Below are 56791 nucleotides of genomic sequence, written 5' to 3'. Positions count from 1 at the left end.
GACGCTGTTTACGCGGCACTATGTCATGAATTTTGTTGTCCTGGAGCATAGCGGACCAACGGCCAAGGCGGAATTCAGTCTGACCGTCTATCGATCTGACAAGGGCGCACCGCCAACGCTCCCCGTGGGTCCGGCGCTACCCGCCATGTTGGCTGATGTGGAATGCGAGCTGGCATGCACTGGCAGTGGTGATTGGCTCATTAAGCGCTTGGATCCCAGGATTACTTTCTCTGCGTGATGTAGCAGCGTCGAAAATGCGAAGAGAAAGCCCGACTCTTCAAGGGCTGCGCCAACGTGCATGGGCCGTTGTCTGATGAGGTAAAGAATGAGATTCTCGCCTTCATCAATAAGCCCAATCATAAGGACTTTCGCGGCCGCATGACCGCGGGCCACGTCAAGCTCTGGCAGGCGCGGATGAATTATCCTGGCCGTACCACAATAGCTTTAGCTCGTCGGTGCTAGAACGCACAGAGCAATTCTGACGCAGGATCATAGTCACCTTGGCAGCTCTAAGTCACTTGCTTTCGGCTTACTTTGGGGCGCTTCATCTTCTTCTCGACGCATAAGCTCGCGCGGGCCGCGTGGAAACCAGACAGCAACATAGTCAGCAGCGCTTTGTCGTCAGCCACCTGAGGGCGGAGGATTTCAAGGCCGGGGTCTGCGCAGCTACTCGGCCTATCGGGATCTCGGCGTACAACATTTCAGCAGGAGGTGGCTATGAAGTGGACGAGTATCCCTGAGACAAACGATCTCATACCGCTACCGGCCGGCTACCGGTTCGAGCAATTGGGGCGCAACGAAATTCCCGAACTGGTTGAAAAGGTTCGGCGATGGCATCCGGACATAGTGGTCGGTGCAGGCAGCTCCTATGTGCGCGAGCAGTTCTACTTGGACAAGACCTTCCTCGCCAATGAGGTGGAGCGTGACATCTATGTCTTGTTGATCAAGTTTTCTGGTGAGTTGGTCGGCATTTGGTCTTTCGAGCGAGAGATCGATGCCTTGTCCATCTATGGGCGACTTCTTATCGTGGCGCCAGAGCACCGCGGCTCAAAAGTGGCGGCCAGTTGCATGTTGGGTACCGAGCGTGTTTGTCGAGCTTGCGGTGCCGAGTTCGTGTACACGATGGCAACCCTCAAGGTTTCGCACATGCAGATTGCACTTGAGCGTGCTGGCTACCAATTGGTTGGTTTCGCCCCTGGTTACGACCGTGAGGTAGGCAGAGACGGCGTCGTGAAGCGGGTTTATGAGGCCGTGTACGGGAAGGTTCTGGTTCCGCCGGACGAAATGCTGCGCCCGGATCCCCGCAACCTTACTCCCCGAGCCAGAGCGCTGTTTGAGGTGATGTTTCCAGAGTCGATACAGGAAACACCACCCACGGTCCCTCAGGGTGCCGCCTAAGCCTGTGGGCCTGCGGGATGCACAAGTAAATCCCACCTCACGGACGATGGCGTCCACGGCCACCTTTCGGCCGTTCCTGCATGCTGATGCGCAGCAGACCTACAATGCCGTGGCGGCCGATATCGCGGGCCAGATCGCTGTGGCCCGCACGGGGTAATCGGAGTCCGGTCCGATGAGATACAAGGCGTATTCTCGGTATCTATTCCCCGTGCTGGCGCCTTTCAATGGAGGTGTCGCATGGCACCCGCATGCGATCGAGGATCTGCACGCTGTCGGCGTGGATCACGCACCGGTCGCCGCCTACTCTCCCTTTGCAGGCTTACCCCTTCGCCACCGCGTCGGCGTCATTCCGAACTGCACTTCAAACCAACGTACGAACGAGCCATAGGCGGAGTACCCGAGCGACTCGGCAATGCGTCCCAACGAGTAGCTTTTGTTGTCCATATAGTGGACGACGAGGTCGCGCCGTACGCCATTGACCATGTCCGAGAAGATCTTTCCGGCGCCTTCGAGCTGGCGCTGCAGCGTACGCACGTTCATGCCCTGGCCCTGGGCGACCTGCTCAATCGTCGCGCGCCCTAACGGAAGCATCAGATAGATCGCCTTGCGCACCTCGAGCACAATTGACGGCTCGTTAGCTCCCGGCAGACCCTCAAGCAAGCGTTGCGCATGGCGTGCCATGACAGGATCAGCGATAGGGTTGGGAAAGTCCATATCGGCAGCACGGCAAACTATGCCATTGAAGGAGCTGGCGAATTCCAGTTTTCCCACGAATACGCGGCGGTGCAGCCGCAGGTCAGGCGGAGCATCGTGGGTGAAATGGACGCTCAGCGGATGCCAGGCGGCACCCATCAGCGTGCTGCACATGCGTGACAGTGAGCCCAGTACCAGCTCAGTGGACTGTATGGATGTCCCGGTCTCATCCGCGACGAATTCCTCTCGCACGATCACTTTCTTGCCGACATCGTCCATGCGTATGACCAGGAACTCGTTCACCAGGTGCCGATACTGAATCAGGATGCCAACGGCGTCGCGCAGGGTTCTCTGATGCGTGAGCAACACGCTGATGACGCCGAGGTCGGACAGTTGCCATAGGTCGGCCATCCGCAGCCCAAACGTTGGGCATTGGGTAATGCGCGCTGACTCTTTCAACAAGGTAACGGCAGCGCTCCCCGGAATCAGGCATTCCGGGTCCGCAAGCATCGCCTTGGTTAGCCCCAGTTTCCGCAGCAGCGGCTGCGGGTCAAAGCCTAATTGCTGCGCAACCTTGAGGTAGTTGGTCGTCACCCCGGCACGAATCAATGTGCCCATCGCTTCTCGTCCATGTCGCGTGTAGTCCGGTTGCGTTCGTTGCGTAGAAACCCGAGGCCCCCTTCATTCTGTCACGAAATGAGATACCTCTGTCGTCAAATGCGAGAAAAATAGCGACCCTGGATTCTTACACTATTTTTCACCCGACATGCCCGTGTCGATTCGCCAACCCAGTCACTGATCCAGCATAAACGGAACACAGATGCCATGGCCGCACCCTTCCACATCGAACCCTGAGGCGGTCCCTTCATGCGCATTGAACAACTAACCTGCTCGATTGGCGCCGAGCTGACTGGCGTCAGCGTGGTCGATGCCATCCACGACGATGCCTTGTTTGCCAGTATCCGCGAGGCACTGGTGCGACATAAGGTGCTGTTCCTGCGGGACCAGGACATCACGGCAGCGCAGCACGTGGCCTTTGCTCGGCGCTTCGGCAATCTCGAGGATCATCCGGTGACGGGAAGCGATCCGGAACATCCGGGATTGGTCCAGATCTACAAGACGCCAGCGAACCCACCGGATCGCTATGAGAACGCCTGGCACACCGATGCGACCTGGCGCGAAGCTCCGCCTCTCGCCAGCATCCTGCGCTGCTGGGAATGCCCGCCAGTCGGTGGCGACACCATGTGGGCCAACATGGTGCTCGCGTACGAGAACCTGCCGCGTCACGTTAAAGAGCAGATCGCGGACCTTCGTGCGCGCCACAGCATCGAGGCCAGCTTCGGCGCCGCCATGCCCATCGAGAAGCGACTGGCTTTGAAGGAGCAGTTCCCGGACGCCGAACACCCGGTTGTGCGCACCCATCCGGAGACTGGCGAGAAGATCCTCTTCGTTAACGGCTTTACCACCCATTTCACTAATTTCCACACCCCGGATCGAGTGCGGTTTGGTCAGGATTACAACCCCGGCGGAGCAGAGTTGCTACGTTACCTGATCACTCAGGCTTACGTTCCCGAGCATCAGGTGCGCTGGCGCTGGACCAGGAACAGCGTGGCGATCTGGGATAACCGCTCAACACAGCACTACGCTGTCATGGATTATCCACCGTGTCATCGCAGGATGGACCGGGCCACGATCATCGGCGATAGGCCATATTGAGCCGCGAGAGTGGCGGAACCTTCGTCGATTCTTTTCCCTTACTTGCCATGAACTTTCTAGACGGACACCTGTTCCCCGAAAACCAGCAACCGCTGATCATCACCGCTGCGCCATATGCTCCCTCGTGGGTCCCGTCGGACTTTCCCGAGGACATCGCCGTCACCATGGAAGAGCAAATCCAGAAAGCGGTGGATTGCTACAACGCAGGCGCAACCGTACTGCACCTGCATGTACGCGAACTCGATGGCAAAGGCTCCAAGCGCCTGTCCAAGTTCAACGAGCTCATCGCCGGCGTCCGCGCGCGCGTACCGGAGATGATTATCCAGGTCGGTGGATCAATTAGCTTTGCTCCTGAAACGGATGGCGCGGCTGCAAAGTGGCTCTCGGATGACACGCGCCACATGCTGGCGGAACTTGACCCCAAGCCTGACCAAGTTACGGTGACGGTAAATACGTCGCAGATGAACTTCCTCGAGCAGTTTGACCATCGCGACATCGTTGGCACCTCCCTGGAAGACCCTACGGTCTTTAACGCCTACAAAGAGATGACCGTGCCGGCGCAGCCGGGCTGGGTCGAGGAACACATCCGCCGCCTGACCGCGGCGGGGATTCAGAGCGAATTCCAGTGCTACAACCTGAACAGCTTCGAGTCGGTGGAACGACTGATTCGCCGTGGCATCTATAAGGGCCCGTTGGTAATGAACTGGGTGGCGATTGGAGGGGGGATGGACTCGCCGAGTATTTACAGCCTAGCCAACTTCGTGCGCGCCGTGCCCGATGGCGCAGTGTTGACGGTGGAAAGCAATACGATCAACGTACTGCCGGTTAACACCATGGGTATTGCGATGGGGCTGCATGTTCGCTGCGGCACCGAAGACACGCTCTGGAACCAGACACGTACAGAGAAGATGGGTACGGTGGCACAGATCGAGCAACTGGTGCGGATCTCACAAGAGATGAGTCGCCCGATCGCTACGGCCAAGGAAGCGCGCGAAATCTGCAAGATCGGCGTGTTCTACGACACGGTGGAGGAAACGTTGCAGGCCAACGGCTTTGCGCCCAATCGGAATGGGGGGCAACAAGGTTTCCTGCAGAAGGTCGCCTAATCAGGCTTCTGCTCTGGGAGGCCCTGCCTCCCAAACGCACAGCTTCTGAGCGCGAATCCGTTTTGGCCAAGCGCATTGCCCGGCCGGCCGAGCGTTACCGGCGACACACTTCAGGTATTGGAAACCATGAACAACCCAGAGAGTCTGCACCACGTCATTGCCACCGAGCAAACCGTGATGCGCATGTACCATGCCCTCGATCGCAGCGACTATTCCGGTGCCTCCAATTGCTTCATGCCTGATGGCAGTTGGGCACGTGGCGGTACTGCGCTCCACGGGCAACAAGAGATCCTCGCTTCCCTGAGCCAGCGGTCCGCGACGCTTTTTACGCGTCACTATGTCAGCAATTTTGTTGTCCTGGAGCATAGCGGGCCAATGGCTAAGGTGGCATTCAGTCTGACCGTCTATCGCTCTGACAAGGGTGCACCGCCAACGCTCCCCGTAGCCGAACCAGTACCGGCCATGTTGGCTGACGTGGAATGCGAGCTGGCATGCAGTGACGGTGGCAATTGGCTCATCAAGCGCCTCGAGGCATGGATCACTTTCTCGGCATGACGTAGCAGTGTCGAAGATGCGGAGGAAGAGGCCGACCATTTGCAGTTGCTCCCAGGGCATCAGATCGAGGGTCGCCCCATAACCTCCCAGGCGACGCCTGCGGAGCCTTTTCTTCCGCGGAACGGCAGAGTGCGCTGGAGATGTCGACTGGGCTGATCAACTAGGGGATTGATTTTTCCCGGCTACTGGCTCTTCGGCGCGAGGCGCATCTCAACTGGCATGGCCGCACGAAAGCTCGCCTCGATGCCGCGGCGAGCTCGAAGGTCCGCAATCTGTTTTCTTGACGTGAGCCGGCAGGTCCTGCCAGCGGCGGCAAACCACAAGATCAGGTCATTGCGCAGTATATCCGCCGTCGACCACGAGACTTGCACCGGCCATGAACGAGCCATCCTCACTGGCCAGAAATGCTACGGCAGCTGCAACTTCCTCTGGCCGGCCAAGCCGGCCAATCGGATGGAGGCTCGTGATTTCAGCGAGAATGTCGGCGCTGGCTCCAGCAAGGAGCGGGGTCTCGATATAGCCCGGGCACACTGCATTTACCCGGATTCCTTCCTTTGCGCAGGCGATGCCCAGCGAGCGCGTGAGGTTCACCACCCCTCCCTTGGCAGCGTTATATGCCGTGGCGCCCGCCTTGCCGACATGACCCAGTATCGACGCGACGTTGACCACGGCACCACCGCTGCCCTGCCGCTTCATCTGAGCGATTGCATGCTTGTTGCTGAAGAACACGCCTGTCAGGTTGACATCCAGCATTTGGTGCCATGCCTCGGACGACAGCGACTCGACCGGTACGGGTCGCTGCGCAATGCCGGCGTTTGCCACCATGACGTCGAGCCGTCCGAACTCCGATACCACCGCGGCAATCAAGTCGCGTACTTCCTCTTCGCGGGTGACATCGACTCTTGCGAATCGGACAACATGACCCTTCTGTAGTAGTTCGTCGGCAAGATCATCACCCCGGGTCGATACATCTGTCAGCACTACGGTTGCGCCTTCGGCAACGAATCGCCGTACGGTTGCCGCACCAATTCCGCTGGCACCGCCGGTAACGATTGCCACCTTGCCGTCTAGTCTCATCGCATCTCCTCTTTTTTTGCTTTCGCAGTGAACGCTTCCGTCACGTCGATAACCTTACAGCGCAAATTCGCGGCATGCCACTCCTGAATAGCGACTTGTGATGTGAACACGGATCAGTAGTTCGCGGCCGCCGACGTGCCCGGGGTGCCCCCCTGGCCCCTCGCTGCGACCGAAATTTGCAAGTCCGCCTCGTAACTCCTTGCCGCCAGCAGGTAGCAGAATGCCGCCGCAATACCAAAGCTCGGCATAACTTCGAGCGCCCTCTGCAGCCCATACATGTCCGACAGTATCCCGGCAACGAATGGCCCCACTGCGAGTCCGAAGAGGTTCTGGAAGAGAGACAGCATCGCCCCGGCGGTTGATCGGAGTGCCGGATGCATGATATCGAGCACCACACTGACTCCGACGCCACCAGTACACGTCATGAGGAAGCCGCCGAGAGCGATTAGCCAGATGCCTTCTGCCTTCCCTGAGAACGCACTGGCAAGCACGACAAAGCTCGCCAAGCACACCAAAGCCGTGACCAACATCTTGTCGCGCGCCCGCCGGATCCCGACACGATCTACCACATAACCCCAGAAGAACGTCCCGAAGCCGCCAAGCAAAACAACCAGCGCTGCCTGTTTTGCCGCCTGTTCGCCAGAGAATCCCTGGGATCGGATCAGGTAGCTCGGCAGCCAAGCCCACACAGTGGAAACGATGACGACCTGAAGTGATGTGCCGATACACGTCCACCAAACTGTGCGCGAACTCGTTAGTCCTTGCACAATGCGTCGCACGTTATCTGATAGCGACGAACTGGTTGGGCCTTCCATGCTTGAAATGGCGACTGTTCTGTAATCGCGGACCAGGAGGAACAGGCAGGAAACGATGACACCAGGAATCCCGACCACGCCGAATGCCGCGCGCCAGCCCCAGTGTGCCGCGATGATGCCGCCTAGCAGCACGCCGAGCACGGCACCAAACGAGCTTGTCGCAAAGAGTGCGCCAAGGAGCGTTGATCGTAGGCGCTTCGGAAACAATGTAGCGATCAGCGCTGCTCCGACCGACCCGTATCCGGCCTCGCCAGCACCCACCACGGCACGGGCAACAAACATCTGAGCATAGTTCGTGGCGAACATGCAGGAAATCGTCGCGAGGCTCCATACCGCGCCCATCACGAACACACTCTTGACGCGACTAAACCGGTCGGCCACCAAGGCCACCGGCAATCCACCGATGGCAACCACAACTGAAATAATGGAGACGAGGCCGCCGAGTTGCTTGTCAGACAGCCCCCAAGCCTCCTTCAGATGGGGAAACAGTGAGACGATGATCTGACGATCGACGTAGTCGAACAACATCAAGGCGGCGGTCATGACAAAGGCGAACCATGCCTGTGCCCGTCCGCTGATATAGCCATCGTGACCACCGACGCGCTCGTCGGCAATATGTGCTTGCATGCTTGTCTCCTTTGGGCGGCGGGCGCGCACGAATATTCTTTCTTGTCCCGCTCATGTGCACCGACAATCGTTCACCACGGGCAAACACCGGCTTTAGCGCGCCCTTTGGTCCTGCGGGCTGTCACCTCGCCGGCATCGACGAATCTACTTGCGACAGTTCGCGGACTCGGTCGAACTTCGCGAGCGGATCGGTGCACGGGTATCAGCGGCTACCCAGCGCGGCAACCAGCGCATCACGTGTCTCCGGTTGATTGCGGAGCGGGTCGGGCGGGTTTTGCCCATTCAGGATGGCCTCGAACCGGGGGCGGGCTGCCTCTGCCGACCCGGGATGCGGAAAGATATAGAAGCGCTGCTCCCGGATGCCGTCGAAGGTCGCGCGCGCCACGTCTTCAGCACTGACCGTACTGGCAGCGATTCCCTGATTCAGCCTTGACTGAGCCTCCAGTTGCCCACGGTTCAGTGCTTCCCGATTTGTGCCATCGGTCGAATGATTGCGGTCCGAGTTGGCGATCCCGGTCGCGAAGAATGAGGGGCACAGAACCGAGCAGTGCACCCTCTCGGTAACGAGGCTGAGATCTGCGCGGAGTGCCTCGCTCAAGGCCACCACGGCGTGCTTGGTCACGCAGTACGGACCCAGCATCGGACCGGTGATCAGACCCGCAATCGAGGCAGTATTGACGACATAACCGCGATAGTCTGCTCGGGCCGCGGCCGCAGCAAGCATCAACGGGATAAAGACGCGCAGGCCATGAATGACACCATGAAGATTTACCCCGAGCGCCCAGTTCCAGTCCTGCTCCGACCGTTCCCAGACCAGGCCGCCGGGAGCTACCCCGGCATTGTTAAACAGCACGTTGACTTCGCCGAACGAGGCCATGGCGAGATCTGCCAGCGCCTGCACATCGCTGGAATCCGACACATCGGTGCGCTTGCCGACAACCGTGGCACCGGCGGCACGCAATACAGCCACCGCGTCGTCAAGCGCATCCGAATTGACGTCGGCCAGCACGAGCTTCATGCCAAGCGCTGCCCCAGTCTGGGCTAATGCCTTGCCCAACCCTGACCCACCGCCAGTGATGACGGCGACCTTGTTACGAAACTGCTCCATCCTGTCTCCTCCGGAAATCGATTGCATCGACGTCAACGGGATTCTGTTGCACTACCATCTTGGCGGACGGAAGTACTGCGCAAAAATGGCCTATCGTAAGGACCTCGCCGCCTCCGATTCCGCGCCTACCATGCGGTCTTACCGCCATTGACGTGGAGGATCTGACCGGTGATATACGCGGACTTGTCAGAAGCCATGAAGAGAATGGCTTCTGCGACTTCGTCCGGCGTTCCGACTCGCCCGGCCGGGATGGTGGCCGCGACCGCATCGAAGCGCTCACTTCCGCCGGCGATGCGCCCAAGCATCTCCGTCTCGATCGGACCCGGAGCGACGGCATTGACACGCACATTGGCTTTGCTGGCTTCGAGTGCGGCGGACTTGGTCAGTCCCTCGACAGCGTGCTTGCTCGCCGTGTACAGCGGATAAACGGGATTGCCGCGGCTTCCCATCGTGGACGACAGATTGACGATTGCCCCATGCTTCTGCGGGAGCATGACGCGCAACTGGTGCTTCATGCTGAGAAACGTGCCCAAGACATTGGCATCGAACGTGGCGGTATAGGCCTCGACCGTCTGATCCACCAGCGAGCCTCGTGCGCCTTCCGTGCCCGCGCTGTTGACCGCGACGTCGAGCCGGCCGAAGTGCGCCACGGTATGCTCGACAAGCCGGCTAACGTCGCTTTCCTGCGTGACGTCAGCAGCCACGAATTCTGCTTCCGCGCCCAACTCCTTGAGCTCGGCGATCAAGGCGGCACCGGCTGCCGCGTTCCGGCCAGCGCAAACAAGGCGCGCGCCTTCGCGGGCAAAGGCAAGAGCGGTTGCCCGGCCAATTCCAGCCGTCGCTCCCGTAATCAGGACAACACGTTGAGACATGACAGGTTCCTTATTGAGGATCGCTCTGAGGCGTAGGTTGGGGACTCGACGCCGGCGCGTCAGATGAGAAAACAGTCTAGGAAGATCGGACCTTCGTTTTTCTCCCATTTGACGACATAGGGATCTCATTTCATGACACGAAGTGCAGCGCGAGCGTTTCCTGTTGCGCATCGGAAGTGACGGCGCTCTCGCTCTATATGGGATGCGGGGCCCAGTTGTGTTCGGCCAACACCGGCCCGCCTGGCACCGAACGCTGAATTGACCTCATGGAGACGCCGTACTTGGCACTGCGAGCTTTTGAAACTTTTCACAGGCAGGCCTCAAATCCACTGGTCGTTCACCGCAGTGCGCTCGCTCATCGCGCCATTGCCGGTGTTCATCACACCACGCGGCGCACTCAGCCCCGTCGCCTGAAGGTAGCGCCACAGCGACTCCGCTCTTGGCACTGATGACTTCGTGCCTTGACAGCCGGACCGGCTAGCGTTGTACACGTCACCTGCTTGCATTCCGGCGATAGCGCTCTATCGTTTATTGTCATCTACCCCCAAGCGTTCCGCCATCAACGTCCGAGGAATGCAGGAGCCAATCATGGGCCGTAACTACAGTCCTGGTAAATAGCGGCGCAAGAGAAACATGGATCATGTTTCGCGAAAGCGACCCGAAAGGAGGTCTTCTTGAGTACTTCTACAGCGAAGCCATCGTTTGAAGGAAAAGTGGCGCTCATTTCCGGGGCCAGCCGGGGAATTGGGGCTGTGACAGCCCGAGCATTTGCGGACGCGGGCGCTGCCGTTGTTATTGCGGCTCGCGATGGAAAGGCTCTGGATTCCGTTGCCAAAAGCATTGAATCCGCGGGCGGCAGAGTTCTGCCATTGACCGTGGATGTCGGCGACGCCACTGCCGTTGAGCGACTCGTACAGCAAACACTGGATAACTTTGGGCGCCTTGACGTGGCGTTCAACAACGCGACGGACGGTCCCCTGCCCGCTCCACTTGCCGAGATCGATCCGGCAGACTTCGACCGCGGCATCCGTACAAACATTGGTGGAACGTTTCTGGGAATGAAGTACCAGATACCCGCAATGCTTCGCTCAGGCGGTGGAGCCATCGTGAACATGGCCTCTCTCGCAGGACTGAACGGCGTTGCCAATCTGGGGGCCTACGTCGCCGGAAAGGCGGGAATCATCGCGCTGACAAAAGTGGCGGCGCTCGATTACGCGGACCAGGGCATTCGGGTGAACGTGGTGGCCCCTGGACCTATTCTCACCCATCATCTGGAAAAGGCCGGGACAGACGCGCAGCGCCAGGCCGCGGCCTCAACACCCATGCGGCGCATCGGCAGGGCCGAGGAGGTTGCGGCTACCGTTCTTTGGCTCTGCTCAGACCAGGCATCCTTTATCACGGGCGCCGTCATACCCATCGATGGCGGGCAATATGCCGGTGTAAAACCTCCGAGCATGTTCCGGCCGGGCAAGTCAGCAGACTGAACGCATCCCGTCCAAGCCGCCCCGAAAACAGGTCAAACGGAGAAGGTCAAACGGAGACGCGCTGGCGTTCCGAAGCGCTGCCCACGTAGACATCGAATACCATCACGAGATGACGAATCGCTTGTTCGAGGTCGTCCGCAGGCATTTCGATGGAGTGCACAGCCTGCCTGGCCTCCCTCGACGTCAGCGCTTCCAGCATCCCGGCGGTCATCGCATCGTAGCGATTGGCCCTTTGCCAGTCACGTGCGTCGGGTTCCCCTTTCCGTAGCACTTCGATCACTGCGGCGGCGCCGCAGACTGTCCGCACCGCGACGATCACGTCCCGGAGGCGTTCGAGCCGCGCCGACCGCCACTGCCCCTCCAGCAGCATGCGCTCTCTCGCAACTTCAAGGCGTGTGCTGGCCAGCCCGGCCTCGCGTTGCAGCCGATCCAGCGTGGCCGTGGCGCCTTCATCCCCTTCATCCATCCGAAGGACGGCGGCGGCGAACGTCATGTTGGCGGAAATCGCGGCCGAGATTGCGGCCGTCAGCGTGTTACTTTCCTTTTGCGGCCACAGAAGAAAGCTCGCGGCCACGCCCACGCAGGCGCCAACGAATTCATTGGTCAGGCGAGCGACAATCAGCCCCTGCGCAGGATGAATGAAGTCCGACATCAGCATGAACATCGGCGTCAGGAAGACGACGAACAGACCGTAGTTCACCAGCCTCAAGGCGACGGTGACGGCGGCAAGCGGCAAAATGGCCAATGCCATGGCCACCGGACCGGATAGGTTCGTCAGAAGCACAGCGGCGATCATGCCGCCGACGAGCGTGCCGCATGCGCGTTCCAGAACGCGCAACCATGTATTGGCGGAAATCGGCTGGGTCACGACGATTGCAGCAATCGCGCCCCAGTATGCAAACGTGACGCTTAGCGTGGTGCCGATCATGAAAGCGAGCACCGATGCGACCGCCACCCGCAGCGCATGGCGCCAGACCAGCCTGTCGAGCTTGATCGTGCCTGCGGAGGCAGGTGGGGAAATCTCAGGGTCCATTACGAACGCTTGTTGACGGTCCGCGAGACGGACGATGGCACTGGCTGCAAAGGCCACGGCGCTTGCCGTCTGATCCTGTCGATCCGCGGCCTGCCGCAACAACGAGTCTGCCTGCGCGATCAGCTCGCCGGGCATTGACAGCTCATGCTGCGCCCGCTCGGCCACGCCTTGCAGCAACTGTCGCAGGCCTTGAAGCAATGGCCGGGATCCATCGTTGATCGCGATTGCGGCATTGCGTCGGGCATGGCCGATGGCGATCAGCGCGGAAAACACCCTGCCCGCTGCATCGATGCCCGGACCAAGATCGGGGCTGTTGCGCGCATCGTGCGCCGCCAATGCCCTGCCGCGCTCGATCGACATGCGCACCCCACGGCGATAGACCGTGTCGAACTCGGTCCAGCCTTTTTCATCCATTCCAGGCCGGGAATCCAGCGACTCCAGAAAGGCAGCCATGTCCCCCAGCCTGCCGAAAATTGTCGCGAGCGCGAAGCGCGCGCATTGCGGGAACGGGATGGGCCAGAGAAAGATGCAGAACAGCATGGCCCATGCCGACCCGAGCAAGAAATGGCCAGCGTGCTCAAGTACGCCAGCGAGCGGCTGGGGCGACGCAATGCCGATCACAACCGCAAGCGAGGCGATCAACCCCGACTGCGCCGGCATGGGCCCGAGGGAGGGCTTGTAGGACCGCGTCAGTCCACAAAGGAAGACCAAAACAAACAGGGTGCCGAGGCTGACGGCATAGCCCCAATGTGCACCATATGCCGCCATCGGCATCACGACAGCGCCCATGGCGGTGAAGTTGGCCATCGTCTTCAGGCGCGCCAACTTCGATCCTTGCGGATCGCAAAGACAGTTCCAGAACGCCGCAACGGCTCCGAAAGCGATCTCCGGACGATCGAAAAGCGCCGCCGCGCAGAGCATCGGCGCCATCGCAAGCGAAGCGTGTACCCCTTCCGCAATTGCAATGCGTTCCGGCGTGATGGCGAAGACATGGCCTTCCGCCCGCAGGCTCCGACGGCTGACCAGAGATACGAGCTTGCCTAATAGGGTCATCGCGCCGTCGCCGCTCTCAGTCGTTTGTTTCGGAAGGACAAGGGCCAAGAAGTGGCCGCCACCGAATTCTAGGCAATGGCGGGCGAGATCGGACGTTTTGCACCGATCGACTGCCGAACGATGAGCAGCCGGAAAGCGAGGGGCAGCCGCCTGCCCTGCAACGAGGGCCTTACGGCCATGAAGCGGCACTCGTCCGTACCGCCGCCAGGCCGTCCAGACGTCGGCGCCGCCCAGAAAGCGGACCGTTGCTATTGAATCGTTCTCATCACGTCACACGTGCGGGGCCGTGTGGTACACGACTACAAAAGCCGATAATTAGGCCATGGCGGCGAATCAATGAGGTCAAGCCATGACTGGAACCCAGCCAGCACGAACAGACTTGCCCGGGCAAGTCGTTCTCGTATTTCAGGGCGGCGGCGCGTTGGGTGCCTACCAGCTCGGCGTCTACCAGGCGATGGATGAATCCGGTATACAACCGGACTGGGTTATCGGCACCTCCATCGGCGCGATCAACGCTGCGCTGATAGCCGGGAATCCACTGGAGCGCCGCTATCAACGATTATTGGAGTTCTGGAACGGGGTGACCAACCAGACACGCCTGGACGTGCCAGCCGCATGGCTCGGTTGGAACAGAACCTTGGCAGAACTGTCGACAATCACCCGTGGCATAGCAGGATTTTTCCAGCCCAATCCGGCTTCCTGGCTCGGCCCGCTGACGCGATTGGGCGTGGACCGCGCGTCGTATTACCTGCTGGCGCCGCTTCGCGAAACGCTCACCTCGCTGGTCGACTTCGACTTGCTGAACGCCGGGCATCCGCGCCTGACAGTCGGAGCAGTGAGCGCGTGCACGGGCACCATGCGCTATTTCGATTCGCGCGATCAGCGCCTCACAGTTGAGCACGTACTGAGTTCGGGTGCGCTGCCACCCGCTTTTCCGGCAGTGCGGATCGATGGCGAACCCTATTGGGACGGTGGCATCTATTCCAATACACCGGTCGAGGTGGTGATGGACGATCACCCTCGCAAGAGTTCGGTCATCTTCTCCGTGCAGATGTGGAACCCGACCGGCCCCGAACCGGAGAGCATCTGGCAGGTATCGGAACGACAAAAAGACATCCAGTACGCCAGCCGCACCGACAGCCATATCGCGCGCCAGCAGCAGATTCACTGCCTGCGCCATGTCATTCGCGAACTGGTCAAGCGCCTGCCGGATGCTGAGCGCGCCAAGGCCGAGGTGCAGGAACTTGCCGCCTGGGGCTGCGGCACCACCATGCGTCTGATCAAGCTCGCAGCCCCTCGGCTTGATGGGGATGATCAATGGAAGGACATTGATTTCACGCCAGCCGGTGTTGCTGCCCGCCAGCGGGCCGGCTTTGAAGACGCGATGCGCGCCATTGCCGCGCGCCCATGGGAAGCGCCGATCGACCCGATGCAAGGAATGACCGTCTACAGCGCGGATAGATGACGACCAATGTTGCCAGAAGTCTGCATGCGCTATGCCCGGACACTTTAGATCGGCAAGCCAGGCTTCGCTGCAGACGCTCATGTTTGCACCGCGTCACCGGTTGCGACGCATGCGACGGCGATAACCACTAAAATCGGGAGAGCCAGCGGTACTGATGTCCGGCAGGGCGCACAGACTCAGCAGTCGACCCATCCCGGGATGCCAGCACGAAAGCCCGGCACGCCACGTGATCACACGCACGCGCGCCCTTTCCGCCGCAAGGAGGCCTCATGAAGGTGCTCGCTGTTCACCCCAGTGGGTTGATGTACACCCGCATCTACCTGCGCCTCGAACCGCTCGGCCTCGAAACGATTGCCGCGGTGATGCGCGACGCCGGTCACGAAGTTCGCTTGATCGACCTGCAGGTTGAGTCCCATTCCGATCTGAGAGAACTCTTGCGGTCATGGCGCCCCGACGCTGTCTGTTTTTCCGGCAACTATCTCGCCAATATCCCCGAAATCATCGATCTGTCGAAAGCCGTCAAAGCGCTGTTGCCGGGCAGCTTCGTGTTCGTCGGCGGACACAGCGTGTCATTCACGGCGGCCGACATACTCAGGCACGCGGATGGTGCGATCGATTGCGTTCTGAAGGGCGAGGGCGAAGCGCAGGTCGCCAAATTGCTCGATGCTGTCGCACGTGGCGAAGCATTGCTACACATTCCGGGCGTCGTCACGGGCAACGGCGAGGGGCCACCGCCGGGCTTCGCTGAAAGCCTCGATCGAATGCGCCCGGCACGCGATCTGCTGGCGCACCGGCGCAAGTACTTCATCGGTGTGCTTGACCCGTGCGCCTCGATCGAGTTCGCACGCGGCTGCCCGTGGGATTGCACTTTCTGCAGTGCGTGGACGTTCTATGGACGCAGCTACCGCTCTCGCAGCCCCGAAGTCGTGGCGGACGAACTGGCATCGATCCTCGAGCCGAACGTGTTCATCGTCGACGATGTGGCATTCGTGCATGCGGATCATGGCATGGCGATCGGACGCGAAGTGGAACGGCGCGGCATCCACAAGAAATACTATCTGGAAACCCGCGGGGACGTGCTTTTGCGCAACAAGCACGTATTCGAGTACTGGCGCACACTCGGTCTGCGATACATGTTCATCGGCATGGAAGCGATCGACGCCGAAGGGCTCAAGGCATTTCGCAAGCGCATCAGCGTTGACCAGAATTTCGAGGCGCTGGCATTTGCACGCTCGCTTGGCATCAACGTCGCGATCAATCTGATTGCCGATTCCGACTGGGATCACGAGCGATTCGAAACGATCCGCCAGTGGTGCATGGAGATTCCGGAGATCGTGAACATCAGCGTGAATACGCCGTATCCTGGGACGGAAATCTGGTTGCGCGAACAGCGGCGCCTGACGAGCCTCGACTATCGACTTTTCGACATCCAGCACGCCGTGTTGCCTACGAAGCTGCCGCTGCCCGAGTTCTATCGTGAACTGGTGCGAACGCAACAGGTGCTGAACCGAAAGCATCTCGGCTGGGGCGCGTTGTATCACGCTGCGGGCGAGGCAGCGTCGCTGCTGATGCGCGGACAAACGAACTTCGTGCGCATGCTGTGGCGCTTTAACTCGGTGTTCAATCCGAATCTGCAGCTAAGTGACCACGCGCGCGAAGTGCGTTACGCGATGACTCCACCGCCCGCACAGACGCCCGAGCAAAGCAACGTGAAAGTGCTCTATGTGCACGGCCCAACGGGCCGCAAGGGACGCAGGATCGATGACGCGACGGAGAAATTCGTCGACCAGAGCCGCATGGGATCGGAATGACCGCGGCGCGCGCTCCAGGCGCTGCCGTACCGGTTTCACGGCGACGGTAATTCGCTGTCGACCGCTGTGAGCGGTCATCTATATCAATGCCTCATACGGTGCAAGCGTCGACAAGCGTTGGTCGACCACGGCGCAGCCGACGGTAAAGTGATACAGGCTTTGCCATGTGTGATCCTTGATGCCGAGCACGGCATGCATTTCATCATCGAAAAAGCAGCCGATCCCCGTGGCGCGCTCTCCAGTGGCTTCGGCTTCAAGATAGAGTGCCTGGCCGAGAATGCCGCATTCCCAGAAAAGATGGCGATAACGCCATGGCTGCTTCAGGGCGATTTCGAAATTTGCGAGCATGCCCAACGCGAAGTAGGAATCGGCGGCGATATCCTGGTGGCAACAGATCAGTTTTGCCACTGCGCGTAAATCGTACGGCAGCAGGAGATAGAGTGGCAGATGGTCTGGTCCGATTCTCTGCCACAGCCATTCCGGGCGCATAGCCTGCTTGAGTCCATGGAGCGCCCCGGAGTTTCTCACCAGCAGGTACAGGCCCGGCTCCAGTCCGTCCACGCGGTGAACCAATAGTGCCAGATGCACCGCAGCAGGAGACATCAGCGCGTTCCACGGTGGCGTGTCGCGACGCGCCAGCAGGCTTGCCAGCATGGTAAAGAAGGCGGTAGCAGTCATGTGCGCCGTGTCATCGAAGCTCGTGGCGCTGCGGCGCTGTCGGGCGATCCGGGCAAAGCTCAGGTCGAAGGCGGGCGCCGCAGGCTGCAGTGGCGGCTTCGGAGTCAGTGGGGTCGGTTCGCTAGTCAGAGACTTGCGCGTGGCACGATCGACCGAATCGATATCCGGCCAACTTACGTGCCCAGCGCTTAGCTGGTTTGCGTAGCCGTACCAGTGCGCCTTATCGAGAACGGACCACAGGCGCTCCAGGTCAGGCCGTGTTTCCGCATTGCCGATCCATAGCACGACATCCGGCACCTCCGGCTCGGCCGCTCCAAAATCATCGATGCGATCCAATCCAAGCAATGCGGCCAAGGCATCATCCGCAGCAGTCTCGATCAGCCGCGTCTGCCATCCGAGAGCCGCTGCCGCGTAACTGACTGCGGCAATGGCATGGCCGCAGTCATGCTGACAGTAGCGCCAGGCGCGCATTCCGTATTTCCATGCCTCGCGCCAATGGATCGAGCTGATGCCTACTAGGATACCGCCGCCCGGGAACGCCTCAGTCCATCGTGGATCATCCAATGCAGCCCGCTGTTCAAGGACGTGGTCGCGGCTCAGGTAGTGGTAGACCCCGCCCGGCAGATCGGACAGGGCAGGACAAAGAAGATAGCCCTCGGTCGGATGCAGATTGCCGCTCGAGGGATTGCAGCGCAGTGCCCACCGCTGAGCCCCAAAGGCTTTCCACGCTGACAAGCCGAGCGAAAGCTCAAACAGGATTGCGAGGGTACGAAGGCTGAAGCCCTGCGCGGGCGGCAGGGCGCCGCAGCGCAACGCGTTGTAGCGTGTGGGCAAGGCGTCCGCGGCCAGTGGCAGGGCAATCCGCGGTGCGCCCTGGAACGCGCGGAACGGATCTGGCTGGGTTGCCCAGTCGAGCCATCCGGGGCCTGGAGCGTAGCGGTTGACGCGGTGCTTGCTACGATTGTGATACTCAAGCAGCGCTTGCGCAGTTCGGCTCATGTTCCTTCTGCCCGAGAATGCCCGACACCCCCGCTGCCACATCAAATGGCTCACCTTGTCATGCAGTCGTTACCGACGTCACAGGACAGGGCCTCAATTCGCACTTTAGGTGGTTTTGAAGGTATTCGGTGCCTATCGCGATGCAGCATCTCTTCGCAGGCGAATGTAAGAATATCGGCGCCAAAGTCGTTGACACTCGTCCGAGTGGAACACCCTACTCCAATCCTCGCGAACTGCCTCGCCACCGAAATAGTGCTTTTTATGCAACTTCTGGCCAGACAGCGCGATAAGTTTCGCGATGATCGTTCTAGCGGATGCCGCTAAGTAACGATTTGCACCCCACGGCCTACTTGCCGCTGCGCATTCCGCCGATGCCGACCTTGCCGCGCCCGACCTTGCGATGCGGCACACAGGGCCGCAGCCTCTTCCTGGAGCTAGCCGTCAACGTGACGTGCTCCGCAGGGTAGCGGGTCGTCCTGTGCAGCGCCGCCTGATAGGCGGGATGGCCCGGATCTATGCGCTTGATAGCTGACATGACTGGCACCTCCTCAGGCGATTCTAGTACTTCGCTGAACCCCTGCCCCATGGGTAGGGCACCTACTCCCCCGCTGCATAGCCCTGTCAAGACTGGTACACCGGGCCCAACGCACAGCAGTTTTGTGCTTGTGTGTACCAGGACACGATCCAGATTTGCACTTTTGCATGGCTATCGCAGAATCTGGCCATAAGTGAGGCTTTGGTAAGAGAAATGATGCGCGCCTACAGCAATCGCAGGTCTGTCTGATCGCTCCTGCAGGGAGAACTAAACGATGTCCCTTCGCACACTCAAGAAGGCATTTGGTGCTATTGCAGCGGCGGGGCTCATGAGCCTTGCGCTGGCCGGTCTGGCACAGGCCGCGGACCTTAAGCTGGCCATGAGCTCGGCGCCGACCTCCATGGACCCGCACTTCTACAACCTTTACGCGAACAACAACGTGGCCGCGCATATTTTCGATACGGTGGTGTCGAGAGACGCGGACAGCCGCATCATCCCGGGTCTTGCCGAATCCTGGAAGCTGGTCAACGACTTGACCTGGGAATTCAAGATCCGCAAGGGCGTGAAATTCCATGACGGCTCGGAGCTGACCGCCGAGGACATTGCCTGGTCGCTGGACCGCCCGGCCACCATCCAGAACAGCCCTGGCAAGTTCGACGTCTATACCAAGGCGATCGTCAACAAAAAGGTGATCGACAGGTACACCATCCAGCTCACCACGGACCAGCCGTATCCGCTGATGTTGAGTGACCTCACGGCGATCTCTATCGTCGAGAAGAAGGCCACGCAGGGGCTGACCTCTGACGATTTTTCCCACGGCAAAGGCATGATCGGCACGGGACCGTTCAAGTTTGTCAGCTATGCGCGCGATGACCGGGTCGAACTCGTGCGCAACCACGACTACTGGGGCCCTCGGCCGGCATGGGAAGCGGTAACGCTGCGCTTCATCCCCAATCCGGCCACGCGCCTGGCCGCGCTGCTCTCGGGCGACGTGCAGGCCATCGAGAACGTGCCCACGCCCGACCTGCCCAAGGTGCGCAACGATCCCAGGTTGTCGTTCTTCTCCAAGATCTCGCACCGCGTGATCTACCTGTACTTCGATGCCAAGCGTGACACGTCGCCCTATGTGACGACCCGGGACGGCCAGTCGATGGACAAGAACCCGCTGAAGGATGCGCGGGTGCGCAATGCCATCAGCATGGCCATCAACCGGCAGGGCATCAAGGACCACCTGATGGAAGGCCTGTCAGAGCCTACCAACAACCTGGTGCCGCCCACGCTGTTCGGCTACAACCCGAACCTGAAGACGGTCAAGTACGACCCGGAGGGGGCCAAGAAACTGCTGGCCGAAGCCGGATACCCCAACGGCTTCGGCGTGACGCTCCATACGCCGAACAACCGCTATGTCAACGACGAGCAGATTGCCGAGACGATTGCGCAGAACCTCACGCGTATCGGCCTCGTGACCAAGGTGGAAGGCATGCCGATGGCTACGTACGCGTCTAAGGGCATCAAGCACGAATGGTCGTTCGGGCTGAGCGGCTGGGGCGCGCAGACCGGAGAAGTCAGCTCGCCCCTGCGCGCGTTGCTGGCCTGCGAAGACAATAAGAGAGGCTTCGGGACGTACAACTGGGGCGAGTATTGCAATCCCAAGATGGATGTCGTGCTGGAGAAGGCGCTGGCAACCATGGATGACAAGGAGCGCTCCAAGCAGCTTCAGGAGGCGACCGCAATTGCCCTCAACGATGGAGGCATCATCCCGATCCACCTGCAGGTGACGACCTGGGCCACACAGAAGGGCATTGTCTATGTGCCCCGTACTGACGAGCGGACCCTCGCAAATTTCTTCAAGCCGGCCCAATGAGCGGCTGCGCAAGACTCTAGACTTCGATACGCCAGCCGAACGATTCCATCACACAGTGTTGCGTTGACCGGTTGCACCCACAGCCGCTTTCGGCCCTCGTAGTCCCCTCTTGTCCTCCCTTTTGTGGCCGCGCCAGCATCTGGCGCGGCCATGTCGTCTTGGCGCAACCGCGCGCTGCTTTCTCCCGCCCTTCCCGATTTCCCAAGCGCTTTCGCCGCCACCTCCCCTACCTTTTTGTACGCCTTTGTATCAGGCGGTCGCACCGATACGTGCCCTGACATAAGGCCCCCAAACGCGCTACGGGCGCGATACGTGGGACGCCTTAAATACGTTCCGTGGCAGCGCAACGCACGACAGACAAAGCGAAAACGCTGCTTCGGCTTACCGGCAACACAGACCGCAAACCACGCAAGCTCATTCCACACGTAAAGGAAAACGATCATGTCCAAGACCTTCGCCAAGCGCCTCGCCTTCGCCGTCGCCCTCGCTGCCGCCGCTGCCGGCGCACAGGCTTCCGTCCTCGGCGCCCGTGACCCGTACACGGATGGCGCGCGCGCCGTCCAGGAAACCCGCGATGTGTTCAGCGAAGGCGCCCGCTCCGTGACCGGCTCCCACGACCTGTACACCGATGGCGCCCGTGGCGTGCAGGACCAGCGCAGCCCGTACTTCGATGGCGCGCACACCGTTGCGGGAATGGACCGCACTGGCGTGTCGGCCGAGCCGGCCCGCTCGGTCGATCCGTACTTCGATGGCGCGCACACCGTTGCGGGCATGGACCGCACCGGCGTGTCGGCCGAGCCGGCCCGCTCCGTCGATCCGTACTTCGACGGCGCACACACCGTTGCGGGCATGGACCGCACCGGCGTGTCGGCCGAGCCGGCCCGCTCGGTCGATCCGTACTTCGATGGCGCCTACGCCTGAGTCCACCGAGTCACCCAAGCATTGCCAATCCGCTGTTGAACACCCATCGAACCTAAACTGAAGAAGGAAAACACCATGACCCGCATCGAAAAAGTCCTCTACACCGGCAAGGTCCACATCACGTCTGGCGGCCGCGACGGCGCGGCGCATAGCGACGACGGCAGGCTCGATATCGCGCTGTCGTCGCCGGGCAGCAAGGGGCACGGCACCAACCCGGAACAGCTGCTGGCCGCCGGCTGGTCCGCCTGCTTCATCGGGGCCATCGGGCTGGCGGCGGGCAAGCAGAAGATCAAGCTGCCGGAAGACCTTGCGGTGGATGCGGAAGTGGACCTGGGCACGGCGGGCGTGGAGTACTTCCTGCAGGCACGGCTGCGCGTGCGCATCCCCGGCATCGACCGCGAAGTGGCCCAGTCGCTGGTGGACACCGCGCACCGTACGTGTCCGTACTCGAAGGCGCTGCACGGCAACATCCACATCGAAACCGTGCTGGTCTGATCCATGCGTCCCTCGTCCGCCATGGCGGACGAGGGACATCACTCCGACTTCATTTCCCTGCGGACACCTGAATCATGCGCAACCTCGCTCGCGCCATCCTGGCCGCCGCCGGCATCGCGGCCATCTATACCTTCGGCATGGGTGCCATGGCCGAGAGCCCCAAGGCGGGCGATCAGGGCAAGGCACCGGAATTCGTGAATATCGACCATTGGCTGAACTCCGAGCCGCTGACGATGCAGCAACTGCGCGGCAAGGTGGTGCTGGTGGATTTCTGGACGTACTCGTGCATCAACTGCGTGAACACCTTGCCGTACGTGAAGCACTGGTACGAGAAATACAAGGACCAGGGCCTGGTGGTGGTGGGCGTGCACACGCCCGAGTTCCCGTTCGAGAAATCGACGGCCAATGTGCAGGCTGCGCTCAAGCGATTCGATATCCGCTATCCGGTGGCGCAGGACAATATGTACGGCACGTGGTCGGCGTATCGGAACCAGTACTGGCCGGCCACATACCTGATCGACGCCAATGGCCGCATCGTCTATCAGCACTATGGCGAGGGACGGTACCAGGAAACCGAAGCTGAAATTCAGAAGTTGCTGGCGGCGCGCAAGGCTGCAATGGCGCAGTAGGTTCCTCTGTCCCTGGGCGTTCTGGTAGCCGCCTCGATCGTCGGGCCGTCACGATGCGCGCAGTTCCCGTACGCCTTTGCCCAGCCTCCGGCGCAGCAAGGTGCGCAGTGTCACGCCGTCCGCGTAACCAACCTGCTCGGCGATGCGATCAACGCTGTCTTTACTGGTCTTCAACAAATGAACGGCACGCTCGATCCGCAGCGTCTGGATATATTCGATCGGCGTCTTGCCGAGCACTTCATTCAGGCGTCGCGTCAATGTCCGCTTGCTGGTTGCCAGTGCATCGGCGGCCGAATCGAGCGTGATCGCGGTATCGAGGTGTTCGCGCACCCAGCGGTCAAAACGCTCGACCAGCGGGTCCGAATGGCTGAGGTGATCGGTGATCGCATAGGCGGACTGCGACAGTCGCGTATCGAATACGAGGTACCTGGCAACGAGCGCTGCAAGCTCAGGACTGTTATTGCGGATCAGCCAGAGCGCAAGGTCGAGATGGCTGAGCGCGGCCCCTGCCGTCACCGTGCCGCCGCTGGGAACGACGATTCGATTCGCATCCAGGTGCACGTCCGGGTAGCGCTGCCGGAACAAAGGCGTAAGCCACCAGGTCGTCGTGGCTTCGTATCCATTGAGCATGCCGCTCTCTGCCAGCACAAACGTACCCGTACAGGCGGCTGCAATGTGGGCGCCGCCATTCTGCAACGTACGCAAAGCGCCCAACGCATCGAACACGTCGTCCTGGCCAAGCGCAGGCACGAGTTCTTCGGCAGTGATTGCGCCGAGCGCCGGCACGACGACCCAATCCGGGCGGGGGGCGTCTGCGATATCGCGCACGGGCACCTGCAGCCCAAGTGCCGTGCGGACTTGGGGCCGCATCCCCACCACGGTGATTTCGAAGCCCGGTGTGGTCATCCCTGTCGCGTGCGCAAGTTTGTTGGCCGTCGTCAGGGCATCGAGGACGGAGGTGAGGCCGGTATCGAACACGCCTTCCAGCGCGAGGACTGAAATCCGCATGGCAGTATTGATATCAAAGATGTCAATCTGGTCAGTATTCCCAAGCGCGCTGCGTTTGTAAAGTCCTCCTCAACGCGCGCCCCCCGCACGCGGACACTGGAGAAACGAAGATGATCAGGAAAGCACTATTTGTCCGGCTTGAGGCCAAGCCGGGAAAGGAGCAGGCGGTAGCGGACTTTCTTGCCGCCGGCCTGGAAATGACAAATCGGGAAGCGACCACGCCGATCTGGTTCGCCCTCAGGCTGTCACCGAGCACGTTCGGCGTGTTCGACGCCTTTGCGAGTGAAGAGGATCGCCAAGCGCACCTCGTCGGCAACATGGCCCAGACCTTGATGGCTCGGGTCGACGAGATGCTGGCATGCCCGCCGTCGGTCGAGCAGTTCGACGTTCTGGCCATGAAGAACAAGCTGGCCTGACGTCCCTGTACATAGAACCTGGAGATTCAAATGTTCTCAACGCAAAAGAAGTTTGCCATTGCCCTCATGATCGCCCTCGGCGGCTCGATGGCTCACGCCGAGTCAAAGCCGGCTGCGAAAGATATCGTTATCGTCCACGGCGCATTGGTGGACGGTCTCGGGCTGGCGGGCCGTCTACGACATCCTGTCCAAGGATGGTTACCACGTGACTATGGTGCAAGAGCCACTCACTGGCCTCACCGAAGACATCGACGCCACCAAGCGCGCCATTGATCAGCAGAAGGGGCCTGTCGTGCTGGTCGGCCATAGCTATGCCGGCTCCGTGATCACGGGCGCGGGCGTCGACCCCAAGGTCAAGACGCTCGTCTATGTGGCCGCACTTCAACCCGATGCAGGGGAAGCCAGTGGTCAACTGCTGACAAAGTTTGCTCCGCCAAACGATGCCATGCGAGCGACGCCAGACAAGTTTTTCTTCCTCCCGCCAGCGAAATTCCGCGAAACCTATGCAGCGGATGTCTCGCCAGCGGACGCGCAATTCCTGGCGGACTCGCAGCAGCAACTCGCTGAGAAGGCCCTGGGGGCACCTGTGTCTGTGGCGGCATGGCGGACCAAGCCCAGCTACGCCATCCTGACCACCCAGGACCACGTAGTGAGCCCTCAGCTTCAGCGCTGGATGTATCAACGGTCGGGGGCCAAGGTTACCGAAGTCAACGCAAGCCACGCTGTCTTCATCTCTCAGCCGGCCATGGTTGCTCGAGTGATCGAGACTGCTGCGAATCAGGCGCATTGAGCGCTGATCAACCCAATGGGGGGCACGCCCCCCACGACCTCGCGCGCGTCGGGACATAATCCAAGCGCGGGGCCGTGCGAATAGCACCATGAACCCACCACGGAGGTTGCCTCCATGCTTTTACTGATCCTTGCCTACCTCGGCGGTGTACTGACCATCCTTAGTCCCTGCATCCTCCCGGTGTTGCCTTTCGTATTCGCGCGGGCGGACCGCCCGTTCGCGCGCAATGGACTGCCCATGCTGGTGGGCATGGCGCTCACCTTCGCCGCGGTCGCCACGCTGGCCGCTATTGGTGGCGGCTGGGCCGTCCGCGCCAACCAGTACGGCCGCATCGTCGCCATGGCCGTGCTCGCCATCCTTGGCCTGACTTTGCTCTCCAACCACGTCGCCGAATGGATCGGCCGTCCGTTCGTGGCACTCGGCAGCAAGCTCACCCAGCGCAGCGAAAGCGAGGGCGATTCGGTGCTCTCGGCGGCGGGCTTGGGCGTGGCCACCGGGCTGCTGTGGGCGCCATGCGCAGGCCCCATCCTGGGCCTGCTGCTCACCGGTGCGGCCCTCAACGGGGCCAGCGTCCAGACCACCCTGCTGTTGCTCGCCTACGCGGCCGGCGCTGCGACATCACTCGCGCTGGCGCTGCTGATTGGCGGGCGCGTCTTCGCCGTGATGAAGCGAACGCTTGACGCCGGTGAATGGGTGCGCCGCGCCCTGGGCGTGCTCGTGCTCGCAGGCGTGGCCGCCATCGCGCTGGGGCTGGATACCGGCCTGCTGACACGGGTGTCACTGGCCAGCACTGGCGGCATCGAACAGAAGCTGATCAACGCGGTGCGCCCTGCGCCTGCCGTGCAGCCCGCCGCCAAGGCCGGCGAGCCGCTGTCGGTGGAAGGTGAGCTGCCCTCGCTCGATGGCGCCACACAGTGGCTCAACAGCCCGCCGCTCACGGCGCAGTCGCTGCGCGGCAAGGTCGTACTGGTCGATTTCTGGACCTACTCCTGCATCAACTGCATCCGCGCGCTGCCCTACGTGCGTGGCTGGGCTGACAAGTACAAGGATCACGGCCTTGTTGTGATCGGCGTGCACGCGCCCGAGTTTGCCTTCGAGAAGGATCCGCGCAACGTGGCCAACGCCGTCAAGAACCTGGGCGTCGGCTACCCGGTCGCACTCGACAACGACTACGTCATATGGAAGGGCTTCAGCAACGAGTACTGGCCTGCCCATTACTTCGTCGACACGCAGGGGCATATCCGCCACCACCACTTTGGCGAAGGTGACTACCAGCAAAGCGAGGATGTGATCCGCCAATTGCTCAGCGAGGCCGGCCAGACGAATCTGCCTGGCGGCTACGTGCAACCGACCGCGCAGGGCGCGGAGGCCGCCGGCTCAGGCGATGCCATGCGTTCGCCGGAAACCTACGTGGGCTATGCACGCGCAGAGAACTTCGCCGGCGGCCAGATGGCGCACGACAACAGCTCGACGTATCACGCGCCCCCGACACTGATGGCCAACCAGTGGGCGCTCGACGGGCGCTGGTCGGTGGGCGACGAGAATGCGCGGCTCGACAGCCCCGACGGGCGCATCCTCTATCGCTTCCGTGGCCGCGACTTGCATCTGGTGCTGGGCCCCGGTCGCGACAGCAAGCCTGTGCACTTCCGCGTGCTGATCGACGGCAAGGCGCCCGGCGTCGATCACGGTGCGGACATCGATGCGGATGGCAACGGCACAGTCACAGAGCAGCGCCTCTACCAGCTCGTGCGGCAGGACAACGGCAGCGGCGAACGCACCTTCGAAATCACCTTCCTCGACCCAGGCGTTTTGGCTTACGCCTTCACTTTCGGTTGAGTCCCTTCCACCTTGCCGTGCTGGCATAGGGCTGTCCGGTGGCTTCCGCCATTCTGCGTCGACTGCGCGCTCAGGGTCAGCACGGCAAGGTCGTCTTGCTTGTGAAGGAGTACTTGCTCCATGGTCTCTTCAGATTTTCGAACGGCGGCCCGCCCCTTGGACCCAGGTCAGCGGTGTCGGGCGCCGGTCTACAACAACTCGGGATCGATAGCGCTTTGCACGCGCCCCCTGCCCGCCACCAGCGCGGCATGCGTGGCGGCGCGGGGCAGCAGCCCATCGAAATAGAACTCGGCGGTCCAGCACTTGGCCGCATGGAATCGGTCCACGTCCCGACGATCGGCCGAGGCCGCCGCTGCGCGGGCCCAGAGGTAGCCCAGCAGCACGTACCCCGACAGCATCAGGTAGTCCACCGCGATCGCCTCCACGCCAGAGGGTTCCCGCCACGCCCAGATCGCGACGTCGTCGGTCGCCTCGCGCCAGGTGCCCAAGGCAGAGCGCAGACGCTCCACCAGGGACGCCACGCCCGCGCTACGCTGACACGCGTCGCACCATAGTGCGATCTCGTCCATCAGGCCGCGCAGCGACTGCGGGTCGATGAGGACCTTGCGGGCAAGCAGGTCCAGCGCCTGGATGCCGGTCGTACCCTCGTAGATGCGCGTAATGCGCACGTCGCGCAGGCGTTGCTCCAGACCCGATTCGTGCACGTAGCCGTGGCCGCCGAGGATCTGGATCCCCAGGTCGACGGCCTCGCCGCCCAGCTCTGACAGGAAAGCCTTGGCGATGGGCGTCAGGATCGCCAGGCGCTGCTCGGCCTCGCGCCGCCGGGCCGGGGAAGAGTCCACCAGATCCACCCAGCGCGCGCAGTAGTGCAGCAGCGCGCGGCCGCCCTCGGCGATCGCCTTCTGCGTCAGCAGCATCCGCCGCACGTCGGGGTGGGCCACAATGGGATCGGCGGCCTGCGCGCCTGCCGCCGGATCCGGCGACGCCGAGGCGCGGCCTTGCAGCCGCTCCCGCGCATAGGCCAGCGCGCTGCCGTAAGCCCCCTGCGCCTGCGCCACGGCCTGCGAGGCCACGCCCAGCCGCGACTTGTTGATCATGATGAACATGGCCGCCAGGCCGCGGTGCGGCGCGCCGACGAGCCAGCCCTCTGCCCCCTCGAAGGCCATCGTGCAGGTGGCGCTGCCCTTGAGCCCCATCTTGTGCTCGATGGACACGCAGCTCACCGCGATGCGCTCGCCCACGCCGCCATCGGTGCCCGGCAGGTATTTGGGTACAACGAACAGCGAGATGCCGCGCACCCCGGGCGGCGCATCCGGCAGGCGAGCCAGCACGAGGTGCACGATGTTGCGTGCCAGATCATGCTCGCCCGACGAAATGAAGATCTTGCTGCCCGTGATGCGATAGCGCCCGTCGGGCAGCGGCTCCGCCCGCGTGCGCAGCAGGCCGAGGTCCGAGCCGGCCTGTGCCTCGGTGAGGCACATCGTGGCGGTCCACTCCCCGCTCACCAGTTTGGGCAGGAAAAGCGCCAGCACGGATGGGTCGGCACCTGCCTGAAGCGTACGGATGGCACCATCGTTGAGCATGGCGTACATGCACCAAGCCTGGTTGGCGCCCTGCAGGAATTCCATCGCGGCCATCGACAGCGAATACGGCAGCCCTTGCCCGCCATGCTCTACCGCCTGGGCCAAGGCCGGCCAGCCGTCGGCCACGTACTGGCGATAGGCCTGCGCGAAGCCTTCGGGCACGCGCACGCGACCATTCTCCCAACGTGCGCCCTCCAGGTCGCCCGGGCCATTGAGCGGCGCAAGGCCACGCTCGGCGAACTTCGCGACGGCCTCCAGGATGGACGCCACCATGGCCCTGTTCAGCCCCGCCTCGGGTGCGATCTCAGCGTAGTGGCCTTCGAAGCCCTGCAGCTCAAACAGCGAGTACAAGGCATCGTTCACCGGTGCGGTGAATCGGCTCATAGACACCCCTTCCTCACAAGGCCCGGGCCACGACTTCGCGCATGACCTCGTTTGCGCCGCCGAAGATGCGCTGTACCCGGGCGTCGGTGTACATGCCCAGCCCCTTGTACAGGGGCTGGGTCAGCTGACTGTCCATTTGCGGTGTCTCCATATCGTTGTCGTTCATGTCCGATGGAAGTGCCGACTCCGCTCAGGCCTGCATGGCCGCGGCAATAGGGGCCCCGCCGCCGAGCGCCACGCCGCCGTCGACCGGCAGCACCACGCCGGTGATGTAGCTGGCCGCCTCGGAGCACAGCCACAGAGCCGCGCGCTGGATGTCCTGCTTGGTGCCGAAGCGCTTGAGCGGCACGCAGCTGGTCCAGGCTTGGTGCGCGGCCCGCGAGGCGGCCAGCCGCTTCATGCCTTCAGTGCCTTCGATCGGGCCTGGTGCGATGGCGTTCACGCGCACGCCGGCGCTCCCCCATTCCGCGGCCAGCGTGCGCGTGACCTGGTCGATGCCGGCCTTGGCGGCGCAGACGTGGACCTGCTGCGGCATCGGCAGCCAGCTCTGCGCGGCCGTGATGTTGAGGATGGCGGCGCCAGGCTTGCGCAGATGGGGCCAGGCCATGCGCATCACGTTGAACGTACCCAGCAGGTCAATGTCCACCACCGTCTTGAATCCGTTGGGCGACAACTCGGCGCCGGGCGCCAGGAAGTTCCCTGCAGCCCCGGAGACCAGCACGTCGAGCGGTCCCCAAGCGTGTGCCGTCGCGGCCAGCGCCGCCTCCACAGCCGCGGCGTCGCGCACGTCGGCGGCATAGCCCAGTACATCGGCGCCGAGCGAGCGGAGTTCGGCGACTGCCGATTCCACCTTGTCTGCGCTGCGGCTGAGCACCGCCACCCGGGCACCTTCCAGGCCAAAGGCTTCGGCGATCGCGAGGTTGATGCCACTGGTGCCGCCTGCTACAAAGACGGTCTTGTCCGTGTAGGCGTTCATGCGAGCGTTCATGCGGGCGTTCATGCGCTGGCCTCCTTCAGTTGCTCTCCCATCAGCGGAATCACCGCGCTCAGGCCCTTGAGCGGGCGGACCATCACTTTGAACATCGTGATCTGTCCCGCCTCGTTCCAGCGGATCAGGTCGATGCCGTTGAGGTAGATGCCGTCGAGCTCGACCTCGAACTCAAGCACCGCGCTGCGCGGCGCCAACCACTCGTCCACGTAGCGGAAACTCGGCTTGTTAAGCACCACCATCGCGGCGCGCAGGTACTTGGCCACCAGGGCCTTCCCCTGCTGGGGCGTGTGCACGGCGGGGGACAGGAAGACGGCGTCGTCGGCGAGCAGTGATTCGATGTGGCTCAGGTCGTTGCTCGCCACGGCGTCGTACCAATGCAGAATGGGACCGGTTTTTTGGGTCATGGCTCGTGTATCTATGTTGGACATCGACTGTCTGGAAATCGACAAGGTCAGTGCGGCGTCACGGACACGCGGTCCTTGAACATTTCGCGCAGGCTCGCCTTGAGGAACTTGCCGGTGGCCGTCTTGGGGATGGCGTCCACCCATTCGTAGTCGTCGGGCACCTGGAAGCGGGCCAGCCGGGGGGCGAGATACTTGCGCAGGGTCTGGGCATCGATGTCGGCGCCAGGACGCTTCACGGCCACCACCAGCGGGCGCTCGTCCCACTTGGGGTGCCGAATCGCGATCACTGATGCCTCGGCAATCGCGGGATGGCTCATGACCATGTTTTCCAGGTCCACCGAGCTGATCCACTCGCCGCCGGATTTCACCATGTCCTTGCTGCGGTCCACCAAGCGCATGTAGCCCTCCGGGTTGACCGTACCCATATCGCCCGTGCGCAGCCAACCGTCGCCGGTGAACTTGTCCGGATCCGTTGGCGTGGCGTGGTAGCCGCCTGTCACCCAGGGCCCGCGCACCTGCACTTCACCCACGGACACACCGTCCCACGGCTGCTCGGCACCATCCTCATTCACGATGCGCATCTGCACGAAGGGGACGGCCACCCCCTGCATGGCGCGCACTGCCTGCTGCTCCGCCTCGGGCAGGGCCTCGTGCCGTGGCTGCAGGAAGGCGAAGCTGCCCAGGGGCGAGGTCTCCGTCATGCCCCAGCCATGCAGGACCTTCAGGTTGTGCTTCTCGAAGTTGGCGATCATGGACAGCGGCACGGCGGAGCCGGCCACCAGCATGCGCATGCCATGCGGGAGGTTCCACTTGCGGCCGCCATGCTCCAGCGCCTGATAGATCATCATCCAGATGGTGGGCACGCCAAGCGCTAGCGTTGCCCTGCCCTCCTCCATCAGTGACAGCAGGTCCTCGCCGCCCATGTGCGGGCCGGGCAGGATCTGGCCCGCGCCCACCATCATCGCGGAGTAGGGCGTGGCCCAGGCGTTCGCATGGAACATCGGGGTCACGATCAGAAGACGGTCGCGCGCCGAGAGGTTCAGCAGGTCGGGCATGCAGCCCGTGACTGCGTGCAGCACCATCGATCGGTGCGAATACACCACACCTTTGGGCTTGCCTGTGGTGCCAGAGGTGTAGCAAATGCCCACCGGGTCGTGCTCTTCATGCTCCGGGTAGGCGTAGTCGGACGCATCGACGTCGATGAAGGCTTCGTAGTCGTCCATGCCAGCCGGCACCGGCGTACCGCTGTAGGGCACCACAATCACCCGCGGCTGCGAGCGCAACAGCGGGCGCACGCGCTCCCACACCGGCAGCAGCACGTCGTCGATGATCAGCACCTTGTCACCTGCATCGTCCATGATGTAGGCAATGTCCTCGGGCGACAGACGCAGGTTTAGCGTGTGCAGGACGGCCCCAGCCGCGGGGATGCCGAAGTAGCACTCCAGGTGCCAGGCATGGTTCCAGCTCATCGTCGCCACCGCCTCCGCACGGCCGATGCCGGCCTTCTCACGCAGCGCCTTGGCGAGCTGTCGCGCGCGGCGGTAGACCTCGGCGTAGGTGCGGGTGTAGATCGACTTGTCGGGCAGGCGCCCCACCACCTCCACGTGGCCGAAGTAGCGGCCCGCCCGCTCCAGCAGCATATTGGTGCTGAGCGCAACGGGCATCATGGTCGTCTTCATGTCTTGTCTCCTATCTTGTGTTGTTGATGGACGGTGCCGTCCCATCGGCTCAATCGATGGCCCCGCACGCTTTGCGGGCGGCGATCGACTCCGGCGCCAATCCCCAGTCGCGCAAGATGTCTTCGGCATCTCTGCTCGCGGCCCTGGGAGCGCTGGCCACTTCCGGCCGCGTCCCAGGGTTGGACATTTGCATCTCCTGCCATCTTTATCGATCATTGGCAAAGACGGTCAGCCAGGAAATCCAACCCCACCGATCCGAGCTACAAGCAAGGGTAACTACCTAATTGCTTGAATCTCTTGCGTCTTATTCTGGCGGCAATTGACGTGATTAGGGACACAAGAATCGCCAGTTCATTAGCATAAAATGACAACATGAATCGCTCGCCCAGCACCATTCCCGTGACAGTACCCATGCGCTACATGCGCGACATGGTGGCCGCCGCCGAGGGCGCCGGCATTCCGCGAGAGCGAGTGCTGGGCTGGGCTGGCGGTCTTGAGGCGGACATGCTGAACGCGCAGAAAGCGCGCGTCAGCCTGCCCCAGTTCTCCCGCCTCTACGGTGCGCTGGCGCTACACCTGGGCGATGAGGGGGCTGGCCTGTCAAGCCGCCACCTCGCCAACGGCGCCATGGAGACCATGTGTCGGGCCGGTCTCAGCACCTCGACCTTGGTGGAGGCCGTCGAGGTACTCTCCAAGGCGCTCAATGCGATGGTGCAGGGGATGACAGTCCAGCATGTCGTGCAGACTTCGAGCTTCCGCATTGTGTTCACCGAGACCGAGCCGGTCGTGGAGCGCAGGCAGTCCACCTACGAAGTCCTGCTGCTGACGATCTATGCCGTCATGTCCTGGCTGGTGGGCCGCCGCCCGCCGCTGCTGAGCGCCGACTTCCCCTGCCCGCCTCCCCGCCACCTGTTTGAGCTTCGCACTCTGTTTGCAGGGCCCGTGCGATTCAACCAATCACATGCCGCGCTGCAGTTCCCGGCGAACCAAAGCGCCCAGCCGGTCGTGCGCACCGTGGGTGAGTTGTCCAAGCTGCTGAAGAGAGCCCCCGGCAGCCTGATCGAGACGCTGATTCACCACGGCGCCCTCACGCTGGCCATCCGCAAGCAACTGCACGCGGCATTGCCAGAGCAGATGCAGATCGAGGAAGTGGCCAGGAGGCTGTCGATGTCCGCGCGGACACTGCACCGCAAGCTCGTGGCCGAGGGCACCACGTTCCAGAAGGTCAAAGACGAACTCCGGCGGGATGTCGCCATCCACGCCCTCGCCCGTACAAATCTGCCACTGAAGAAAATTGCTGAGCTTGTAGGGTTCCAGGACCAATCCTCGTTCCAGCGCGCGTTCCTGCACTGGACCGGGCGCTCGCCCGGCATGACCCGAAGCCCTTCGGCACATGTCACCCGATGAGCTTGCACGGTCGCCAAATCTGTCCGATGGACGAATCCAGTTCAGGCGCACCTGCTGACTTCGACCGGCAGTCAGTTCGCCAGGGCGCGCTTCCAGCGAAGATACGAGTTGACCATTTTTCCTGCGGAAGAGATCGGGCTCGCCGTACTCAGATTCAGGAAGTCGCCCTCGATCTTGACGACCCGCGGTTGTGTCTGGCCGATCCAGTTGGGATAGAGAGAAATAAACATCGTATGGGTAAGCGACTGCTTCTCCTCATCGACGTGAAAAGGCCCGGTGTAGGCATCGATCTGAATCTGCTGGTATCGCTTGATGTCCTGCTTGCCGAATGCAATGTGACAAAGGCGGCAGCGCGCCTGCACATCAGCCAGCCAGCCCTTTCCGCGCAACTCGCCCGTCTTCGGGATCTGTTCGGGGACCCGCCCCTGGTACCGCTGCAGAAGGGCCGCGGAATGAGCCCAACTGCGCGCGCGCTGGCCCTGCACGGGCCGTTGCGCTCAGCGTTGAAGACGCTAGGCGCGGCGATGCAAACGGAACTCACTTTCGATCCGGTAAAAGACGAACGGGTCTTCCGCGTCGCCTTGGGGGACAACGCAATGTGCGCCGTAGGCGCGCCGCTCGCAGCGCGCGTGGCCAGTCACGCAGGTGAAAAGGTGCGCGTCGTCTTCAACATGGCCGACCCTGAACAGATCGCCCGCTTCATGGAGGAAGGCGAGTTCGACATACTGATCGATTCAGAGCGAGCGGTCCCCGCCGGGCTGTCGGCGCGCAGCAGCATTGCACCTGCTCTGTTGCGTGGCAGACATTCAGGTCTGTTCAAGCACCGTGTCAAGCAGGCTATCCAGCGGAAAGGTCGATCGATGACCAAGGTCGCATGCGTGGGCGGTCAGGAACGCGTCCGCACTGTTTCGCCCCTCGTCGCGTAACACGCTCAGGAATGCATATTCCGCGTTCAGCTTCGACGATGCCCCGAATTCGATCAATTTTGGGCTCGAGATTCGGTGGATCCTGGTATTTGCCCATTGCTCTGCCCAGAGTGCATGCTCAGGATGACCTTCTTCAGCCAGCAGACGCTGAAGCATCGCGACCCCGCGCAACTCTTTCTTGAGACTCGAATTGAATGAAATCTCGTTCATCCGATTCAAGATCTCATGGGCCGAGCGCGGCACGCCGGGACGTTCAACCGGATTGATCTGCACCAGCAGAACGTCGCGTGCCTCGCTCTCGCGAATAATGGGTGTCAGGAGCGGATTGCCAGAAAATCCGCCGTCCCAATACGCCTCGCCATCGATTTCAATGGCTTGATGAATGAGCGGCAAGCACGCTGACGCAAGCACAACGTCCGCGTTAATCTCCGCATTTCGAAAGACACGGGGCAACCCCGTCCGGACGTTGGTGGCGGTGACAAAGAGCTTGATCGATGCCCCTTTCAACCGGTCGAAGTCAACGCTTTCCTCAAGGATGAGCCGGAGCGGATCGAAATTCATCGGGTTGATCTGGTATGGGGAGAACACCCGGCTGAACAGATCGTACAAGAGGTATGCAGGTGAACGATCGAGCGTCCACTTTCCCATCAGAACATCGATCGGCGTCCGGCGGAGAGCGCTGAAGCGCGCAGCCTCGCTCACTCTTCGCCAGAATTGCTCAAGTGCCCGCTTCGCCCCGCCGCGACCGCCCTGCAGGTATCCATCAGCGAGCACTACCGCATTCATCGCCCCTGCCGAGGTCCCCGTGATGCTCTCGATGTCAAGCCAGTTCTCCTCGAGAATGCGATCGAGTACGCCCCAGGTGAACGCACCGTGCGAGCCTCCACCCTGCAGCGCCAGATCGATACGAAGTGGACCGCTCTCGCGGGACCTTTCGGAATTGCGTTGCTGCTGACCATCCGTCATGTGCGCGCCCCTATCGCGATGCAGGAATTGCGACAGAAAAATGACAAACTCGCGATGCCGATCATGTCTATGGTACTTCCGTGGGACTCTCCCCATCAACCAGATGCGGAGTCGCAAACTGTCACCACGCCGACGCAAAACTGAGCTAGTTCTCTGTCGGCTTACTCATGAGGTTGCAAGAACACTCATCGAATGTCATCCACCGACAACACGCCAATGTCGACAGCCTGGGATTTTTGCGCGTAGTCTGGGAATTATTGCTCATCCAGCGCCGCCTTGGTGGAGGATGACTTCTGCGCACGAAGACCAGACTTCACAGGTGGTCTTGCAGTGTGTCACTGTGGCGCAGTTCGATCAGGTATTCGATTGAAATGTCTCGCAGGCTGCCGCCACAGGGAGTTCGGCGCTCCTCGATTCACGAGACCTTCGCGGGCGCCAGCTGCGCCGCACCGGGATAGTCGACAAAGGCAATTTGATATCGTTTGCAAGGAGGAGATCGACGATGAATGCCACCGCACTCCCTACGTTGGCGCCATTGCTCGGACTCGCGGGTATGGTTGTGAGCCTCGCCTTGCTTATTTGGCTCGCCTACCGTGGCTGGAGCGTCCTGCTCGTGGCACCCTTCGTCGCGATGCTGGCGGCGGCCATCTCCGCCGAACCCATTCTGGCGCACTGGACTCAGACTTTCATGAGTGCGGGGGCGCGGTTTCTTGCGCAGTTTTTCCCCTTGTTCCTGCTTGGCGCCCTGTTTGGCAAGCTGATGGAGGACAGCGGCTCCGTGCAGGTGATCGCCGATTTCATGACGCGGCGCTTCGGGCCCCACCGGGCCATTCTCGCCACCGTCGTTTGCGGGGCGCTGGTGACTTACGGTGGCGTGAGCCTGTTCGTCGCCTTTTTCGTCCTGGTGCCGATGGCGGAAAAGTTGTTCGAGTCGGCCAACATCCCGCGCCGGCTGATGCCCGCGGCCATAGCCCTCGGCACTTCCACCTTCACCATGTCGGCGCTGCCCGGCACGCCTGCGATCCAGAATGCGATCCCGATGCCCTTCTTCGGCACGACGCCATTCGCGGCGCCTGGGCTCGGTATCATCGGCAGCATCGTGATGATTGCATTCGGGCTCTGGTGGCTGGGCCTGCAGGAACGGCGCGCCCGGGCGGCTGGTGAAAGCTTCGCGAAGCGCCCGGCCGGCGCGCCCCAGGACGATGAGCTGCTGCGCGAACGCGCCACGGTTTCGCAAGGCTTCGATCCGGCGGAGATCGGCCATGGCAAGGCGGCAAGCGCGCTGCCGTCCGTCGGCGTCGCGGTGACACCCCTTGTGCTCGTGGTGGCCGCGAACTTTTTCATGAACGTGGTGGTGATGCCACGGCTCGACGCCCCTTTTCTGGCCGAGGCGCGCTGGGGCAGCACGACGCTGGCGGCAGTCAGCGGCGTGTGGGGCGTTTCGGTGGCACTGATTCTCGCGATCGTGACGCTCGTCGTGCTGAACCACTCGCGCTTTACGGCGCTGCGCGAAAGCGCCGATGCCGGCGCGAACGCGGCCGTCCTGCCGGTCCTGAGCGTGGGCAGCCTCGTCGGTTACGGCGCTGTGATCGCCGCGCTCCCCGCATTCGCACTGGTGCGCGACTGGCTGCTGGACCTCGGCGGCGGGCCACTCGTGTCGCTGGCCGTGGCCACGAATCTGCTTGCCGCCCTCACCGGCTCGGCCTCCGGCGGCATGACGATCGCGCTCGATGCACTCGGGAGTACTTACCTCAATCAGGCCATGCAGCTTCACATCGATCCTGCGATCCTGCATCGGGTGGCCGTCATGTCGTCGGGCACGCTGGACAGTCTCCCTCATAACGGAGCGGTCGTCACGCTGCTCGCGGTATGCGGCTGCAACCATCGCGAGAGCTATCGCGACATCGTGATGGTCGGCATCCTGGGTGCGTTGCTCGCACTGGTCGCCGTAATCGTGCTCGCCACGTTGTTCGGTTCGTTTTGACGGCTGCGCTCGACCGACCGATCGATCGACCGCTCGACAATTTCTCCGCCCGACGACGCGCGGGCGATGCGGGACTATCGCAACGATCCTGATCGAACGCCCGCTACGATTCGGATTGCAGACGGGTTCAGGCCAGGTCCATGCCCTCCCATGACGAATCGCGGCGGCGCAGCAGGTGCGATCAGGGAACCGTCGCGGGATCCTGCTCGCGTTCGAGCGCCTTGCTTTCCATCTCTCCGAATTCCGAGTCCGCTTCCGCTGACGTCTCGGTTGGCGGAGCCTTCGCACGCCGCACACGGCCGGGCTGGCCGGCGTCCACATGAGCCGGCGCGGCAATCGCCTCATCGATGCGGGCAAGCATATAGGGAAAGAATGGGTTCGACGAAATCCTGAACATGGAATCGAGGTTGATCGTCAGAACGCCCCGCTCGCCGCGCGGCACTAGCGCGCCGAGCGAAATGCCATATCGAGGATTTTCCGCATCAGCGGGTTGGACGCCGTAAAGCTCATCATTGACCGGGAATGGAAGTGCAACGTGTGACAGGGAAAGGACTTGCGGCGGATAGGCGACACCCAGCCTGTGCGCGTGCGCCTCTTTGGCGCCGGCGTCTACGACACGCTCGCTCACGTCATCAGGTCCGTCTGGCGTATTGCCTATCGTCGTCAATCGGTAGCCCACGGGCAGGTTGGGCATTACCCGCGTAAGCTGCAGCAACGATGTCGGATCGATCAACGGCCCGAGTTTTGTGCGCCGGTTCACGTCGAAGAGCACCAGTTCGCTGCCGTTGTCGGGAAGCAAGGCGTATAGCCGTCGGATGATCGCCGCCGTGCTGACGGTGGAATCGAGAATCGACTGGAACGTGAGCACGGGAGGCAGGCCATCCAGTTTGTCCTCGCGCGCAAGGCGCGCAATCTGCTCCTGTAGTGCGACGGTGAGCCGATGCGACTGACGCGCACCGTTTACCGGAAACGAGTTGTACTTGAACGGGTTGAATTCCGGAACGATACCTAGCCACGACGCCTTTTCGAAGGCAGGCAGCAGCGCCGGAAGCGCAGCAAACCCGACAAACCGCGCATAGCGGGTAATACCGATCATGGGCGAGATCAGAATGACCCGTGCCGGGCGAATGAGAAGAGGGTCCTCCAGACTGTCGAGCGCATATTTCATTGCAAGCGCTCCGCCGTTGGAGAAACCGACCAGGTGAACCGGGTGTCCGGCGCCCGCTCGATACTGCGCCTCACGCATAGCAAGCCGGGTCGCCGCCATCCAGGTTTCCCAATCGACATGCGACAGCCCTGCCGGGACCGTGCCATGGCCGGGCAGACGAATGCCGATCGCGACGAAGCCGCGTTCGACATACAGTCGCGCGACGTGCCGAAGGCTGTACGGCGAGTCAGTCAGACCGTGCAGCAGCACGACCGCGCCAACCGGTTTGCCGTTCGGTAGCATTTCATACGAACGGTTCCAATTGCGCTCAAAGCGCTCAGGATAGATGGGACTGCCCTCGAAATAGCGATTCGAAGGCATGCGTGCCGCAGGCGGTAGACGGTCGCTGACCTGCTGCCTCACCTGCTGAAACAGCACGTCCTCGTGCTTTACATAGCTAACCCAGTCGCTCTGATTGATCTGGTCGACGCTAAGTTCGTCAGGCACATAGGTGTGCCACAGTTGGAGCGTGGGCTCTGTTCGCGCGTTGTACGTACGCAGCGCCAGCAGAACAAAGACAAGCACGGCAAGCGAAAATGCAACAATGCGCAAGGTTGAAACCAGACGCGACCGCGCATTCTTTCGAGCCTGACGTGATTGCTCGTTCATGTTGAGGCCAAGGGCATGTAGGTATCGCGGGATCGACGGGATTGGCTTGTCGGCAGTTCGTGCTGTACCTGAGCTTGGATTCTCCCTCCTGTTTCCCAAGGCAGGGCGTAGCTCGACCCTGGACTCGAGCAGCGCGTCGTCCAGCGGTACGCTCTCGCGCTGAGCTACCCTCGGTATCTCGTTTGCAACGGCATTCCGCGTGGCGGCCTTCCTGCGAGCGAGCTTCCAGGTTGACGCACGGGTACCGGGCAACTATCACCCATCGAATGCCTATTCTATGGATCACCGTTCGGCCGGAACCAGAGGTCGAAAAAATTCATATCGTCCGAACAAATCTTTCAGAACACGGTTGATAGGAAGAACCACACCACGTCGGTGTGGCGCGCCGGGTGAAGCTCGTACAATGGCACGATCGCTGGCTTGAGGTGATCCATTGCCATGCAACCCGGTGCCAACCTGAACCTGATCGAAATCGTCGGCTTGCTGGTCGGCGGCCTGGCCCTGTTTCTGTTAGGACTGGAACTCATGACCGGGGGACTCAAGGCCATCGCTGGCTCCCGCCTGCAGTCGCTTCTGGGCACGCTGACCGCCAACCGGTTCCGCGGCGTGCTTGCCGGTGCCGGCATCACGGCGCTGCTGAATTCCTCGACGATCACTACCGTACTGCTGGTTGGTTTCGTGTCTGCGGGGCTGATGACGCTCCAGCAGTCGATACCGATGATCATGGGTGCCAATATTGGCTCGACGCTGACTGCGCAGATCATCGCCTTCAATATCTCCGCGATTACGCCATTCCTGCTCGCCGGAGGTTTTCTGCTGCACGGTTTCTTCAAACGCGAATTACTGCGCGAGCTCGGTGGCGTCCTGCTCGGCCTCGGACTTCTGTTCCTCGGCATCGAGTTCATGGGCAATGCCACGCGGCCCCTGCGCAATTACGAGCCGTTCATTACCGCGATGCAGGAGATGCGTAATCCATTGCTCGGCATCGTGATCGGTGCGGTCTTTACGGCCATCGTGCAAAGCTCGGCTGCCACGCTGGCGATCGTCATTGCGCTCGGCAGCCAGGGACTGATCCCACTGGAATCGGGCATCGCGCTGATCCTGGGCGCCAATGTGGGCACCTGTGGCACAGCCCTGCTCGCCTCGGTCGGCAAGTCGGCGGAAGCCGCCCAGGTCGGCATCGTCCACCTGCTCTTCAACCTGCTCGGCGTGCTGTTCCTCGCCTTCGTGATTCCGCAGTTCGCCGATCTCATTCGCCAGATTTCGCCGTCCTCGCCCGAACTGACCGGTACCGCCCGCCTGGCGGCCGAAACGCCGCGTCAGGCGGCCAACGCACATACGGTGTTCAGCGTATTCAGTACCGCTGTGTTGATCTGGTTCACAGGACCCATCGGCAAACTCGCCGAACGGCTTGCCCCACCATCGCGCAAGGGCTGGCAGGACCCGGGCGTGCCGCGTTATCTCGATGAGACGCTGATTGAAATGCCGGCACTGGCGATTACCCGGGCGCAGCTCGAATTGGCCGCGCTCGGAAAGCAGATCCAGGATCTGCTCCAAAGTAGCGCCGAACTTGTTGTCGAAAGCAGCCCGCAGGCTCTCGCCACGCTTGCGGACCGGGACAAGGCAGCCGATGCCCTGAGCACGTCCATCCTGACCTATGTCGGCCGGCTCTCGGAGGCCGTCCATACCGATGATGAAGGTCGGCAACTGGTGAATCTGGCGCGTATTGCCACCTGCCTCGACTCCATCCGGGAAGTTGCCAGCACCAACATGCTGGCACTAAGCCAGCGACGGCTCGCGCATGGTGCGGACGTGGCCAAGTTGCGGGGCCATGAACCTTCGCGATTCGCCACGGCTGTGATTGAGCATTTCACGCTTGCCGTGGAGACGATCGTGCATCCGGAATCGGATGCCGTGACGCGCATCATCAATGCCAAGTCTGAAATCGAGGCCCTGGCCGACATCGCGCGACAGCACATCATGTCTGCCCTGCAATTGCGCAGCCAAGAACATGCCGTCAGTTTCCGTCTTGCCAACGACATGATCGAACATCTCAGCGAGGTGGCCCGGCTGTCCCGTGCCATCGTCAGGGCCAGCCGTTCGTTGAACGATGTGAACGTCTCCGAGCCCGTGGAGGAGAGCTGATCGATCCCGATCCCGAATGTGGGCTCGGGTTCGTTCCACTGTGCGTTCCACTGCGATCGGCTGGCGCGAGAGGCACGAGGCAGCGGTCAGGCGTCAGGCGTCAGGCAGATCCTTGCCGCTCACGATGAGGGCGGGTACGGTCGACTGCGAGACGATTTTCGAAACCACCGAGCCGACTATCGACGACCTGAGGGCACCCATCCCCCTGGCTCCAACGACAATCAGATCGGCATCGTGCTCCTGCGCGAACCGGACGATTTCCTCCGCAGCATCGCCTCGTATCCAATGCTCGTGCAATTCGCTGACGCGCCCGTCCAGCAGATGCCTTGCCGACTCGAATACGATGCGTGCTTCCTCGCGATTCTCCGTCTCGAGGTCCACCGCACTGAAACCGCTGCGCCCCAATATTGGAGAGACATGAACGACATTCACGATCAACGGCTGCGCGAGGCTTGTCGTCGATGCAAGCCACGACGCCGCGTGCCGGCTGTGATCGGATCCATCCATTGCCAGAACGATTGCTGTCATCTGAAAGCCCCCATACTCCTTCAACCGTTACTTGACAAGTATACCGCCAAGATGACGTCCGGGCGGATACATCCGGGCAGATGTAAACGAATCGAAATCCAACCTGACATATCCTACGGCATACCCAACTCAACCCAACATTTCGGTGAGCTCGCCAGACTTCGCGTAGACTGCGCCAGATCCCCGTTCGCTGATGCTCCCGCTTCTGGCGACGGTCGAAGCTCCCGTTATGCAAGGAGGCGTCACGCATGCATGCAGTGCCGTTGCCGGATACCAGTGCCATCGACCCGCCCGCAAGCGCGCCCCTGCGCGACCTGCGCCGGGTACCCATCCATCCCGACCACTGGTACCCACTAGCCTGGTCGAGCGAAGTCAGGCGAGGCAAAGCCCTTGGAGTGCACTTTGCCGGCGATCCGATCGTGCTGGTGCGTACCGAGTCCGGTAGGATATTCGCACTGGAAGATCGTTGTGCGCACCGGCAGGTGCCGCTGCACGCGGGCGTGGTGGAAGGCGAGTCCCTCCGCTGCGGCTATCACGGCTGGACTTATGACTGCAGCGGCCACTGCGTCGATGTGCCCTACCTCGGGCGTGAGCGCCTGCCCAACGGCGTGCGCGCCTATCCCTGCCGCGAGGTGCACGGCCTGATCTTTGTCTTTCCCGGCGATGTGGCGCTTGCCAACGAGCGGCCGCTGCCCGACCTGCCATCGGTGGCAGACAAGGCCTACAAGACGCGCCGCTTTGGCCGCGAGGTCAAGTGCCACTACTCATTCATGCACGAGAACCTGATGGACATGAACCACCAGTTCCTGCACCGGCGGCAGATGGGGCAGATGCGTGCGCGCTCGCAGGGTCGGCGTCGCGGCGAGGACTGGGTGGAAGTGGACTATACGTTCTCGCGCCTGGAAGGCAAGCAGCCTGTGGGCGAGGCGCTGGTGTTTGGCGCCAGCAAGAACAGCAGTGACCAGAACGACAAGGACGTGATGACGGTGCGCACCGGCTATCCGTACCAGACCCTCCAGATCCGCTCTGGCGACGGCACCTTAGTGATGGACCTGTGGATCGTCTACGTGCCGCTGGATGCGGCGCAGCGCACCAACCGGACGTTTGGCCTGCTTTCCATCCGCAGGCCCGGCATCCCCTTTGCACTAGACCTGGCATGGCCACTGCTGGTCTGGTTCACAGAGCGCATCTTCAAGGAGGACCGCTGGATCGTCGAGCGCGAGCAAGAAGCGCACGACAAGCAGGGGGCCGACTGGAACCACGAGGTATTCCCGGTCATCAACGAATTGCGAGACCTGTTGCGCAACTGCGGCGGCCGCGCCGTGATCCCGATCCGCGAGGTGAGCGACGCGGCCTGACCGGAATCAGTATTCACGCCGACTGGCGCAGATTTTGCGCCAGATTTCCCCTCATTTACATGGCGGTCTTCCCACCATTGACGGCCAGGATCTGACCGGTGATGTAGCGGGATCGATCGGAGGCCAGGAAGACAATGGCATCAGCAACTTCCTCGGAAGTGCCGATGCGCCCGACCGGGATGGTGGCGGCGACGGCCGCAATCTTCTCGGCGCCGCCGGCGATGCGCTCCAGCATTCCTGTGTCGATGGGACCCGGCGCCACTGCATTCACGCGTACATTGAACTTGCTTGCCTCCAGCGCGGCGGACTTGGTCAGGCCCTCGACCGCATGCTTGCTCGCGACATAGATCGGATTCTGCGCGTTGCCCCGACTTCCCATGGTCGATGAAAGATTGACGATCACGCCGCGCTTTTGCTCGCGCATCGCGCGCAGCTCGTATTTCATGCTGAGCAGCGTGCCCAGGACATTGGCATTGAACGTCGCGGTATAGGCTTCAATGGTCTGGTCAACGATCGGACCGGGCGTTCCTTCCATGCCGGCACTGTTCACTGCGATGTCGAGCCGACCAAAGTGCGAAACGGTGTGCTCGACAAGTTGGCGAACTTGCTCCTCATCGCTCACGTCAGCCGCCACGAACTCGGCTTCGGCGCCAAGCTCCCGGAGTTCCGCAATCAACCTGGCGCCGGCAGCGCTATTGCGGCCGGAGCAGACCAGGCGTGCGCCCTCGCGCCCGAACGCCAGTGCGGTGGCGTAACCAATTCCGGCGGTAGCGCCAGTAACGAGCACAACAGTCTCGGTCATCGCATTCTCCATCGATATTCTGGATAAGTCATTTGCATTGCTTCCACAACTCCGCAATCTGTACTGAACGGCTCACCGTGAAGACCGATGGTCCGCGATCACGCACGCGCGCTCTGACCAACGCCTTATTCAGAAGGGCCGGTCGCCCATGATGGTGGCGCGCTCCATCTTGCGCGGCGCCGGCCAGTAGTCGCTCACGGCATAGTGCTGCGTCGCCACGTTGTCCCAGACCGCCACGCTGTTCGGCCTCCAGCGAAAGCGCACCTGGTATTCCGGAATCGCCGCCTGGCTGAGCAGGTAGTTCAGCAGCAGGCTTGCGCCCGGCGTCTTGTCCTGCCCGAAGCGCACGTTTTCCGGCGTGTGATAGTTGATGAAGTGGGTCGAGAACGGCGTCACATACAGGACCTTCTCCCCCGTCTCCGGATGCGTGCGGACCACCGGGTGATCGACCAGCGGATTCTTCTTCACCAGCGCTTCACGCTCCTCCGTTGTCATGATCGCACCGAAGGAATGCTCGATCCCGTGCTTGGCGCGCAGGCCCGCAATCTTCTGCTTGATCTCTTCCGGCAGGTGCTTGTACGCCTCGACCATATTCACCCAGATGGTGTCGCCGCCGACCTCCGGCCCCGAAATGCAGCGCAGCACTGCGCCCTTGGGCGGGCAGGGCCGCCACGAGGCATCGCTGTGGTAGGTGTTCTCGAAGTGGTCCCGCTTCTCGGCCTTGTAGATTTCGATCAGGCCGGGGTAGCCTGGCACCGTGTTGTTGACCGGGTGGTCTTCCAGATCGCCGAAGCGGCGCGCGAATGCAACATGGTCGGCACGCGTGATGTCCTGGTCGCGGAAGAACAGGACGCGGTGCTGCAGCAACAGTGCCTTGATTTCCTTGAACAGCGTATCGTCCCGCGCGACATCGGCAATGCTGACGCCCGTGAGTTCGGCGCCAATCGAGCATGTGAGTTGATTGATTTGCATGGTGATTTCGATCCTTGAACGTTGGCGGCGCGTCTCGTCTGCCGTCTTCAGTCAATCGGCGATGAGCACGATCTTGCCGAGGTGCTGGCTGCTCGCGATGTATGCGTAGGCGTCGCCGATCTGATCCATCGGGAAGGTGCGATCGATCGGGAGGCGCAGCTTGCCTTCGCGGAAGAACGGCAACAGGTCGCGTGCGCATGCCTGGATGCACTCGATGCGCTCCTGTTCGGTACGGGTGCGGAACGTGACGCCGATCAGCTTCAGGCGATTCAGCCACAACAGATTGATATCGACCCGTCCATACTGGCCTCCGCCCAGCCGCGCAATATTGACCAGGCGCCCCTTCACCGCGAGGCTCTTGATATGGTCCTCGAAGACCGTGCCGCCGATGGTATCGATGATGATGTCAACGCCACGCTTGTCGGTGGCAGCCATGATGGCTTCGACCTGCGATTCACGGGATGCATCGATACCGACATCCACGCCGTAACTGGCCAGGCGTTCCAGCTTTTCCGCTGACCGTGAAGACGCGATCACGGGCCTGGCACCCATGGCCGACGCAATCATGATCGCGGCCATGCCTACACCGCCCGAGGCACCATTGATGAACACCGATTCGCCGGCCTTCAGTTCACCGTTGGTCACCAGCGCGTCGTGGGCCGTGATAAACACGTTGGGAAAAGCGGCAGCATCGATCCACGACACACCTTCCGGGATCGGCATCAACGCCAGCGGGGCTGCGACAACATACTGCGCGTGGCAGCCGCGGCCATGGCCCATGACACGGTCGCCTTCGCGCCAATTGCTGACCTGGGCGCCGACACGGACGACCTCGCCAGCAAATTCGACGCCGGCGGTCATCGTATTGCCAGACCGATGCTCCCGCATGTACTTGATCTCGCCGTAGTTGATGCCGGACGCGCGGACACGCACCAGCACCTCATCCGGCCCCGGATTCGGCATGGGGATATCCTGCACAGCAAGCACGCCCCCCTCGGCGCCCGCTATGACTCGTGCTGCTTTCATCCTGTCTCCTTCTCGAATTCCTGTCATGAAGGCCGGTTTCATGCCCTCTATGGTCTGGAATTCTCGGGAGTTCGCGGGGCCACCGCTTGACGGAACGCGCCATACTTTGGCAAAACGCGTCACGCACGCTGGTGCCGGGCGACACGTCGGACTGGCGTCGGGAGGACGAACGCCGCAGAGAGTCGCGGAGACGGCGGCGGAGACAGCAGGAAAGGGAACGCCGTCAGGCCAGACGGCGGGAAAAGGCAGGTTCGAAGTGAATTCCGCTCCGGGCGAGGCGTGCCCTTAGGCGGGCAGATCGTCGCGCCATCGCGTCGGCGGCTTGCCGAATTGCGCGCTGAACCAGCGGGAGAAGGTGCTGACCTCGGAGAAGCCAAGCAAGATAGCAACCTGGGATACGGGATATCGACGATCCGCGAGATACCGGCAGGCCAGTGCGCGTCGTACCTCATTCACCAGCGACGAGAACTCCTCCCCATCCTGCTCCAGGCGTCGCTGGAGTGTCCGGGAACTCATGCCCAGCCTCTGGCCGATCTGCTCGATATTGCTCCGCCCTTGCGGCAAGAGCTGATGGACTGCACGACGCACATTCGATGCCGTGGAAACCTGCCTGCCGAGCCGCGTCCTGTCGAGGAACTCCCTGGCATATCGGGCAAGGTTCACGTCGCCCAGGGGATTGGGCCGGTCCAGGTCCTGCCGATCCAGCATGATCCCGTTGAACTCGCAGCCGAACTCCACCCGCGCCCCGAACAGCCGATGGTGGATCTGCAGCTTGGCGGGCGCCGCATGTGAAAAATGCACGCTGCGCGGCTTCCACCCGCCACCCAGCATGCATTTCATCAGGCTCAGCAGCGCACCGAGCGAGAGCTCGACAGGCTGGCGCCCCGGATTCGGTCGCTCGGTGATCAGCTGCTGGTGGACGATGGCGATATCACCGACTTCCTCGATGTGGACGGCCACCGACTCGCTGATCAGGTGACGGTAGGTCTCCAGTTGCCCCAGCGCATGCCGCAGGGTGGGCTGGTACTGCAGCAGCAGGCTGATCGGACCGAAGTCGGACAGCCGCCACCCTTCGGCAATCAACAGGCCGACCGACGGGCAACTGGCTGCCTGCTCGGTGGACTCCAGCACCCTGGCCAGCCACGGTTCCGGCACATGCAGATCCGGCGAACCGATGCATGACAGGTCAGCTCCGACGTGGTGAATCATGCGCTCAGGGTCGACACCCAGGGTCGGCGCAACCTCGGAGAACTTGACCAGAAGGGCACTGCGAATCAGGGTACTCATCACAACCGGCAAGCGCCGGTGAAGATAGGGGGGCGCAAAATCTTACCGCGGGCTCGGTCGCGCAAGCAGCAGGGATTGCCCTAAGCTAGTCCACTGAATCACTGAAATCGGTCGGTGCCTGTCACGCCATGCGGGCTCATCGCGTCGTTGCAAATGCTCGCAATAGCCGTGCTATTGCGAGCATTTGCGCCTAGCGCTGATTCCCGCATGGCATGCCCTTCACCTCCCATTTCAATGATTCAGCGGACTGTCCCGACGTCAACCTGCCGGTCGATCGGCACCGGCGCTGCGCCACTGCGTCGGTGTCATGCCGAACTGGGCGCTGAACCACCTCGAAAACGTGCTGACATCTGAAAATCCCAGCAACATTGCGATCTGCGTGACGGGATAGCGCTGGTCTTCCAGGTAACGGGTCACCTCTGCGGCGCGCACATCGTTGAGCAGGGACGAGAATTCCTGCCCTTCCTGGGCCAGCCGCCTTTGCAAGGTCCGTGGACTCAGTCCAAGCTGCATCCCCACCTGCTTGACGTTGCCGCCCCCGCCCGGCAGGAGCAAGGAGATGGCACGGCGGGCGCCGGCCGAGACCGAGTCCTTGTCCTGGCTGTCCTGCGCGTCGAGGAAGACCTTGGCATAGCTGGCGAGATTCGCATCGGCCCGCGGATTGACGCGGTCCAGGTCGGCGCGGTCCAGCACGATACCGTTGAAGTCGCCGTCGAACACCACGCCAGGGCCGAGGACACGCTTGTGCGTCGCGTGCGAGGGCGGCGCCCGATGTGACAGATGCACATGGCGCGGCCTCCAGCCCGGCCCCAGCGTGGCCCGCATCAGGCTCAGCACCACGCCAACGGCCAGTTCCACGGCCTGGCGGCCGGGGTCCGGCCTGCCGGTCATCATGCGCACACGGACCAGCGCCAACTCGCCCTGCTCCTCCACCTCCATCGCGACGGAATTGCTGAGCAAGTGACGGTAGGACTCGACCACGGCCAGCGCATGCCGCAACGTGGGCTGGTGCTGCAGCAGCAGGCTGACCGGCCCGAAATCGGACAGATGCCAGCCTTCGGCAACGCGCAACGCCAGGTCGGGGCAGCCCGCCGCCTGCGCCGATCCCTCGAACACGTCGGCAAGCCACTGTTCGGGAATCCGCAGATCCGGACTATAGAGACAAGCGCGGTCGGCGCCGACCTTGCTGACCATCTTCCCTGCATCGATGCCCAGTGCCTGGGCAATGCCAGAGTACTTGATCAACGCCGCGCTGCGGACCAACGCGCCCATACGCCCACCATGTGAAATCGGGACCAACCGGGGTTGGCCTGTGGAGAATCCAGCGCCCCGTAGCGCCAAAAAGAAGGGCCGAAGCCGCATTCCGCCGTTAAATGTCTCTCAGATTCTGCAACCCGCCGCCAGACACGTCAATTGTCGCGATCTGCATGATTCTGTCGCGCCTTGCAAAGCGCCCGGCAGGACGAGCCCACAGAATCCATCCCACAAGACCTTCCACCGGAGACAGACAGCATGAATTTCCTCGACGGCCATCTCTTTCCCGAGAACCAGCAGCCCCTCATCATCACCGCCGCCCCCTACGCGCCGGGCTGGCTGCCTGGGGATTTCCCGGAGGACATTCCGGTCACGATGGAGCAGCAGATCCAGAAGGCAGTGGACTGCTACAACGCCGGCGCCACGGTGCTGCACCTGCACGTGCGCGAACTGGATGGCAAGGGCAGCAAGCGCCTGTCCATGTTCAACGAACTGATCGCCGGCGTGCGCAAGGCCGTTCCTGAGATGATCATCCAGGTCGGCGGCTCCATCTCCTTCGCCCCCGAGAACGAAGGCCAGGCCGCCAAGTGGCTGTCCGACGATACCCGCCACATGCTGGCCGAGTTCGAGCCCACGCCGGACCAGGTCACGGTAACGGTCAACACCTCGCAGATGAACGTCACCGACCATGCGGAAGACGCCGACTTCAAGGGCACCTCGCGCGAGAACCCGGCCATCTTCAACGCCTACAAGGAAATGACGGTGCCGGCGCAACCGGGATGGGTGGAGGAGCACGTGCGCCGCCTGTCCGCCAAGGGGATCCAGAGCGCCTTCCAGTGCTACAACACCAACAGCTTCGAATCGGTGGAGCGCCTGATGCGCCGGGGCTTCTACAAGGGTCCGCTCGTCATGAACTGGGTGGCCATCGGCGGCGGCATGGACACGCCCAACGTGTACAGCCTCGGCAACTTCATGCGCGGCGTGCCCGATGGCGCAGTGGTGACGGTGGAAAGCAATGTGCGCAACGTGCTGCCCGTCAACATGATGGGCATTGCCATGGGCCTGCACGTGCGCTGCGGCACCGAAGACTGCCTGTGGAACCAGTCGCGCACGGAAAAGCAGAGCACCGTCAAGCAGATCGAGCAACTGGTACGCATTTCGCGCGAGTTCGGCCGGGAAATTGCCACCGCGAAGCAGGCACGCGAAATCTCGCGCATCGGCGTGTTCTACGACACAGTCGAGGAGTCCCTGCGGGAGAACGGCTTCGCGCCCAACCGCAACGGCGGCACCCAGGGCTACCTGCGCAAGACCGCCTGAGACTGCCTGAAACCGCCCCCGGGTTTCCTGCCCGGACCAGGCACGTCAGCACACGCAAAACAGAATAGATGGCACCCCCGCAAGTCGGGCACGCATTCCCTGGCGGAATCGCCCGACTGCCACAACAGGAGACCGTGATGCATCGCATCCCTGCGACATGGCGCCAGACGCTGGCGCTCACCATCGCCTTTGTCCCGCTGCTGTCGGCCGCTCCCGCGGCTAAGGCCGCCGAATGGCCCGACAAGCCCGTGCGCATCCTCGTTGGCGCCCCGCCCGGCGGCACCGCCGACATCGTCGCGCGCCTGGTCGCGCACGAGTTGCAGAAGCCGCTCGGACAGACCGTGATCGTCGACTACAAGGCCGGCGCGGGCGGGACCATCGCCGTGCAGAATCTGCTGTCGGCACCGAGAGACGGGTACACCTTCCTGCTGATCCAGAAGGGCATTGCCTCGGAAGTGCCCCTCGCGATCAAGGTTTCGTACAACCCGTTCAAGGACATCGTGCCGATTGCACAGCTCACCCGGCAGGGCCTCATCTTTGTCGGCAATCCGAGCGTGCCGGCGAAGAACCTCGGCGAACTGGTCACGTATATCAAGGCCAACCCGGGCAAGATCGACTATGCGAACTTCGGCATCGGGATGCGGGGCCAGACCATCGGCGTGCAGTTCAACCGGCTTGCCGGCCTGGACACCGGGACCGTCAGCTACAAGGGCTCCCCGCCTGCGCTGCAGGACGTCATGGGGGGACAGGTGCCGCTCATGTTCGATGCCCCGGCGACTTCGCTGCCCTTCATCAAAGCAGGAAAACTCAGGGCGTTCGCCGTTGCCTTCCCCCGGCGTCTCGCCGCCCTGCCTAACGTCCCCACCTTTGCAGAGCTGGGGTATCCCGATCTCCAGGAAGTCGGCTGGATGGGCCTCTGGTCGGCACCGGGCCTGCCGCCAGCCGTGGTAGCCAAGATGCGGGACGCGACACTCAAGGCGATGCAGTCGCCCGAACTGCGGCAGAAAGTTGAAAACCTCGGCATGGAAGTCGGCTCGCCGGCCACCACGGAAGAGCTGGCCAAGGACGTGCACGAATCCTACGAGCGCCAGGCCAAGCTGCTGCGCTCGATCAACTTCAGCCCGGAATGACAGCCGTGTTGCCGTCCCTGAAGGGGCGGCGAGCCTGGCTGCCTTGGCACAGCCAACAGCCTCGAAGGAAGACATCGAATGGCAGACCGGATCGACTAGAACCGTCTGCTGGCACGCACGCGAAGCAAGCAAGGCAGCTGCAGCGTTACACTGCTACAAATGCGCCGCAGCCCCGACCAACCTCAAGCCCATGGCCTCCTCACATCCTATTTTTGGAGTGAGGACGCCATCCGCAGTCGAAGCGTCAGTAGCATCGTTTTATCAGGCAAAGTCGACGTGCCTGAGCCGCCACCGCATCTGCGCGCGGATTGGACAAGGGAGATATCGTCCCGCATGACGCTGGAGCCCGGGGACGTCGAGGTTATGCCTCTGGCACGCGCGCGGGCGCGCTGGCCTGAGTACTCGCACTGCGTTCAGGCGGTGTCCGATTGGACGAGCAAAATCGGACTGCCAGGAGTGCTTGCCTCCAGTGACGTAGCACTCATGGCTTGCCGCGGCGCGAGGTATCACCACGACGGGGAGCAGTACGGCGGTGCGGCCTTCTGCAATCTCTTCCTGAGTGAAGACAAGGGGCAGGACGTGCATTTTCCGTCGTTGGGCCTTCGAATACCCCTGCGCCGGGGCACGGTTCTGATATTCGATACCTGCCAGCCTCATGGGGTGATTCAACGCGGCAGCACCGGATTTGATGTGGCCGACTTCCCGTCCGGCCAGGATTGCACGCAGCTATTCCTGACCTGGGAGCTTCCCATCGAGGATGCTTGTGTCGGGCAGGCGCTCAACGTCGGCTTTGACATTGACCCGTCGACCTCGCAGAAGCTGAATGAAGAGCAAGTGTGGCTAGATGGTGAAAGGGTCAGCGTGCGCGAGGAATCAGGTGAGTGGCGGCGGGCTGAGTAGTCGATTCAACCGGAACTCTCGGATCACCTGCTTCGCAGCGGGCGTTCGCAGCCACGATACCCCCGATGCCTGACCGCTTCACTCCTGGCTAGCGCAGCGGCTGCGCTGATCCAGGAGTGACCGCGACTCAATCAGCAATGCTCTCCAGCGATCTGCCGCGGGTCTCGATGCCAAACCTGAACACGATTCCCGCCGCCGCAAGAAAGCACAACGCACCAAGGCAGAACACGCCGGCTTGCCCGGCAACAGGCAGGGTCAGGCCCACCAGCGCCGGACCCAGCAACGACCCGATCCGCCCCACCGTCGACGCCATCCCGCAGCCAGAGGCGCGCGCACGCGTGGGATAGAGTTCCGGCGTGTAGGTATAGAGCACCGCCCACATGCCGAACATGAAGAACTGCATCATGCCGCCGGAAAGGAACAGCGCCATGGCGTTGGGATTGGACCCGGCGACCCGGCCGTAGATGAACACCATGCACGCCCCGCCAACGAGCGTCGCCACGCATGCCGGCTTGCGTCCCCAGCGCTCCACCGCCCATGCGGCCCAGAGGAAGCCTGGAATGCCGCCGATGGAAATATAGACCGTGTACAGGACGGACTTGGTCACCCCGAGTCCGGATTGCTGCAGCAATGCGCCAATCCATGTGTTCAAGCCATAGAACCCCAGCAGAGCGAAGAACCACAGACCCCATACGGTCAACGTGCGCCTACGGTACTCGCCTGACCAGAGCACCCGCAGGCCCGATGCGGCCGGTTCCGCTGCAGCTGGCGCCGGCGTGACTTCGGGCAGCGCATCGAGTTTCATCCGTCGCATGACCAATCTCTCGACGCGTTCGACAATATCCGCCGCCTCCGCATGGCGCCCCTGCGATTCCAGCCAGCGGGGAGACTCTGGCACATAGCGGCGGATGACGAGCAGAAACAGCGCCGGGACGGCGCCAAGCAGGAACATCGTTCGCCACGTGTAGGCGCTCAGCACGTAGTACGACATCAGCCCCGCGCAAATAAAGGCAATCGGCCAGTTTCCGTCCATCAGCGCCAGATACTTGCCCCGCTGGCGCGCCGGAATGAACTCCGACATCAGTGTCTGGGCTAAAGGCAGCTCCATGCCCATGCCGAGTCCCAGCAAGAGCCGATACGCGCCAAGCTCCATTGGGCTGTTCGCGGTGGAGCAGAGATAGCTGCCCACACCCCAGATGATCATGCTGACCTGGAACACCGGCTTGCGGCCGAACCTGTCCGCCAGTACGCCAGAGCTGATCGCTCCGATAGCCATGCCGACGAAACTGGCGCTGCCGAGCATGCCAGCCTGCGCAGAGGTCAATCCGAACTCCGTCCGGATCGATCCCAAGAGATAGGTCATCATGGCCAGGTCGAGATTGTCGAAAAAGAAGGCCATGGCAATGATGGCAAACAGAAATCGGTGATACCCGCACACGGGTAGCCGTTCCAGCCGGTCGCCCATGCGCACGCGCATCAGCTCGAGAGGGGTGAGTTTCATCTTGTCTCCAGTAGTTCTAATGCCAGCGCTTGCGGGCACTGGCGGTAGTGCGATAACGCATCGGTGCGATATCGCCTGCTACTGTCGCGTGGAGACGCGGTCGAGACCCGCGCAGGAACGCCAAGGTCTGTCTTGCAGGTGCCAAGCAAATCCTTGCGGTCGCTCAGAAAAAAAAGAAAGAGGTGCCGAAGCACCTCTCATGTCGCCGGATTGCGCGGGTTACTTGGCAGCGAACCGGTGGGGATCGAATGCCTCCGGTGGCAAGCCGGACAACGTGGCACCGGACTGGAACGGATAGCGCAAGTACGGCGCCTTCGGCTGCCCCGGGGGCGAGTACTGTCCGTCAGCAAGAATGCGTTTCTTCGCGCTCATCTCACGAATCTCGCAGCGATAGGCAATGATCTGGCTGGCTGCACCGTCCTCGATCGCCGAATAGTCTTTCTCAGGCCGGAACTTGTCCAGCGCCTGGTACTGGTGGGCACGCACATCATCGGTACTCTCACGCAGCCTGACTTCGCATCGTGCGATGACACTGTAGTACTCGAGACTCGTGTTCTGTCCCTTCGGTGCCTTCAGCAATGCCACGGGCCGATCGACCTCGATCGTGATCATGGGATTGGCCCGGACCGCCGACGCGAGCTTTCCGAATCTCGAGCTGTGGATCAGGAAGGCATCGCCGGTAAAGGTAAAACTCTGCGCTGTGATGTAGGGATACGGTGCGTCATGCACCGCAACCCTGCAGATCAGTTCATTGCGGAGAAATGCCTCGATGGCCGGCCAGTCGGTCCAGGCCAGGTCGGTCCGGCGCATTTCGCTGTGAAGGTATGCGGGTGTCTCTGCGGTCATGGTTTCGTCTACTGTTGCGTCTTGAATAGCCGCATCTGTGTGCGTTCCGGCCCTAATCCAACACCACGCAATGGCCGGCCAAGGGCGTCTGCCAACCATTCGAGCAGGGCTTCAAGTTGCGGGGGAAGCGGCGAGGCGGCATCACGCGGAACGGCGTCCTCATCAAAGGCCGGAAACCGCACCACGCGCATGCCACCCGTATCGCTGGCGCCGACAACAACTGGAATGCACCGGTCGCGTGTCTGCGCAAAGGCCGCCAGGCTGTCGCATTTGTTCAGGTACACCTCGTCAACGCCAAACTGTCGTACGGCAAGCTGGAGCTGAGCAACGTCAAGCAGCCCTACCCGGCGCGGCCTGCCGGTTCCCGTGCCGTACTCGTTCGACAGCATCCGGATCGCCACGCCAACGGAGAATTCGTCCGCTTCGGCCAGCAACGCGAGTGGATCAAATCTGCTCGCCTCGTCGGCCCTGCCGCGCCCCTCCCGCGCCGCATCGGCACAGTAGGCCTCAGATCGCTCTGCGCCGAGCTCCGTTGGCAACGGCCCGCTTCCCACCCGGGATACGATCGCCTTGGCCACGCCGATTGTCTTGCGGTGATACTTGCACGGGAGATCGCCACCCACATAGGCGTAGGACGGCAGCGTATGGCTGGACGTCACCCAAGGTTGAGCGCCATGCACAACATCGAGCATGACGGACTGCGCGCCCTCGAAGAGGACCTTCGCACCGCCTTCGACCTTCTGCAACAGGGCAACCGGATTGTTCGTCACGAACGGCTGAACCACATGCCACGCCTGGCGCATCCCGTGCATGACTGCCGACAGGTCCTTGTCATTGCGCTGCGCGGCCAACTGCATCATCTGTTCGAATACCCGGATCTCGTCCAATACCAGGTCACGCAGTTGAAACGAAGATCGCTCGCCGCCGCGCATACGGGTTGCCAGATCGGCATAACACGGCCCGATGCCATTGCCTGTTGTGCCGATCTGCGCGCCATCGTGACGATCGTCCAGGATATGGAGAGGCTGGACGATGGGACATCTGTCACTGATCGTCAGGCGCCCGCCAAGATCGATCCCCCGCGCCGCCAGCATCTCTATCTCAGACGCCAGTTGCTGCAAGCCAATCACGCAGCCTGAGCCGATGTAGAGAGAAACCCGGGGATGCAGCACGCCAGAAGGAATCTGGCGTAGTCGCAATGTCGCCTCAGGCGTGACGATGGTATGCCCTGCATTCGCGCCGCCGTTGAAGCGTGCAATCACGTCGTACTCGCCAGCGAGATGATCGACCACCCGGGCCTTCCCCTCATCGCCGTACTGCATCCCGACCAGGACGTCGGCGTACCCTGCCTTTGTCGTGGTGCCCATCGCCTAAGCGTCCAGCGCGAACGTCGCCTCGATCTCCACCGGGGCATCGAAGGGAAGGCTCGCCACGCCTATCGCCAGGCGGGCATGGCGCCCCCTCTCCTCAAAGATCCGGTTGAGCAGTTCCGACGCCGCGTTGATCACCAGAGGCGCATCGTGGAAACCCGGCTCTGCCGCGACGTAGCCGCCGACCCGGACCACACCTCGGATTCGCTCAAAGTCCCCCTCCGTGGCGGCCGCCACCCAACCCAGCAGGTTGGCCAGGCACAGCCGTGCCGCCTCCTGTGCGGCTTCGACGGTCACTGCGCCCGGAACCTTGCCGACGAATACCGGCTTGCCGTTGCGTAGCGGCAATTGCCCCGATACCGTCAGGAAACCATGGTGCAGCGTGTAAGGGACATAGAGCGCCTTGGGGATTTCCGCGGCAGGCAAGACAATGCCGGCAGCCTGGATACGATCCATCACTGACATACTGACTCCTCGACTTGATAAAGTGCCGACGGAGTTAGCACGATGCTGGCAATCCGCCGACACCCCGACTGTGCCGCAAGGTGGAGCATCCGATCCGTGCGGTGACGCCAGTTGATATCGAGCAGACGCCAAACTGCCTAGTCCCCGCCCATCTCCCTGAAGTACTCGGTAGGCGTCATGCCCAGCGCTCGCCTGAACATGGCACTGAATGCGCTCGGACTCTCGTATCCGAGCTGCAGCGCGATATCCGTGACATGGCATCCCTCAGCGAGCAGACGTACCGCTGCCATCAGCCTTGCCTGCTGCTTCCAGCGGCTGTACGTCATACCCGTTTCGTCGGGAAACAGGCGGATGATGGTCCGTTCGCTTGCGCCGACCGACCGACTCCATTCCTCCACGGAAGTCTCATCAGCGGGATCCTCAAGGAGCTTCACGCAGATCTTGCTTAGCCGAGGGTCTTTTGGCATCGGCAAATGCAGCGGGACCACGGAAAGCGGTCGCAGTTCCTGCAGTAGCAGTTGCACCACCATGCCGTCACGGCTGCTTTCGTCGTAAGCCAGCGGCATGCGCACCACCGCCGATATCAGTTCCCGCAACAGCGGCGGGACAGCAACGACACAGCAGTTGTGCAATTCCCCGGGAATGGCATCCGTGCGGATATAGACCGTTCGCATCTCAACGTCACCGCAAGCCTGCATGGCATGCTCGACGTTGCACGGCACCCATACCGCGCGCTGCGGGGGCACGACCCAGGACCCGAAGTCGG

51 protein-coding genes and 1 pseudogene (2 of these 52 only partly in view) are annotated in these 56791 nt (G+C 62.1%); 24 read left to right on the top strand and 28 right to left on the bottom strand.

Annotation, left to right across the window (positions count from 1 at the left end):
• Both AC1Z3O_RS23250 and AC1Z3O_RS23245 read left to right on the top strand, forming a co-directional pair.
• Window positions 1-238 carry the 3' portion of a nuclear transport factor 2 family protein gene (locus AC1Z3O_RS23250; RefSeq protein WP_483518229.1) on the top strand. The gene continues 191 nt to the left of window position 1, outside the view, so only the last 238 of its 429 coding nucleotides appear in the window; its start codon lies off the left edge, out of view; it ends in the stop codon at window positions 236-238.
• Window positions 239-717: 479 nt separating this feature from the next.
• Entirely contained in the window at window positions 718-1398 is a 681-nt protein-coding gene (locus AC1Z3O_RS23245; RefSeq protein WP_483518228.1) for a GNAT family N-acetyltransferase, read from the top strand.
• A 300-nt stretch (window positions 1399-1698) separates the two neighbouring features.
• Here the strand turns inward: AC1Z3O_RS23245 and AC1Z3O_RS23240 are convergent, their stop codons facing one another.
• Window positions 1699-2709: an AraC family transcriptional regulator gene (locus AC1Z3O_RS23240; RefSeq protein ID WP_483518227.1), complete on the bottom strand. Its 1011-nt coding sequence runs from the start codon at window positions 2707-2709 to the stop codon at window positions 1699-1701.
• Between the two features lie 249 nt (window positions 2710-2958).
• On the opposite strand from AC1Z3O_RS23240, the gene AC1Z3O_RS23235 reads away from it, so the two are divergent.
• The 3 genes from AC1Z3O_RS23235 to AC1Z3O_RS23225 all read left to right on the top strand — a co-directional run bounded on the left by AC1Z3O_RS23235 (window position 2959) and on the right by AC1Z3O_RS23225 (window position 5468).
• Complete coding sequence (locus tag AC1Z3O_RS23235) at window positions 2959-3807, top strand: TauD/TfdA dioxygenase family protein (protein WP_483518226.1); 849 nt, start codon at window positions 2959-2961, stop codon at window positions 3805-3807.
• Window positions 3808-3854: 47 nt separating this feature from the next.
• On the top strand, window positions 3855-4913 hold the full coding sequence (locus tag AC1Z3O_RS23230; protein WP_483521933.1) for a beta-keto acid cleavage family enzyme: 1059 nt from the start codon (window positions 3855-3857) through the stop codon (window positions 4911-4913).
• Between the two features lie 126 nt (window positions 4914-5039).
• Window positions 5040-5468: a nuclear transport factor 2 family protein gene (locus AC1Z3O_RS23225; protein ID WP_483518225.1), complete on the top strand. Its 429-nt coding sequence runs from the start codon at window positions 5040-5042 to the stop codon at window positions 5466-5468.
• Window positions 5469-5653: 185 nt separating this feature from the next.
• On the opposite strand, the pseudogene AC1Z3O_RS23220 reads toward AC1Z3O_RS23225, so the two are convergent.
• The 5 genes and pseudogenes from AC1Z3O_RS23220 to AC1Z3O_RS23200 form a co-directional block, all read right to left on the bottom strand.
• Window positions 5654-5774 (bottom strand): annotated as a pseudogene (locus AC1Z3O_RS23220) (taurine dioxygenase); the annotation flags it as partial.
• Window positions 5775-5798: 24 nt separating this feature from the next.
• On the bottom strand, window positions 5799-6545 hold the full coding sequence (locus AC1Z3O_RS23215; RefSeq protein WP_483518224.1) for an SDR family NAD(P)-dependent oxidoreductase: 747 nt from the start codon (window positions 6543-6545) through the stop codon (window positions 5799-5801).
• Between the two features lie 113 nt (window positions 6546-6658).
• The gene (locus AC1Z3O_RS23210; RefSeq protein WP_483518223.1) at window positions 6659-7987 is read right to left on the bottom strand and encodes an MFS transporter; all 1329 of its coding nucleotides are present in this window, start codon (window positions 7985-7987) and stop codon (window positions 6659-6661) included.
• Window positions 7988-8189: 202 nt separating this feature from the next.
• Window positions 8190-9095, bottom strand: a complete 906-nt coding sequence (locus tag AC1Z3O_RS23205; protein ID WP_483518222.1) for an SDR family NAD(P)-dependent oxidoreductase — start codon at window positions 9093-9095, stop codon at window positions 8190-8192.
• Between the two features lie 125 nt (window positions 9096-9220).
• Window positions 9221-9967 (bottom strand): SDR family NAD(P)-dependent oxidoreductase, encoded by a 747-nt coding sequence (locus tag AC1Z3O_RS23200; RefSeq protein WP_483518221.1) that lies wholly within the window; start codon window positions 9965-9967, stop codon window positions 9221-9223.
• Window positions 9968-10641: 674 nt separating this feature from the next.
• On the opposite strand from AC1Z3O_RS23200, the gene AC1Z3O_RS23195 reads away from it, so the two are divergent.
• The gene (locus AC1Z3O_RS23195; protein ID WP_483518220.1) at window positions 10642-11451 is read left to right on the top strand and encodes an SDR family NAD(P)-dependent oxidoreductase; all 810 of its coding nucleotides are present in this window, start codon (window positions 10642-10644) and stop codon (window positions 11449-11451) included.
• Window positions 11452-11497: 46 nt separating this feature from the next.
• Here AC1Z3O_RS23195 and AC1Z3O_RS23190 read toward each other — a convergent pair whose 3' ends face one another.
• Window positions 11498-13537 carry an FUSC family protein gene (locus AC1Z3O_RS23190; protein WP_483518219.1) on the bottom strand — a complete coding sequence of 680 codons (2040 nt, stop codon included), beginning with the start codon at window positions 13535-13537 and terminating at the stop codon, window positions 11498-11500.
• A gap of 349 nt (window positions 13538-13886) precedes the next feature.
• Here AC1Z3O_RS23190 and AC1Z3O_RS23185 point away from each other — a divergent pair, with 349 nt between their 5' ends.
• A complete protein-coding gene (locus AC1Z3O_RS23185) occupies window positions 13887-15002 on the top strand; it encodes a patatin-like phospholipase family protein (RefSeq protein WP_483518218.1) in 1116 nt (371 codons plus the stop codon).
• A 269-nt stretch (window positions 15003-15271) separates the two neighbouring features.
• Complete coding sequence (gene hpnR, locus AC1Z3O_RS23180) at window positions 15272-16813, top strand: hopanoid C-3 methylase HpnR (protein WP_483518217.1); 1542 nt, start codon at window positions 15272-15274, stop codon at window positions 16811-16813.
• 78 nt (window positions 16814-16891) lie between these two features.
• Here hpnR and AC1Z3O_RS23175 read toward each other — a convergent pair whose 3' ends face one another.
• Together AC1Z3O_RS23175 and AC1Z3O_RS23170 are read right to left on the bottom strand one after the other, a co-directional pair.
• Window positions 16892-18490 carry a SagB/ThcOx family dehydrogenase gene (locus AC1Z3O_RS23175; protein WP_483518216.1) on the bottom strand — a complete coding sequence of 533 codons (1599 nt, stop codon included), beginning with the start codon at window positions 18488-18490 and terminating at the stop codon, window positions 16892-16894.
• A gap of 346 nt (window positions 18491-18836) precedes the next feature.
• On the bottom strand, window positions 18837-19025 hold the full coding sequence (locus AC1Z3O_RS23170) for a hypothetical protein (RefSeq protein WP_483518215.1): 189 nt from the start codon (window positions 19023-19025) through the stop codon (window positions 18837-18839).
• A 274-nt stretch (window positions 19026-19299) separates the two neighbouring features.
• Between AC1Z3O_RS23170 and AC1Z3O_RS23165 the strand changes: the two genes are divergently transcribed.
• The 4 genes from AC1Z3O_RS23165 (at window position 19300) to AC1Z3O_RS23150 (ending at window position 22934) form a co-directional block, all read left to right on the top strand.
• Window positions 19300-20889: an ABC transporter substrate-binding protein gene (locus AC1Z3O_RS23165; protein WP_483518214.1), complete on the top strand. Its 1590-nt coding sequence runs from the start codon at window positions 19300-19302 to the stop codon at window positions 20887-20889.
• 441 nt (window positions 20890-21330) lie between these two features.
• Window positions 21331-21810, top strand: coding sequence for a hydroxyquinol 1,2-dioxygenase (locus AC1Z3O_RS23160; RefSeq protein WP_483518213.1), 480 nt, complete (start codon window positions 21331-21333; stop codon window positions 21808-21810).
• Between the two features lie 75 nt (window positions 21811-21885).
• Window positions 21886-22305, top strand: a complete 420-nt coding sequence (locus AC1Z3O_RS23155) for an organic hydroperoxide resistance protein (RefSeq protein ID WP_483518212.1) — start codon at window positions 21886-21888, stop codon at window positions 22303-22305.
• 74 nt (window positions 22306-22379) lie between these two features.
• Window positions 22380-22934, top strand: coding sequence for a thioredoxin family protein (locus tag AC1Z3O_RS23150; RefSeq protein WP_483518211.1), 555 nt, complete (start codon window positions 22380-22382; stop codon window positions 22932-22934).
• 48 nt (window positions 22935-22982) lie between these two features.
• Here AC1Z3O_RS23150 and AC1Z3O_RS23145 read toward each other — a convergent pair whose 3' ends face one another.
• Window positions 22983-23942 (bottom strand): GlxA family transcriptional regulator, encoded by a 960-nt coding sequence (locus AC1Z3O_RS23145; RefSeq protein ID WP_483518210.1) that lies wholly within the window; start codon window positions 23940-23942, stop codon window positions 22983-22985.
• A gap of 110 nt (window positions 23943-24052) precedes the next feature.
• Between AC1Z3O_RS23145 and AC1Z3O_RS23140 the strand changes: the two genes are divergently transcribed.
• From AC1Z3O_RS23140 to AC1Z3O_RS23130, 3 genes are all read left to right on the top strand, one after another.
• Window positions 24053-24358 carry a putative quinol monooxygenase gene (locus tag AC1Z3O_RS23140; protein WP_483518209.1) on the top strand — a complete coding sequence of 102 codons (306 nt, stop codon included), beginning with the start codon at window positions 24053-24055 and terminating at the stop codon, window positions 24356-24358.
• 211 nt (window positions 24359-24569) lie between these two features.
• Window positions 24570-25148, top strand: coding sequence for an alpha/beta hydrolase (locus AC1Z3O_RS23135; protein ID WP_483521931.1), 579 nt, complete (start codon window positions 24570-24572; stop codon window positions 25146-25148).
• 114 nt (window positions 25149-25262) lie between these two features.
• On the top strand, window positions 25263-26984 hold the full coding sequence (locus AC1Z3O_RS23130) for a cytochrome c biogenesis protein DipZ (protein ID WP_483518208.1): 1722 nt from the start codon (window positions 25263-25265) through the stop codon (window positions 26982-26984).
• Between the two features lie 188 nt (window positions 26985-27172).
• Here the strand turns inward: AC1Z3O_RS23130 and AC1Z3O_RS23125 are convergent, their stop codons facing one another.
• Genes AC1Z3O_RS23125 through AC1Z3O_RS23105 form a run of 5 tightly spaced genes read right to left on the bottom strand, consistent with a single transcriptional unit; the run spans window position 27173 to window position 32025 of the window.
• Window positions 27173-28951 (bottom strand): acyl-CoA dehydrogenase C-terminal domain-containing protein, encoded by a 1779-nt coding sequence (locus AC1Z3O_RS23125; RefSeq protein ID WP_483518207.1) that lies wholly within the window; start codon window positions 28949-28951, stop codon window positions 27173-27175.
• A 13-nt stretch (window positions 28952-28964) separates the two neighbouring features.
• On the bottom strand, window positions 28965-29087 hold the full coding sequence (locus tag AC1Z3O_RS23120; protein WP_483518206.1) for an acyl-CoA dehydrogenase family protein: 123 nt from the start codon (window positions 29085-29087) through the stop codon (window positions 28965-28967).
• 54 nt (window positions 29088-29141) lie between these two features.
• Complete coding sequence (locus AC1Z3O_RS23115) at window positions 29142-29951, bottom strand: SDR family oxidoreductase (protein ID WP_483518205.1); 810 nt, start codon at window positions 29949-29951, stop codon at window positions 29142-29144.
• Window positions 29948-30346 carry a nuclear transport factor 2 family protein gene (locus AC1Z3O_RS23110; protein ID WP_483518204.1) on the bottom strand — a complete coding sequence of 133 codons (399 nt, stop codon included), beginning with the start codon at window positions 30344-30346 and terminating at the stop codon, window positions 29948-29950. The genes AC1Z3O_RS23115 and AC1Z3O_RS23110 overlap by 4 nt, the downstream gene beginning before the upstream one ends.
• Before the next feature lie 47 nt (window positions 30347-30393).
• Window positions 30394-32025, bottom strand: coding sequence for a long-chain fatty acid--CoA ligase (locus AC1Z3O_RS23105; RefSeq protein WP_483518203.1), 1632 nt, complete (start codon window positions 32023-32025; stop codon window positions 30394-30396).
• 372 nt (window positions 32026-32397) lie between these two features.
• On the opposite strand from AC1Z3O_RS23105, the gene AC1Z3O_RS23100 reads away from it, so the two are divergent.
• Window positions 32398-33432 carry an AraC family transcriptional regulator gene (locus tag AC1Z3O_RS23100; protein ID WP_483518202.1) on the top strand — a complete coding sequence of 345 codons (1035 nt, stop codon included), beginning with the start codon at window positions 32398-32400 and terminating at the stop codon, window positions 33430-33432.
• Between the two features lie 26 nt (window positions 33433-33458).
• Window positions 33459-34358: a LysR family transcriptional regulator gene (locus tag AC1Z3O_RS23095; protein WP_483518201.1), complete on the top strand. Its 900-nt coding sequence runs from the start codon at window positions 33459-33461 to the stop codon at window positions 34356-34358.
• Here the strand turns inward: AC1Z3O_RS23095 and AC1Z3O_RS23090 are convergent.
• Window positions 34239-35324, bottom strand: coding sequence for a patatin-like phospholipase family protein (locus AC1Z3O_RS23090; protein WP_483518200.1), 1086 nt, complete (start codon window positions 35322-35324; stop codon window positions 34239-34241). The two genes, AC1Z3O_RS23095 and AC1Z3O_RS23090, sit on opposite strands and share 120 nt — an antisense overlap.
• On the opposite strand from AC1Z3O_RS23090, the gene AC1Z3O_RS23085 reads away from it, so the two are divergent.
• Together AC1Z3O_RS23085 and AC1Z3O_RS23080 are read left to right on the top strand one after the other, a co-directional pair.
• A complete protein-coding gene (locus AC1Z3O_RS23085; protein ID WP_483518199.1) occupies window positions 35304-35468 on the top strand; it encodes a hypothetical protein in 165 nt (54 codons plus the stop codon). The genes AC1Z3O_RS23090 and AC1Z3O_RS23085 overlap by 21 nt on opposite strands.
• 358 nt (window positions 35469-35826) lie before the next feature.
• Entirely contained in the window at window positions 35827-37308 is a 1482-nt protein-coding gene (locus AC1Z3O_RS23080; protein ID WP_483518198.1) for a GntP family permease, read from the top strand.
• A 181-nt stretch (window positions 37309-37489) separates the two neighbouring features.
• Here the strand turns inward: AC1Z3O_RS23080 and AC1Z3O_RS23075 are convergent, their stop codons facing one another.
• Complete coding sequence (locus AC1Z3O_RS23075) at window positions 37490-39124, bottom strand: alpha/beta hydrolase (protein ID WP_483518197.1); 1635 nt, start codon at window positions 39122-39124, stop codon at window positions 37490-37492.
• Window positions 39125-39562: 438 nt separating this feature from the next.
• Here AC1Z3O_RS23075 and AC1Z3O_RS23070 point away from each other — a divergent pair, with 438 nt between their 5' ends.
• Window positions 39563-41269 (top strand): Na/Pi cotransporter family protein, encoded by a 1707-nt coding sequence (locus AC1Z3O_RS23070; RefSeq protein WP_483518196.1) that lies wholly within the window; start codon window positions 39563-39565, stop codon window positions 41267-41269.
• A gap of 93 nt (window positions 41270-41362) precedes the next feature.
• Here the strand turns inward: AC1Z3O_RS23070 and AC1Z3O_RS23065 are convergent, their stop codons facing one another.
• Window positions 41363-41797, bottom strand: a complete 435-nt coding sequence (locus AC1Z3O_RS23065; protein WP_483518195.1) for a universal stress protein — start codon at window positions 41795-41797, stop codon at window positions 41363-41365.
• A gap of 248 nt (window positions 41798-42045) precedes the next feature.
• Here AC1Z3O_RS23065 and AC1Z3O_RS23060 point away from each other — a divergent pair, with 248 nt between their 5' ends.
• A complete protein-coding gene (locus AC1Z3O_RS23060) occupies window positions 42046-43155 on the top strand; it encodes a Rieske 2Fe-2S domain-containing protein (RefSeq protein WP_483518194.1) in 1110 nt (369 codons plus the stop codon).
• A 55-nt stretch (window positions 43156-43210) separates the two neighbouring features.
• Here AC1Z3O_RS23060 and AC1Z3O_RS23055 read toward each other — a convergent pair whose 3' ends face one another.
• From AC1Z3O_RS23055 to AC1Z3O_RS23035, 5 genes are all read right to left on the bottom strand, one after another.
• Window positions 43211-43957: an SDR family NAD(P)-dependent oxidoreductase gene (locus tag AC1Z3O_RS23055; RefSeq protein ID WP_483518193.1), complete on the bottom strand. Its 747-nt coding sequence runs from the start codon at window positions 43955-43957 to the stop codon at window positions 43211-43213.
• A gap of 129 nt (window positions 43958-44086) precedes the next feature.
• On the bottom strand, window positions 44087-44929 hold the full coding sequence (locus tag AC1Z3O_RS23050) for a TauD/TfdA dioxygenase family protein (protein ID WP_483518192.1): 843 nt from the start codon (window positions 44927-44929) through the stop codon (window positions 44087-44089).
• A 51-nt stretch (window positions 44930-44980) separates the two neighbouring features.
• Window positions 44981-45955: a quinone oxidoreductase family protein gene (locus tag AC1Z3O_RS23045; RefSeq protein WP_483518191.1), complete on the bottom strand. Its 975-nt coding sequence runs from the start codon at window positions 45953-45955 to the stop codon at window positions 44981-44983.
• A 285-nt stretch (window positions 45956-46240) separates the two neighbouring features.
• Window positions 46241-47242 carry an AraC family transcriptional regulator gene (locus tag AC1Z3O_RS23040; protein WP_483521929.1) on the bottom strand — a complete coding sequence of 334 codons (1002 nt, stop codon included), beginning with the start codon at window positions 47240-47242 and terminating at the stop codon, window positions 46241-46243.
• A 258-nt stretch (window positions 47243-47500) separates the two neighbouring features.
• The gene (locus tag AC1Z3O_RS23035; protein ID WP_483518190.1) at window positions 47501-48514 is read right to left on the bottom strand and encodes an AraC family transcriptional regulator; all 1014 of its coding nucleotides are present in this window, start codon (window positions 48512-48514) and stop codon (window positions 47501-47503) included.
• A 240-nt stretch (window positions 48515-48754) separates the two neighbouring features.
• Here AC1Z3O_RS23035 and AC1Z3O_RS23030 point away from each other — a divergent pair, with 240 nt between their 5' ends.
• From AC1Z3O_RS23030 to AC1Z3O_RS23020, 3 genes are all read left to right on the top strand, one after another.
• Window positions 48755-49813, top strand: a complete 1059-nt coding sequence (locus tag AC1Z3O_RS23030; RefSeq protein ID WP_483518189.1) for a beta-keto acid cleavage family enzyme — start codon at window positions 48755-48757, stop codon at window positions 49811-49813.
• Window positions 49814-49950: 137 nt separating this feature from the next.
• Window positions 49951-50943 (top strand): tripartite tricarboxylate transporter substrate binding protein, encoded by a 993-nt coding sequence (locus AC1Z3O_RS23025; RefSeq protein ID WP_483518188.1) that lies wholly within the window; start codon window positions 49951-49953, stop codon window positions 50941-50943.
• A gap of 159 nt (window positions 50944-51102) precedes the next feature.
• Window positions 51103-51843 (top strand): hypothetical protein, encoded by a 741-nt coding sequence (locus AC1Z3O_RS23020; protein ID WP_483518187.1) that lies wholly within the window; start codon window positions 51103-51105, stop codon window positions 51841-51843.
• Window positions 51844-51970: 127 nt separating this feature from the next.
• On the opposite strand, the gene AC1Z3O_RS23015 is transcribed toward AC1Z3O_RS23020, so the two are convergent.
• The 5 genes from AC1Z3O_RS23015 to AC1Z3O_RS22995 all read right to left on the bottom strand — a co-directional run.
• Window positions 51971-53344, bottom strand: coding sequence for an MFS transporter (locus tag AC1Z3O_RS23015; protein ID WP_483518186.1), 1374 nt, complete (start codon window positions 53342-53344; stop codon window positions 51971-51973).
• Between the two features lie 219 nt (window positions 53345-53563).
• Window positions 53564-54190 (bottom strand): pyridoxamine 5'-phosphate oxidase family protein, encoded by a 627-nt coding sequence (locus AC1Z3O_RS23010; RefSeq protein WP_483518185.1) that lies wholly within the window; start codon window positions 54188-54190, stop codon window positions 53564-53566.
• Between the two features lie 8 nt (window positions 54191-54198).
• Window positions 54199-55557, bottom strand: a complete 1359-nt coding sequence (locus tag AC1Z3O_RS23005) for an adenylosuccinate synthetase (RefSeq protein WP_483518184.1) — start codon at window positions 55555-55557, stop codon at window positions 54199-54201.
• A gap of 3 nt (window positions 55558-55560) precedes the next feature.
• A complete protein-coding gene (locus AC1Z3O_RS23000) occupies window positions 55561-56025 on the bottom strand; it encodes a RidA family protein (protein ID WP_483518183.1) in 465 nt (154 codons plus the stop codon).
• A 137-nt stretch (window positions 56026-56162) separates the two neighbouring features.
• On the bottom strand, window positions 56163-56791 hold the 3' portion of the coding sequence (locus AC1Z3O_RS22995; protein ID WP_483518182.1) for an AraC family transcriptional regulator. The gene runs 157 nt beyond the window's last position; 629 of the gene's 786 nt are visible here — the last part of the coding sequence; the start codon falls outside the window, past its right edge; it ends in the stop codon at window positions 56163-56165.

It is taken from the genome of Cupriavidus sp. 09_S30 (assembly GCF_056930435.1).
Note: the sequence above shows the minus strand (reverse complement) of the source record. Positions and strands in the feature narration are given on the sequence as shown.

Coding starts and splice junctions, on each gene's coding strand:
- AC1Z3O_RS23245 (WP_483518228.1), top strand. CDS start 718: ATGAAGTGGACGAGTATCCCTGAGACAAACGATCTCATACCGCTACCG.
- AC1Z3O_RS23240 (WP_483518227.1), bottom strand. CDS start 2,709: ATGGGCACATTGATTCGTGCCGGGGTGACGACCAACTACCTCAAGGTT.
- AC1Z3O_RS23235 (WP_483518226.1), top strand. CDS start 2,959: ATGCGCATTGAACAACTAACCTGCTCGATTGGCGCCGAGCTGACTGGC.
- AC1Z3O_RS23230 (WP_483521933.1), top strand. CDS start 3,855: ATGAACTTTCTAGACGGACACCTGTTCCCCGAAAACCAGCAACCGCTG.
- AC1Z3O_RS23225 (WP_483518225.1), top strand. CDS start 5,040: ATGAACAACCCAGAGAGTCTGCACCACGTCATTGCCACCGAGCAAACC.
- AC1Z3O_RS23215 (WP_483518224.1), bottom strand. CDS start 6,545: ATGAGACTAGACGGCAAGGTGGCAATCGTTACCGGCGGTGCCAGCGGA.
- AC1Z3O_RS23210 (WP_483518223.1), bottom strand. CDS start 7,987: ATGCAAGCACATATTGCCGACGAGCGCGTCGGTGGTCACGATGGCTAT.
- AC1Z3O_RS23205 (WP_483518222.1), bottom strand. CDS start 9,095: ATGGAGCAGTTTCGTAACAAGGTCGCCGTCATCACTGGCGGTGGGTCA.
- AC1Z3O_RS23200 (WP_483518221.1), bottom strand. CDS start 9,967: ATGTCTCAACGTGTTGTCCTGATTACGGGAGCGACGGCTGGAATTGGC.
- AC1Z3O_RS23190 (WP_483518219.1), bottom strand. CDS start 13,537: ATGACCCTATTAGGCAAGCTCGTATCTCTGGTCAGCCGTCGGAGCCTG.
- AC1Z3O_RS23185 (WP_483518218.1), top strand. CDS start 13,887: ATGACTGGAACCCAGCCAGCACGAACAGACTTGCCCGGGCAAGTCGTT.
- hpnR (WP_483518217.1), top strand. CDS start 15,272: ATGAAGGTGCTCGCTGTTCACCCCAGTGGGTTGATGTACACCCGCATC.
- AC1Z3O_RS23175 (WP_483518216.1), bottom strand. CDS start 18,490: ATGAGCCGAACTGCGCAAGCGCTGCTTGAGTATCACAATCGTAGCAAG.
- AC1Z3O_RS23170 (WP_483518215.1), bottom strand. CDS start 19,025: ATGTCAGCTATCAAGCGCATAGATCCGGGCCATCCCGCCTATCAGGCG.
- AC1Z3O_RS23165 (WP_483518214.1), top strand. CDS start 19,300: ATGTCCCTTCGCACACTCAAGAAGGCATTTGGTGCTATTGCAGCGGCG.
- AC1Z3O_RS23160 (WP_483518213.1), top strand. CDS start 21,331: ATGTCCAAGACCTTCGCCAAGCGCCTCGCCTTCGCCGTCGCCCTCGCT.
- AC1Z3O_RS23155 (WP_483518212.1), top strand. CDS start 21,886: ATGACCCGCATCGAAAAAGTCCTCTACACCGGCAAGGTCCACATCACG.
- AC1Z3O_RS23150 (WP_483518211.1), top strand. CDS start 22,380: ATGCGCAACCTCGCTCGCGCCATCCTGGCCGCCGCCGGCATCGCGGCC.
- AC1Z3O_RS23145 (WP_483518210.1), bottom strand. CDS start 23,942: ATGCGGATTTCAGTCCTCGCGCTGGAAGGCGTGTTCGATACCGGCCTC.
- AC1Z3O_RS23140 (WP_483518209.1), top strand. CDS start 24,053: ATGATCAGGAAAGCACTATTTGTCCGGCTTGAGGCCAAGCCGGGAAAG.
- AC1Z3O_RS23135 (WP_483521931.1), top strand. CDS start 24,570: ATGGTGCAAGAGCCACTCACTGGCCTCACCGAAGACATCGACGCCACC.
- AC1Z3O_RS23130 (WP_483518208.1), top strand. CDS start 25,263: ATGCTTTTACTGATCCTTGCCTACCTCGGCGGTGTACTGACCATCCTT.
- AC1Z3O_RS23125 (WP_483518207.1), bottom strand. CDS start 28,951: ATGAGCCGATTCACCGCACCGGTGAACGATGCCTTGTACTCGCTGTTT.
- AC1Z3O_RS23120 (WP_483518206.1), bottom strand. CDS start 29,087: ATGGACAGTCAGCTGACCCAGCCCCTGTACAAGGGGCTGGGCATGTAC.
- AC1Z3O_RS23115 (WP_483518205.1), bottom strand. CDS start 29,951: ATGAACGCCCGCATGAACGCTCGCATGAACGCCTACACGGACAAGACC.
- AC1Z3O_RS23110 (WP_483518204.1), bottom strand. CDS start 30,346: ATGACCCAAAAAACCGGTCCCATTCTGCATTGGTACGACGCCGTGGCG.
- AC1Z3O_RS23105 (WP_483518203.1), bottom strand. CDS start 32,025: ATGAAGACGACCATGATGCCCGTTGCGCTCAGCACCAATATGCTGCTG.
- AC1Z3O_RS23100 (WP_483518202.1), top strand. CDS start 32,398: ATGAATCGCTCGCCCAGCACCATTCCCGTGACAGTACCCATGCGCTAC.
- AC1Z3O_RS23095 (WP_483518201.1), top strand. CDS start 33,459: ATGGACGAATCCAGTTCAGGCGCACCTGCTGACTTCGACCGGCAGTCA.
- AC1Z3O_RS23090 (WP_483518200.1), bottom strand. CDS start 35,324: ATGACGGATGGTCAGCAGCAACGCAATTCCGAAAGGTCCCGCGAGAGC.
- AC1Z3O_RS23080 (WP_483518198.1), top strand. CDS start 35,827: ATGAATGCCACCGCACTCCCTACGTTGGCGCCATTGCTCGGACTCGCG.
- AC1Z3O_RS23075 (WP_483518197.1), bottom strand. CDS start 39,124: ATGAACGAGCAATCACGTCAGGCTCGAAAGAATGCGCGGTCGCGTCTG.
- AC1Z3O_RS23070 (WP_483518196.1), top strand. CDS start 39,563: ATGCAACCCGGTGCCAACCTGAACCTGATCGAAATCGTCGGCTTGCTG.
- AC1Z3O_RS23065 (WP_483518195.1), bottom strand. CDS start 41,797: ATGACAGCAATCGTTCTGGCAATGGATGGATCCGATCACAGCCGGCAC.
- AC1Z3O_RS23060 (WP_483518194.1), top strand. CDS start 42,046: ATGCATGCAGTGCCGTTGCCGGATACCAGTGCCATCGACCCGCCCGCA.
- AC1Z3O_RS23055 (WP_483518193.1), bottom strand. CDS start 43,957: ATGACCGAGACTGTTGTGCTCGTTACTGGCGCTACCGCCGGAATTGGT.
- AC1Z3O_RS23050 (WP_483518192.1), bottom strand. CDS start 44,929: ATGCAAATCAATCAACTCACATGCTCGATTGGCGCCGAACTCACGGGC.
- AC1Z3O_RS23045 (WP_483518191.1), bottom strand. CDS start 45,955: ATGAAAGCAGCACGAGTCATAGCGGGCGCCGAGGGGGGCGTGCTTGCT.
- AC1Z3O_RS23040 (WP_483521929.1), bottom strand. CDS start 47,242: ATGAGTACCCTGATTCGCAGTGCCCTTCTGGTCAAGTTCTCCGAGGTT.
- AC1Z3O_RS23035 (WP_483518190.1), bottom strand. CDS start 48,514: ATGGGCGCGTTGGTCCGCAGCGCGGCGTTGATCAAGTACTCTGGCATT.
- AC1Z3O_RS23030 (WP_483518189.1), top strand. CDS start 48,755: ATGAATTTCCTCGACGGCCATCTCTTTCCCGAGAACCAGCAGCCCCTC.
- AC1Z3O_RS23025 (WP_483518188.1), top strand. CDS start 49,951: ATGCATCGCATCCCTGCGACATGGCGCCAGACGCTGGCGCTCACCATC.
- AC1Z3O_RS23020 (WP_483518187.1), top strand. CDS start 51,103: ATGCGCCGCAGCCCCGACCAACCTCAAGCCCATGGCCTCCTCACATCC.
- AC1Z3O_RS23015 (WP_483518186.1), bottom strand. CDS start 53,344: ATGAAACTCACCCCTCTCGAGCTGATGCGCGTGCGCATGGGCGACCGG.
- AC1Z3O_RS23010 (WP_483518185.1), bottom strand. CDS start 54,190: ATGACCGCAGAGACACCCGCATACCTTCACAGCGAAATGCGCCGGACC.
- AC1Z3O_RS23005 (WP_483518184.1), bottom strand. CDS start 55,557: ATGGGCACCACGACAAAGGCAGGGTACGCCGACGTCCTGGTCGGGATG.
- AC1Z3O_RS23000 (WP_483518183.1), bottom strand. CDS start 56,025: ATGTCAGTGATGGATCGTATCCAGGCTGCCGGCATTGTCTTGCCTGCC.